The organism is Novosphingobium sp. KCTC 2891 (assembly GCF_025938155.1).
Lineage (GTDB): Bacteria > Pseudomonadota > Alphaproteobacteria > Sphingomonadales > Sphingomonadaceae > Novosphingobium.
Genome location: NZ_JAPCZG010000008.1, coordinates 172,217 through 226,871 on the forward strand (window position 1 = coordinate 172,217; position 54,655 = coordinate 226,871).

The window sequence follows — 54,655 nt, forward strand, 5'->3', positions numbered from 1 at the left end:
GGCGCTTGCCGCCAGCCGCGCCCTTGCCGGAGCTTTGTCATGACCAGTGCCCTGATCGTCCGCGTTGCCGCCAAGGGGGAGGGTGCCACCGCCGACGGGCGTTACGTCACGCTCGCCGCGCCGGGCGACACCCTTGAGGCGGACGGCACGCTCACGCGGGGTCCGGACCACGTCGATCCGCCCTGCCGCCACTTCCCGGCCTGTGGCGGCTGCCAGTTGCAGCACCTCTCGGAAAAGGCGCTGACCGAATACGTGTTCAGCCGCGTGGAAGGCGCCGCTCGCGGGCAGGATATCGCGCCGCCCCCGGCCGAGCCGCCGCACTTGTCGCCTCCCGGCACGCGCCGCCGGGCCTCGCTTCACGCGCAGGCGATCGGCAAGCGCGTGGTGCTGGGCTTCCGCGAACAGGGCACGCACAAGATCGTCGATATGCGCGAGTGCCATGTTCTCGCGCCCGAACTGTTCGGCCTGGTCGCGCCCTTGCGCAAGCTGCTCGAAGGCTGGGGCGACCGCAAGCTCTCGGTCGACATCGACCTGACGCTGGTCGACCAGGGCGTTTCGGTCGGCCTCAATGGCATCACCGCCGACAATCTCGCCCGCACCGAGGCGCTGCTCGATTTCGCGCGCGAACACGCGCTAGCCCGTCTGACGCTGGACAGCGGATACGGCCCGGAAACCACGTGGGAACCCGATCCGGTCACGGCCACGCTCGGCGGAACCCCGGTCGGCCTGCCGCCCGCTGCCTTCCTGCAGGCGACCCGCGACGGCGAAGACGCGCTGACCAGCGCCGCGCGCGAATGGCTGGCCGGCGCGGCCACGGTCGCCGATCTGTTCTCCGGTCTCGGCACTTTCGCCTTCGCGCTCGCCGGGCCGGGCACCAAGGTGCTGGCAGTCGAAGCGGCGCGTGATGCGCACCTCGCCTGTCAGGCAGCGGCGCGAGGTCATGGCCGCCCCGTCCACGCCCTCCACCGCGACTTGTTCCGCAATCCGCTGCGCACCGAGGAACTCGACCGCTTCGCCGCCGTCGTCCTCGATCCGCCGCGCGCCGGCGCGCGCGAGCAGGTGGTGCAGATCGCCGCCAGCCGCGTGCCGCGCGTATGCTACGTCAGCTGCAATCCGGCGAGCTGGGCGAAGGATGCCGCCACGCTGATCGAGGGTGGCTATCGGCTCGTCCATCTGCGTGCCGTGGGGCAGTTTCGCTGGTCCATCCACGTCGAGCTGGTGAGCCTGTTCCTGAAGGACGAATAAGGCCGCCCGGGATCGTCCCGGGCGGCCTTCGGTATGGCTCAGGTACCTTTAGGTGTCGTTCAGAACACGGCGATCGCGGCGTGCAGAACCAGCGCCATCAGCGCCACGCTCGACAGTGCGAACAGCAGGAAGCGTCCGGCGACCTTGTTCACGGTCGATTGCCAGATCGAATGGACCACGCGCAGGCCAACATAGGCCCACGCGATCTTGGCGTTCAGCCCATCGCCCTGACCGATGATCGCCAGCACGATGCATACCGCATAGAACACCGTAGGTGCTTCATGCAGGTGATTGTAATTATGCGCCTTCCACTGGATTTCGCGCGGCAGCAGGTTTTCCAGCATTGCGCCGGTCCAGCCCTGGTCCGCACCGGGCTCGGTCGGCTTCGGCAGCTTGCCTATGGCGGGAATACGCGTGGCGTACATCCACACCCACATCACCATGGTCCACGCCGCCAGCGCGACGACGGGTTTCAGGATCATCATGCCTATCATGTTCTTGGCTCCCCCTCTTGAAGTTATTTATGATGCAGACAGCGTAGCCACCGCCGCGCGAACCGCCAGCGCCATCAGCAGCATGGTGGACAGCAGGAACAGCAGGAAGCGCACGGGCACCCTGTTGATGGTCGCCTGCCACATCGAATGCACGATCCTCACCACAACGTAGCCCCAGGCCAGTCTCACATCGATCCGGCCCGCTCCGACGATCGCAATGATCGCGCTGACTGCATAAAACAACGTAGGTTGTTCCATCAGGTGTGTGTAATTGTGGGATTTCCAGTTGATTTCGGGAGGCAGGACGGTCTCCAGATCCTGACCCCGGCCGCCCGGCTTAGCTGCGCCGAGGCCGCCCATCCTGCGCATCGCCGGCAAGCGGGTTCCCGCCACCCACAGCAGCATGAACAATGACCACAGCACCAGCACGGCCGCCGGTGCGAGCATCTGCGCCTGCATCGCGCGCTTCCCCTCAATTTCGCGGGAGAGTGCGAAGCGCCGTGTCGATTGTCAAATGCAACCTATCGTGGGCGAGTGACCGTGCCGATCTGATAGTAGCCGAGCGGTCCCCGGCGCGTGGAGGCGGCAAGGCCGTCATCTTCGGCCAGCGCCGCGAGCGCTGCGCCCAGATCCGCGCGGGGGGTGACGTGGAAGCTCGCCAGCAAGCGGCGCAGGCCCGCGCGCAAGGGAAGTGGCAGGCCGTCGAGATCGCCGAAATCGACGATGTGCAGCGATCCGCCGGGGGCAAGCAGCGTGGCGGCGTGGTGGATGGCCTCGCGCCAGACCGGGATCATCGACACTGCATAGGAGATCACGATGCGGTCAAATTGCTCACGTCCAAACAAGGTCTTGGGATCGAAATCTGTGGCGTCACCGAGGCCCAGCCTCGCCCGGCCGCCGAGACGTCCCCCGGCGATCGACAGCATCTCGCGCGAGATATCCAGTCCATGGAGCACCGCGCCGGGCCAGCGTTTGCCGATCAGCGCCAGGTTGCGGCCGGTACCGCAGCCGACTTCGAGCACCGCCGTGCCGGGCTGCGCGTCCAGCCCGGCGATCAGCGTGTCCCGCCCAAAAAGGTAGTATTTCCGGGTCGCGTCATAGATGTGCTTCTGGCGCCGATAGACCGCGTCCATCAGCGCGCCGTGCGAGGGCGCGGTGCTGGCCATTACGCCAGCTCGTACAGGTGGACGCCGCCGTAGATCGAGGACCGGTCACGGCGCGTGTAGTCGAGGCTGGCCTCGGCATGGTAGCTCCAGCGCGAGAGCAGGGCGTCGTCCAGGCGGCCCGGCAGCAGGCTGGGGGCGGCGGCGGTGCGGAACAGCACGCGCGCGCCGGGACGGGCGGTACGGGTGATCTCGCTCCACAGCGCGTTGAGCTGATCGTCCGTCATCCAGTCCTGCGCGTCGAGCAGCACGTAGCGGTCGAGCGAGGCGGCAGGCTGGGCGGCGAGATGCTCGGTCATGTTGGCGTGGCGCACGTCCACGCGGTCGACGCGGGCGCGCACCGCTTCCCAGTTGGCCTGCTGGAGATAGGGCGGCAGCGGGCAGTCCGGTGCTTGGCCGTATCCGCGCGAAAATGCCTGCCATGCGAAGTAGTTATCGGCGATATCGAAGTCGCAAGCGAGCTTTTCGAGACGGCGGCGGAGCACTTCGGCCATGGGTTGGTCGCCCGCCAGAACATCGAACTGCGCCGGCGGAATGCCGAGGCCGAACAGCGAGGCTGGCTGGTCGGTCAGCCAGCGCACGAACTTGCGGTCGAACACCGGCGAAAGCTCGGCTTCGAACACCTGCCGCTGTTCTTCGGTCGAACGTGCCGAGAGAATCTTCGAAAGATCAATGCGGTAGAGCTTGGCAAGAAGGTGGGCCACGCCGATGAAGTTGCCCAGCAGCCCGCGCTTGTAGATGCCCTTGCGGAAACCGCCGATGCGGCGACGACCGATCAGGTCGCGCCCTTCCCAATAGCGGCGCGTCGGCTCGTCGAGGTGCTGCGCGACCCACGCATGATAGGCATCGACGTTGGCCTTGCTGTTCGCTTCGGCGAAGAAACGGCGGAACAGCGCATATTCCGGCAGGTGCCGGGCCGAGGCGACCTTGAGCTTGTTGAGCGCGATGTGCGCGGTGTTGAGATCGACGGCGGTGATCGCCGCCGGATCGGCCACGAGGTAGGACAGCACGTTGCAGCCGCCGCTGGCGATGGCGACCATCCGGCTGTCCGGACGGATCTGCAGCGCCTCCATGTCGACTTCGGGATCTTCCCAGATCTGGGCGTAGACCAGCCCGCGGAAAGCGAAGGCGAAGGCGTGGTCGAGCAGCCGGTTGGCAACGCTGGCGCCCTTGCGCACGACGGCGCCTTCGACCTTCGTTTGCGTGTCGGATGCGGAGAGGGTTTCGAGACTGGTCATGACCGTCGCTCAAGTCCTTATGAGGGTCTTTCGCGAGGCCGGATAGGATGGCAGCGTTGCGGTATTGTGGCAGCCGCGTGGCGAGTTTCAGTCCTTGCCCGCGATCACCGCCGTGAAGGCCTGCGGATCGACGTTCCCGCCCGACAGTATAACGGCCGTCCGTCCGTCCGAAGGCACCTTTCCGGCGAGCAGCGCCGCCAGTCCTGCCGCGCCGCCGGGTTCGATCACCAGCCGCAGGCGGGCGAAGGCCAGGCGCTGCGCGGCACGGACTTCGGCCTCGCTCACGGTAACGCCCTGCATCCCGCGTGACGTCATGACGGCAAAGTTGATCGGAAACGTGATCGGTGTCTGCAATGCATCGCACGCGGTTTTCGGCGGATTTTTCCCCAGCGGGAGGATCGCTCCGGCGGCGAGGCTGCGTGTGACATCATCCCAGCCTTCCGGTTCGACCGGCACGATTTCAGTATCCGGACAGGCGAGGGCGAGGCCCGCCGTCAGCCCGCCACCGCCACATGAGCAGACAATCCGCGTGGGCGCGCCGCCGGCATGGCGTTCCATCTGCGTCGCAAGCTCGATCCCCGCGCTGCCCTGTCCCTCGATCACCCACGGATCTCCATAGGCGTGGACCAGCACGGCGCCGGTCTGCGCGCACAAGTCACCGGCGATGGCATCGCGCGATTCGCGCATCCGGTCGTAAAGCACGATGTCCGCGCCCAGTGCGCGAGTGGCGTCCAGCTTTACCGTGGGCGCATCGGAAGGCATGACGATGGTGGCGGCCACGCCCAGCCGGCGCGCCGCCCATGCCACGCCCTGCGCGTGATTGCCGCTCGATACCGCGATCACGCCGCGCTGGCGGTCTTCCGACGAAAGGTCGCTCATTCGGTGCCACGCGCCGCGGATCTTGAAAGCGCCCACAGGCTGCAGGCTTTCCGCCTTGCACCACACCGTGCCGCGGCCGGGCAGGTCGAGCGGAAGCAGCGGCGTTTCGGGCAGCAGCGCGGCGATCTTTGCCGCCGCGCGCAGCACGCCGTCGCGGGTGGGTACGCGTTCAACGGGTGCGGCGCACTCAGGTATTGGGTTTGTCATGGCATTAGCCTAAAGGCGCAGCCCATGTCTGTCGCTCCCCTTGTCCGGGTGCGGCCCCTATCCGCATTTCGACTATGGAGATCCCATGGCCAAGGTTCTTGTCATCGGCGCCGGCGGCGTCAGTTCGGTTGCCGTCCACAAGATGGCGATGAATTCCGGCATCTTTACCGGCATCGCTCTCGCCAGCCGCACCAAGTCTAAGTGCGACGCCATCGCCGCTTCGGTGAAGGAGCGCACCGGCGTTGTCGTCGATACCTTCCAGATCGATGCCGACGACGTTGCGGCGACAACGGCGCTGATCAATGCGGTCAAGCCGGTGCTCGTGGTCAACCTGGCGCTGCCGTATCAGGACCTCCACATCATGGACGCCTGCCTGGCCGCCGGCGTGAACTACATGGATACCGCGAACTACGAGCCGATCGACGTGGCCAAGTTCGAATACAAGTGGCAGTGGGCCTATCAGGATCGCTTCAAGGAAGCAGGCCTGATGGCGCTGCTCGGTTCGGGCTTCGATCCGGGCGTGACCAGCGTGTTCGCCACCTGGCTGAAGAAGCACAAGCTGGACACGATCCGCACGCTCGACATCCTCGACTGCAACGGCGGCGACCACGGCCAGCACTTTGCCACGAACTTCAACCCGGAAATCAACATCCGCGAAGTGACCGCCCCCGCGCGCCACTGGCTGAACGGCGAGTGGATCGAGACCCCGGCGCTGACCATCCGCGAGAACTTCGACTTCGAGGCGGTCGGCCCGAAGAACATGTACCTGATGTATCACGAGGAAATCGAAAGCCTCGCGCATCATCTGCCCGAAATCGAGCGCATCCGCTTCTGGATGACCTTCGGCGATGCCTATATCACGCACCTTACCGTGCTGCAGAACGTGGGCATGACCCGGATCGATCCGGTGATCTACGAGGGCAAGGAGATCATTCCGCTCCAGTTCCTCAAGGCCGTGCTGCCCGAACCCGCTTCGCTGGGGCCGACGACGAAGGGCAAGACCAACATCGGCGACATCGCCACCGGCCTCAAGGACGGGGTGGAGAAGACGTTCTACGTCTACAATATCTGCGACCACGAGGACGCCTATCGCGAAACCGGCAACCAGGCGGTGAGCTATACCACCGGCGTGCCGGCGATGATCGGCGCGGCGCTGATGGTGCAGGGCATCTGGAGCGGAACGGGCGTGTTCAACATCGAACAGTTCGATCCCGATCCCTACATGGACATGCTGAACGAGCATGGCCTGCCTTGGAACTGCAAGGAACTGGCCGGGCCGCTGGCGTTTTGATCTGAGTTCCTCCCCCGCTCAGGGGGAGGATCATTGGGACCTTTCGATATGGAAACCAGAGCCGGCGATCCGGGCGCGTTCGCGCATTTCGACCTGTCGCGCGTCGACAGTCCGGCCTTCGTGGTCGATGCGGCGGCGCTCCGGCGCAATCTGTCGGTTCTGGCGGACATCCGCGACCGCGCCGGGATCAAGGTGCTGGCCGCGCTCAAGGCGTTCTCGATGTGGCGCGTGGCGCCGATCGTGGGCGAATACCTGAACGGGGTGTGCACCTCGGGCCTGTGGGAAGCACTGCTGGCCTCCGAGCACTACAAGGGCGAGATCGCGACTTATTGCGCGGCCTACAAGGCGGAGGACCTGCCCGAGATCTTGCGCCTGTCCGACCATGTGATCTTCAACTCGCCCGGCCAGCACGAGCGTTTCAAGCGCGAGATCGCGGCGGCGCGGGCAGGGGGTGATCGATTCGATATCGCCCTGCGGATCAACCCGTTGCACGCGGAAGGTGAAGTTCCGCGTTATGATCCCTGTGCGCCGCATTCCCGCCTTGGCTTTCCGGTGGACCAGCTTGAGGATGCCCATCTGGAGGGCGTGACCGGCCTTCATTTCCACACGTTGTGCGAGCAGGACTTCGAGCCGCTCAAGCGCACGTGGGAGGCGTTGAAGCCGCGGATCGAGCGGTTCTTCCCGCAGCTGGAATGGCTGAACTTCGGCGGCGGGCATCACGTGACGCGTGCCGACTACCAGCGCGATGAGCTGGTGGCGTTCCTGAAGCAGGTGAAGGCCGAGACGGGCTGCGAGATCTATCTCGAACCGGGTGAGGCCGTTGCGCTCGACGCCGGCATTCTGGTCGGCACGGTGCTGGACACGCACTGGAACGGGATGCCCCTGGCCATCACCGACATTTCCGCCACCTGCCACATGCCCGACGTGATCGAGGCGCCTTATCGCCCGGCCATGCTGGGTGAATTGCCGGTGGACGAATATGAAGACGGGCAGGGCGACGCCCCGGTGCGGCTCGGCGGGCCGTCGTGTCTCGCCGGCGATGTGATCGGCGATTACCGGATGAGCGTGCCCTGCGCCCCAGGCGTGCGGTTCGCGTTCCTCGACCAGGCACACTATTCGATGGTCAAGACCACGACATTCAACGGCGTGCCGCTGCCCTCGATCTGGTTGTGGGACAGCGAAACCGATGCGCTCGAGCGGGTGCGAAGCTTCTCTTACGAGGACTTCCGCGACCGCCTGTCGTGATGCTGCGAGCGAGTCGCGGCTGAGCCTGCGTGCCAGGCTTCTGAAGCCGGAACCAAATCGGTATGGAACGTCACGCAGATGCAAGGTTTTGCGCGGGTTTCGCGATCCAGAGTGGGTAGATGTTTCATTTTTTTGACATTCATCTGAGGGCCTGATTTTTTCACTTGATGTTCAGCGCGGGGGTCCTATTTAGCGCCTCTCGCTGCCCCATGGGGACTTCCAAACCGCAAGGCAGCTTCGTTCAACTGTTCCGTTTGGGGGTCCCTTGAGTTGCACATCCATCCCGACGCATTGGCTGTAGTTGGCGCATCCGCGCCTGACCAACCCGCCATTCTGAATCGCCCGCATGCCGCTGCGCGCGCTGCCCGTTTCTTCGTCGAGAAGTTTCCGGGCCGCTCGCTTTATGCGGTGAAGGCGAATCCGTCTCCGGACCTGCTGCGCGTGCTGTGGGACGCGGGCGTCACTCACTATGATGTCGCCTCGATCGTCGAGGTCCGTCTGGTGCGTGCCACGCTGCCCGAAGCCACGCTGTGCTTCATGCATCCTGTGAAGACGCCGAGCGCGATCGTGGAAGCCTACCGCGACCATGGCGTGCGCGTGTTCAGCCTCGATTCGCTGGACGAGCTGGAAAAGATCACTTCGGCTGCCACGCAGGCCAATGGCGGGATCGCTCCCGAGGACCTTACGCTGTGCGTGCGCCTGCGCGTCTCGTCGGAATATTCGGAACTCAGCCTCGCGTCGAAGTTCGGGTGCGATCTGACCCAGGCTGGCGAACTGCTCCAGGCCACGCGCCAAGTCGCGGATTCGCTGGGCATCTGCTTCCACGTCGGCAGCCAGTCGATGAGCCCGCACGCCTATGTGCAGGCGCTCGAGAAGGCGCGCGCGGCGATCGTCGATGCGGCCGTCACGGTCGACATCATCGACGTGGGCGGCGGGTTCCCGTCGATCTATCCGGGCATGGAGCCGCCGCCGCTGGAGGACTACTTCGGCGTGATCGACCGCACCTATGAATCGCTGCCGGTGTCTTACTCGGCCGAACTGTGGTGTGAGCCGGGCCGTGCGCTCTGTGCGGAATACAACTCGATGATCGTGCGCGTCGAAAAGCGCCGCGGCGAAGAGCTGTACATCAATGACGGCGCCTATGGCGCGCTGTTCGATGCGGCGCACGTGGGTTGGCGCTTCCCGGTTCGCCTGCTGCGCGAGGACGCTTCGAGCGAAGTGCAGCCGTTCTCGTTCTGGGGGCCGACTTGCGACGACATGGACCACATGGATGGTCCGTTCGAACTGCCGGGCGACATCAAGGCGGGCGATTACATCGAGATCGGGATGCTCGGTGCCTATGGCGCCGCGATGAAGACCGCGTTCAACGGCTTTGGCGCGACCGAGGTGTTCACCGTCTCGGACGAGCCGATGGCCAGCCAGTACCGCGGGGACCGTCGCGATCCGCGTGTATCGGACAACGTCGTCTCGCTGCGCTGATCCGACTGTCAATCGATCAAGAGAGGCCTCGCCGTTTCGGCGGGGCCTTTTTTGTTGGCCGGAATGCCTCGTGATCGGCGTGTGTCGGATTTGACGGCGGCGTCGCCCGGTGTATTATCTGGGCAATACACTGAACGAGGGGAAGTGCGATGCGATCAAGGCTTGCGGGTGTTTGTTGGGGGCTGCTTGCCGGGCTGGCATGGGCGCCAATGGCCCAGGCGGAGGACAAGCCGGTCGAAGTGATGGTGCTCGGCACCTACCACTTCGGCAACCCGGGCCTCGATGTCGTCAACGCCAAGGTGGACGATGTCACGACGCCGCAGCGGCAGAGGGAACTGGACGCGTTGGCGGATGCGGTCCTGGCCTTCCATCCGACCAGAGTGATGGTCGAGTCCGAGCAGCAGGGTCCGGATTTTGGCGTCGCGGCCTATGCGGCTTTCTCGCCGGCCGATCTGGCGACCAAGCGCAACGAGATCGTCCAGATCGGCTATCGTATCGCGCGCAAGGCAGGCCTTGCGACGGTCCAGGGGATCGACGAGCAGCCGGGGCCGGGTGAGCCGGACTATTTCCCCTACGAAGCCCTGCAAGCCTATGCCAAGGCCGCGGGTGAGGAGGCTGCGCTTGGCGCGACCTATGGCGAGGTTCGCGCTGCGCTGGCCGATTTCGAGGCTCGCCAGCCAAACGAAAGCGTCCCCCGGCTGTTGATGGCCTACAATGACCCAGCTTCGGCCTTTGCCGCCAACGCGGGCTATTATGCGCTGCTTCGCTTCGGCAATGGCGATGCTCAGCCCGGCGCGGTGCTGAACGCGATGTGGTACATGCGCAATGCCAAGATCTTCGCGAAGCTGATCAATGCGTCGCGGCCCGGCGACCGCGTGCTGGTCGTCTATGGCGCGGGGCACGGCTACTGGTTGCGGCACTTCGCAGAAACGACCCCGGGCTACCGCTCGGTCGATATCCGGCCCTATCTTGTGAAGGCAGCCAGCGCGATCGGACGCTGAGGCCACAAAAAAGCCCTCTCGGTGTCGAGAGGGCTTTTTATGCTTCGGAAAGGAAGTCAGCCGTTTACGCGGCCTTCCTTGTCTCCAGTTCGAGCCGTTCCCAGATTTCCGAGAGAGCCTTGGTCAGATCGACCATCATCGCCTCCGTGTGCGACGGTCCCGGCGTGAACCGCAGGCGCTCGGTGCCACGCGGAACGGTCGGGAAATTGATCGGCTGAACATAGACGCCGTATTCGGCGAGCAGGATGTCGCTGACCTTCTTGGCGCGCACCGGATCGCCGACCATCAGCGGCACGATGTGCGTGGTCGAGTTCATCACCGGCAGGCCGGCATCGCGGAACAGTTCCTTGAGCCGCGCGGCCGCCGCCTGCTGGCCCTCGCGCTCGACGCTCGATGCCTTGAGGTGGCGCACGCTCGCCAGCACGCCTGCAACCAGCACGGGCGACAGCGAAGTGGTGAAGATGAAGCCGGGGGCATAGGAGCGGATCACATCGATGATCCGCGTGTCGGCGGCGATATAGCCGCCCATCACGCCGAACGCCTTGCCCAGCGTGCCCTCGATGATGTCGATGCGGTGGGCCGCTTCGTCACGATCGGTGATGCCACCGCCGCGCGGGCCGTACATGCCGACCGCGTGGACTTCATCGATATAGGTGAGGGCGTTGTACTTTTCGGCGAGGTCGCAGATTGCGTGGATGGGCGCGATGTCGCCGTCCATCGAATAGACGCTCTCGAACGCGATCAGCTTGGGCACGGCCGGATCGGCTTCTGCCAGCAGTTCCTCGAGATGCTCCACGTCGTTGTGACGGAACACACGCTTTTCCGCACCCGAATTGCGGATGCCCGCGATCATCGACGCGTGGTTCAGTTCGTCCGAGAAGATGACGCAGCCGGGCAGAACCTTGGCCAGCGTGGACAGCGTGGCGTCGTTCGAGACATAGCCGGAGGTGAACAGCAGTGCGCCGTCCTTGCCGTGCAGGTCCGCCAGCTCCTGTTCGAGCTGGATGTGGTAATGCGTGTTGCCGCCGATGTTGCGCGTGCCGCCGGAGCCGGCGCCCACGTCATGCAGGGCTTCCTCCATCGCGGCGATCACCTTGGGGTGCTGACCCATCGCGAGATAGTCGTTGGAGCACCACACAGTGATCGGCTTCGGGCCGTTGTGACCGGCAAAGCAGCGGGCGTTGGGGTAGGCACCCCTGTTCCGCAGAATGTCGATAAAGACGCGGTAGCGACCTTCGGAATGCAGACGCTCGATAGCAGAATCGAAAACCTGATCGTAATTCACCCCGCCGCTCCTCTCTGCATGGAGACCGCAATCGTCTCCGCGGACCCGACACTTTGGGTCCGACCGGCGAATGGGGCGCCTATTACGCCTGTTGCCAAAGCTTTGCCAGCATCATTTGATGGCCGCGTCGTTCTCCTCCATCGAGGTTCCCCCAAGGCTCGGATCGGGGTCCTGAGCAGTGTAGATATAGCTGGTGGCAAAGTGCGGGCCGCGCCGTGGGTTTTGCATCCAGTTGAGATCATTGGCGTAGACCAGCGTCAGGCGAGGCTGTTGCGCTTTCAACGCGGCCAGGCCCTTGAGCCATCCGATGACGGCGACCCGATCTTCTCCGCCCTGCCACCCGGACGCCAGCCGGGACCGGGGGCGCAGCCACGTGACGTTGCGTTCCATCGCGGCGACATCGCCCGTGAACAGGTATTCGCGCCCATTCGCGAGCTGCACGTAGATCATCTGCGATCCGGGGGTGTGGCCAGGTGTGCGGACCAGGACAATGCCCGGGGCGACGGCGGCAATGGCGGGGCCATCGACGATCCTGCCAACGCTGTCGATCACGCCGCGGCGCATCCGGTCCATTGTTTCGGCCTGCGCGCGATTGAGAATGACCCGGGGCGCGATGGTGTCGAAATCGCGGGAGGCGAGGAAGCCGCCGACGTAGTCCGGATGCTCGTGGGTGACGAGGATGCGTTGGGCGCCGTGCATCCACGCATCGACCTCGCGCCGGGCGGCCGGGTTGAAGCGGTCGAAGTCCATGTCCTCCGCCTGATACTGCGTAAGGCCGGTGTCGATCAGGGTGTCGCCGCCAGGCGTTGCGAGGCGGAACGCGATCTTGGCAACGCGATCCGCACGCAGTCCGCCGCCTGCCACCAGCGCGGTGCCCGGCATGTCGCGCACGGCCAGCACGGCATAGCTGATGGCGGTGGGCTTTGGCCCCTCGATTGACACGGCGGCGCGGCGAATGGCCGCGATGTCGATCGTTCGCGCCGGGACATCGGCGGTCCGCGCATCGATCAGCAGCCAGTAGTAGGGCATCGCGACGACGATGAACAAACTGATGAAGATCCGCGACAATATCCCCACGACGACGATCCCTTCAGAGCACCACGATGCGGTCGAGACCGTGTTCGTGCAGCGCGGGCCTTAGCCGGGGAAGGTCGTCGTCGTCACGCGTGAACAAGGCGATGTCATCTCCATCGCGTCGCCAGGGCTGGCCCTGTGTGAGAAAGGCGATGCGCCGGGCGATGCCGTCCGATCCATCGACGAACCGGACTTCCGGCCCGAATGCTGCGGCGAGCTCGGTCTCGATCAGCGGAAAGTGGGTGCAGGCGAGCACGACCACGTCGATCGCCTCGCCTCCCGGCATTGCGCGCAGCGCCTGGGCTGCGCGGGCATAGACGGCGGGATCGACCGGATCGCCGCGCAATTTGGCCTCGGCCGCCGCGACCAGTTCGGGCGCGCCGTGGCGCAGCAGCCGCTTGTCGGCAGCGAATTCGGCCTCCAGACGATCGACGTAACCTTGCCGGATCGTGGCTTCGGTGCCGAGCAGGCCGATTACCCCGGTGCGGGTCATGGCGGCGGCGGGCTTGATCGCTGGAACCGTGCCGACAATGGGCACTTCCAGCACCTCGCGCACCGAGGCGAGCGCGATGGTCGAGGCGGTGTTGCAGGCGATGCAGACGAGCCGTGGACGGAAACGCTCGGTCATGCGGCCCAGCAGACCGGAAACGCGCGCCGCGATCTGGGCCTCGGTCTTGTTGCCATAGGGCAGGCCGGCATTGTCAGCCGCATAGATCACCGGCGCCTGCGGCAGCAGCGCGCGGACCTTGCGCAGCACCGAAAGCCCGCCAACGCCCGAATCGAACAGCAGCAGCGGCGCAGCCGGATCGACCTTTTCCGGCGCCGAACCCGCCTTGTCGGCGACCGCGCTATGCTGAACCCCTACCGTCATGAATGCCGTTCTATCGGCAGTGGCGGCAAAAAGAAAAGCCACCCTCTCCCCTTTGTGCCCGGCGGGCGATAAGAGCGGGGGCGTGGAACCGCTTTTTGCCCTTATCGCCGGCTATGCGCTCGGGTCCGTCCCGTTCGGCCTCATCCTCACCCGCCTGACCGGCGCCGGAGACTTGCGCGCCATCGGGTCGGGCAACATCGGCGCGACCAACGTGCTGCGCACCGGGCGCAAGGGGCTGGCGGCGGCGACGCTGCTGCTCGATCTTGCCAAGGGGCTGCTGGCCGTGGCGATCGCGCGTCACATCTGGCCGGGGAGCGAGGCCCTTGCAGCGCTGGGCGCGGTGATCGGGCACTGTTTCCCGGTGTGGTTGCGGTTCAAGGGCGGCAAGGGCGTGGCGACCATGATGGGTGTTTCCCTGGGCCTCGCCTGGCCGATCGGGCTGGCCTATGCGGTGGTCTGGCTGGGGGTGCTCGCGATCACGCGCATCTCCTCGCTTAGTGGCCTGTGCGCGGCGATGGCGGCGCCGGTCGCGGCGCTGCTGCTGGGATACCGCGACTATGCGCCGGTGCTGACCGCGATCGCGCTGCTGGTGATCTGGCTGCACCGCGCCAACATTGCGCGGCTGCGCGCCGGGACCGAACCGAAGGTCGGTTCCAAGGGGTGAACGCGGCTGACGCGCCCGCACTGACCCGTGACGAGGCTTTCGCCCGTATCCGGCTGCTGCGTTCGCCCAATGTCGGCCCGGTCAGTTATTTCCAGTTGCTGCGGCGCTTCGGCAGTGCGGCCGGAGCGCTCGACGCCTTGCCCGATCTCGCCGGCAGGGGCGGGGTGCGGTACCGCGCCGCGCCGGCTGACCGGATCGAGCAGGAAATCGCCGCCGTCCGCCGGCTTGGCGCGCGCTATCTGTTCCACGATTCGCCGGACTATCCCGCAGGCCTGTCCCGGCTCGAAAACCCGCCGCCGATCCTGACGATACGCGGCGACATTGCCCTTTGCACGCAGCCTTCGGTCGCTGTCGTCGGCGCGCGCAATGCGTCTGCCGGGGCGGTCAAGCTGGCGCGGCAGTTCGCCGCCGCGCTGGCGGGAGAGGGCCATGCCGTGGTGTCCGGCCTGGCGCGCGGGATCGACGCGGCCGCGCATGCCGGCGCGCTGGCGGGCATGGCGCAGGGCGGCGGCACCATCGGGGTGATCGCCAGTGGCATCGACATCGCCTACCCGCCGGAAAACGCCGCGCTTCAGGACGAAGTGGCGGCGCGGGGGCTGCTGATCGCGGAAATGCCGCCGGGCACGGAGCCGCTCGCCCGCCACTTTCCCTGGCGCAATCGCATCATCGCCGGGCTGGCGACAGGCACCCTGGTGGTGGAAGCGGCGCCGAAGTCCGGCTCGCTGATCACCGCGCGCCTTGCGGCCGAGGCCGGGCGCGAGGTCATGGCCATTCCCGGATCGCCGCTCGACAGTCGCTCGCAGGGCTGCAACCAGCTGATCCGCGATGGCGCGATCCTCGTCCAGACGGCGGCCGACGTGATCGAACTGCTGACCGGCTTCGACGGCGCGCCGCGCTCGACTTTCCGCGAGCAGGACGTTGGAACCTTCGCCGCTGCCGAGCCTGAGGAGCCGGCGGACGTTGCCGGCTTGCTCGGCACCGCGCCGGTCGCCGTCGACGAACTGATCCGTCAGAGCGGCGCGAGTGCGGGGGCGGTGCAGATGGCGCTGCTGGAGCTTGAACTCGCCGGGCGGCTTGTCCGCCATGCCGGGGGGCGCGTCTCGACCTGCTGATCCTCCCGCGAACGTGGGATGGTGCGGCCCCCGTGCGCGGGCCTAAGCCCTTGGCCATGACGACCGGCGCTGGGCCGGCAGCGCATCCGGGGGTGTCGCCATGACCATGAACCTGTCTTCTCTGACCATCGCGGGCGCGCTGGCGCTTTCGGCAGCCGTGGCTGCGCCCGTCCATGCCGCGCCCGAGCAGCTGGTCAAGGTATCCGGCAAGGACGCGGTCAAGGGTGCCACGACCGTCGCCATCGGCGCGTTCAACGTGGGCTTCATCTTCGAATCGACGGACCAGACCAAGGCGACCGGGGGGCTGATCGGCGCGTTTGGCGGCACCACCAAGGCGAAGTCCACGCTCGTCGGCGTGACCCCGCAGATGATGCAGGCCATTGCCGATGCAGCCCATGTCGATTTCGTCGGGCAGCTGACCGCAGCGGGGCTGGCCGTGCAGGAGCCGGGCGCGATGTTCGCCGCGCCGCAGCTGGCCAAGCCGCACGGCCAGGCATCGCCGCTGGATGTCTCGATCACGCTGGAGAAGAAGAGCAAGGGGAAGGCGACGTTCGTCAAGCCTTCCAGCCTGCCCACGCTGATCATGCTGCCCGGCGATTTCCAGGGCAGCGGCTTTTCCAGCATGGGGCTGGCGATGGACGCGGGGCAGGCCAGCGCCGCCCTGTCGAACTATGCCAGGGCCGCCGGCGTGCCGGTGATCGACGTGACCTACCTGATCGACTTTTCGGACCAGAAGCGCCCCGGTGCGTTCAGTTTCGGCGGGCTGAACGTCAATGCCAACGTTTCGGTCACACCCGGCTTCTCGCGCATGACCGTGCTGGGCGCCAACGGCAAGACGGTGACGATGACGCTGGCCAGGGGCATTTCGGTCGACGGCGACTTCATCGAGAAGAAGGACGCGTCCAGCGGGCTGGACAAGACCAGCCAGGCCGCAGCCAACGTCGCGGGCGGGGTGATGGCGGCGATGGGCGCGGGTGGCATGATGTTCGGCAAGACGCGCAAGTTCGAGTTCGATGCCAAGCCGGGCAATTACGAGCAGGGCGCGACCAAGGCGGCGATGCTTGCGAACCAGCGCCTTGTGGAGCAGATTTCCGCGATCCGCTGACAGGGACCAAACGGGAGGGCACATGGCAGAAGCACCGCTGGCGCGCCGCATATTTCGCGGGGCTGCAATCTGGGGTTTCATCGTCCTCCCGCCGCTTTACCTCGTGCCGCTGCCGCAGGTGGGGGCGGAAACGTTCCTCGGCTTCGTCGGCTGCGCGCTGGTGTTCCAGGCGGTGTTCTGGATCATCGGCGGCGATCCGGTGAAATATCGCGCGCTGATGCTGCCCGCCGTGTTCGAGAAGCTGGTGTTCGGCGTTCCCGCGACCGTGCTGTTCGCGCAGGGGCGCGTCCTGCCGGTGGTGGCATTCTTTGCCGCTGTGGACCTGCTGCTGGCAGTGCTGTTCCTGATCGCCCGGCGGGCGACGCCGCGCTGATTGCCAATTTTAGACCGACGGACGGCTTGACGGAGGGGCCGCGTACTCCCCACCCTCGCGCGTACGCATACGTGTAAGGGTAATTGTTAGACCGCCATGCAACTCGTCATCGTTGAATCGCCGGCCAAGGCCAAGACCATCGAGAAGTACCTTGGCCCCGGCTACAAGGTCCTCGCCTCCTACGGCCACGTCCGTGACCTGCCGGTCAAGGACGGCTCGGTCCGCCCGGACGAGGACTTCGCCATGGACTGGGAACTCTATGGCGACAAGCAGGCGCGGGTGAAGGCCATCACCGACGCGGCGAAGCAAGCCGACCGACTGATCCTCGCGACTGACCCTGATCGCGAGGGTGAGGCTATTTCCTGGCATGTCAGGGAATTGCTGGCGAAACGTCGTGCACTTCCGAAGGAGGTGGAACGTGTCACCTTCAACGCCATCACCAAGGCGACGGTGACCGAGGCGATGAAGAAGCCGCGCGAGCTGGATCAGGACCTGATCGACGCCTATCTCGCCCGCCGAGCGCTGGACTACCTGTTTGGCTTCACGCTTTCCCCGGTGCTGTGGCGCAAGCTGCCCGGCGCCAAGTCGGCTGGCCGCGTCCAGTCGGTGGCGCTGCGCCTGATCGTGGAGCGCGAGCGCGAGATCGAGAAGTTCACCGCGCAGGAATACTGGTCCGTCGTGGCGACGATGGAGCACACCGGCACCGAATTCCTCGCACGACTTGTGAGGTTTGAGGGCGAGAAGCTTGAAAAGCTTTCCCTTGGTGAGGAAGGCGTCGCCCTGCGAGCGAAGGCCACGGTCGAGGCGGCGACCTTCCGGGTCGAGGATGTCGAGACCAAGCCGACCCGCCGCAATCCCTATCCGCCGTTCACCACCTCGACGCTTCAGCAGGAGGCCGCGCGCAAGCTGGGCTTCTCGGCCAGCCACACCATGCGCGTGGCGCAGACGCTCTACGAGGCGGGCGCCATCACCTATATGCGAACCGATGGCGTGCAGATGGACCCTTCGGCCATCAGCGAGGCGCGCAAGGCGATCAGCGACCGCTATGACGGGCACTACCTGCCGGAAAAACCGCGTCATTACGAGACCAAGGCGAAGAATGCGCAGGAAGCGCATGAAGCGATCCGACCGACCGATTTCTCCAAGGACCGATACGGCGCTGGCGACGAAGCGCGGCTTTACGATCTCGTCTACAAGCGTGCGATGGCCAGCCAGATGGCTTCCGCTCTGATAGAGCGCACCACGATCACGCTGCGCGACGGCACCGGCAAGCACGAACTGCGCGCCACGGGCCAGGTCATCAAGTTCCCCGGTTTCCTTGCCGTGTACGAGGAAGGCCGCGACCAGAAGGCGGATGACGGCGACGAGGAATCGGGCTTGCTGCCAGCGATGAACACCGGCGACACGCCGGCCAAGCGGGGGGTCGAGGCGGCGCAGCACTTCACCCAGCCGCCGCCGCGCTATTCCGAAGCGAGCCTGGTCAAGCGCTTGGAAGAGCTCGGCATCGGCCGACCTTCGACTTATGCCGCGACCTTGCAGGTGCTGAAGGATCGCAACTACGTCCGCACCGAGAAGAACCGTTTCTTCGCGGAAGAAAGCGGCCGGATGCTGACCGCGTTCCTCGAACGCTTTTTCGAGCGCTATGTCGCCTACCAGTTCACCGCCGGCATGGAGGACGAACTCGACGACGTTTCGGGCGGGCGCGCCGCATGGAAGACCGTGCTCGCGGCGTTCTGGCGCGATTTCAAGCCGAAGTCCGACGAGGTGATGGAGAAGAAGCCGAGCGAGGTTACCGCCGAGCTCGACATCTTCCTGCAGGACTACCTGTTCCCGCCGCGTGCCGACGGATCAGACCCGCGGCAGTGCCCCAAGTGCCAGGAAGGGCGTCTGTCGCTGCGCGGCGGCCGCTATGGCGCGTTCGTCGCCTGCTCGAACTATCCGGAGTGCAAGTTCACCCGCAAGTTCGCGCAGCCGGGCGGCGAGGGCGAGAGCGGCGAGAGCGATGAAGCCGGCCTTGGCAAGGATCCGGCGACCGGGCTGGAGGTGACCCGCCGCACAGGGCGCTTCGGTCCGTATATCCAACTGGGCGAGGGCAAGGACGCCAAGCGCGCCTCGATCCCCAAGGACATCCCCGAACTCGACCTGGAATGGGCGCTGAAGCTGTTGTCGCTGCCGCGCGAAGTCGGGACGCACCCGGAAAGCGGCAATGTCATCACCGCCAGCATCGGCCGATATGGCCCCTATCTGGCGCATGACGGCAAGTATGCGCGGCTCAAGTCCACCGCCGAGGTGTTCGAGACCGGCATGAACGCTGCCGTGGTCAAGTTGGCCGAAGCGGCTGCAAGCGGCGGCCGCGGTGCGCGCACTGCGGCAGAACCGCTCAAGCTGCTGGGGGCGCATCCGACGTCGGGCGGCGAGATGAAGCTGATGGCGGGGCGCTATGGCCCTTACGTCACGGACGGCACCACCAACGCCACGCTCCCGCGTGACAAGCCGCCGGAAGCGCTGACCGTGGAGGAAGCTGTTGCGCTGATCGACGCGCGCGCCGCCAAGGGCCCTGCAAAGGGCAAGAAGAAGGCCCCTGCCAAGAAGGCCGCCCCCAAGAAGGCCGCGGCGCCGAAGAAGGCCGCTGCAAAGGACGGCGCCGAGGACGGTGCCGAGGACGGTGCTGCCGAAAAGAAGGCTCCGGTGAAGAAGGCTGCAGTGAAGAAGGCCCCGGCGAAGAAAAAGGCGCCGGCCGCCAAGAAGCAGGCGGCCGAGTAACCGACCGCGAACCGGCGCGGCGGAAGCGTGACGTTACGCTTTCCGCCGCCGCCACAGGCCATATTGCTTATGGCCCAGTTGCACGCTGGCATAGTGCTCGTAGCCCTGCGCGAGCGATGCCAGCACGATGCGGCGCGTCTGCCAGTTGGGCAGGTAAAGCTCCTTCCATTCGGCGATCACCACCACGTCGGGCCGCGAGCGCATGATCCGGCGCACCTCGGCGGCAGGATCGGTGCCGAGCGCGCCGGCTTCGATCCACGTATTGAGGTGGTTGGGGAACGCATAGCGGGTGGCAATGCAACTGCCCGTCATGCTGTAGAAGGCGGGCGCTCCGTCGAATGGAAACAGGCAGCCGCCGTGGAGTTCGCGGCGGATTTCGTTGGTGACGTGCTCCGCCTGCGCGGTCGTGCCCTGGATGCCGATCTGGACGATCATGACCACTACCCCGGCAATCGCCCCAAAGCCCAGCAGCAGGCGCGCATACCACTGTTCGCCCGGAGCACTGCGGCCCAGCGCGGGCGCCGCCAGCACTGCGAGCGGGGGGAGCATCGGCGCGACATAGTGATCGTACCACGTGCCGAACACGAGAAAGCCCAGCACCGCCGCGACAGCCCAGGTGCGGAGCGCGAGTTCGGCGCGGGCGTCGATGCCCCGGCGCGGCGCAAGCTTGCGCCCGGCGTGGAAGATCGCCAGCCAGAAAGGGATCAGCGCCGCCGCTTCCTTGGCAAGGCGCACCCACGATCGGTAGCCGTCGGATCGCCGTGCCAGGATCGAGACGAAGTTGGCCTGGATGAAGGCGTCGCCATGGCCCATCGCCGCATAGGCCCCCAAGACCAGCAGGGTCGGCGCCAGCGCAATGCCGCACCAGAGCGCGGCCGTGGCGAGCAACCTTCGCCAGGGCCATGCATCGGACCACCCCCGCGCGAGCAGCAGCAGTCCCAGCGCGGCGCCTTCGAAGATGACGGTATACTTGATCTGGATAGCCAGCCCCAGCAGCAGCATCACCGGCACGCCGCGGCGGGTCAGGTCGTTCGCATCGGGCCGGCGGAAGGCCTGCATGGCGCCAAGCGCGGCCAGCGCTACGGGCAGGTTGTAGAAAACCGGGCCTTGCCCTGCGCCGAAGCTGAAAGCCGGCAGGAACAGGATGTAGGCGATGCCCGCCAGGAACGCCCCGGCGGGAGAGGCCAGTTCGCGCGCCATGCGCTCGATCACCAGTGCCGTGCCCGCCGTCGCGGCGATGCCGAACAGCTGGTACGTAACGACCCCATCGCCCGGGAACAGCAGGAAGAAGCGGTAGAGCAGGAACAGCCCGATCGGCTTGCGATCCCAGATATCGACAAACGGCAACGCGCCTTCCGACCAGCGCCGGGCGACAAGGAGATAGAACTCCTCGTCCACATGGATCACCGGGTTGCCCAGTTGCATGGCGCGGATCATCAGTGCCAGCGCGAGGAAGGCCATCGCCGACACCGCAGTTCTGGGTATCGCCACTGGCATCCACCCGGGACGCGCGGCGAGCCTGCGTGCGCGCATCAAGGTGGTAGGGGGAACGAGAGCGGCCTCGGTCCCGCTGCTGCCATCGATCATCAAGTCGCTCCGCTATAAACGCACTCTTGGCGTCAACGGGCGAGCGGCCCGCACCCTTTCCCGTTTCTCAGAAAGAACGGGTTGCCGCAGTAGTCCTTGGAGCCTGCTGGAATGTAAGGGGCATCCTGCGTCTGTACGGCAAATGAACGCGGCAGGAACACGCGCCGAGCCGCGCTGGACGAACGTTCAGCCCAGCGCGCGCGCCACCGCTTCCAGCTCTTCCTGCGGAACGATGATCGCGCCGCCGCGCGGGCGATCGAGGTCCAGCACCGTGGTGAAAGCGCACGCCAGCAGCGCGAAGAACATCGCCGAGGCGATCAGGTGCCGCTTGCCCGTTCCGCCCAGCGTGTAGCCGAGCATTGCCGCGCCGGCGCAGCAATAGAGCGCGAGCAGCACCAGAACCCCTTCGGGCAGGCGGGCCTTGCGCGCGGCGTGGCGTGACGTGGCGAGATCGCACATCTCGTTGTAGGCTTGGACCAGCACCGGCCCGCGCGTGTCCGGCGGCATCGAGCGCAGCGTGGCGAACAGCAGGTCGCCAAAGCCGCTGCAAAGCGTGGTATCCCGCCGCGCGCTGGTTTCCCACTGGCTCTCGTTGTCGATCCGCCCGGTTGCCGCACGGGCCCGCGCATAGGCGGCCAGGGGCAGGGTGAGCGCGCCGCGCTGCTGTTCATCCAGCAGGGCCAACCGGCTCGTCATCGTGCCGATGGCGTTGGCCTCTGCCACCACCAGTTCTCGGCGCGTCTCGTAACGCCCGATGGCGAGGCTGAAGGCAAAGGCCATCAACAGCGCCAGCAGGCCGAACACGCCCGAAAGAACATAGCTCTCGTCCGTGGTCGAGCTGTCCTCGCCTCCGCGCCGCAGCCAGTCGTGCAAGGTGAAGCCGAGGCCATAGGCGATGACCATCGCCGCAAACAGCGCGGCTCCCAGGGCGAGCAACGGCGCGTTGTCGATCATCGGTTCCCCCAGCCGTTGCCCGCCGCAGGCGGCATCGGTGTCACTTCACCCAGTCGAGGCCGATTTCCTCGTAGATTTCGCGGCTGTCGGCCCAGTTTTCCTCGACCTTCACGTGCAGGAACAAGTGGACTTTCACGCCCAGCAGTTCGGCCAGTTCCTTGCGCGCGGCCTCGCCGATGGCTTTCAGCTTGGATCCGCCCTTGCCCAGGACGATGCCGCGCTGGCTGTCGCGCGCGATCACGATCTGCTGGTGGATTTCGACCGAGCCGTCCTTGCGATGCTGGTAGCTTTCGGGCCGCACCGCGCTGTCATAGGGCAGCTCGTCGTGCAGCTGGCGGTAGATCTGCTCGCGCGTGATTTCGGCCGCGAGCAGGCGCTCCGAAGCGTCGGAAACCTGGTCCTCGGGATAGTGCCAGGCGCCTTCGGGCATCAGCGAGGCAAGCCGGGTCTTGAGTTCGGCCACGCCATCGCCGGTCAGCGCGGAAACGAAGAACACCTCGTCGAAATTCGCGGCAGCCGAAAGCTCCTCTGCGGCGACCAGCAAGGGTTCCTTGGCCGTGGAATCGACCTTGTTGAGCACGAGGATCTTGCGCTCGGGCCGCCCCTTCAGGCTTTCCAGGATCGGTTCGAGATATTCGCGCTTCTTCTTGCGCGCATCGACCACCAGCAGGATGGCGTCGGCCTCCTGCGCGCCTTCCCATGCGGCGTTGACCATGGCCCGGTCGAGACGGCGCTTGGGCTCGAACAGGCCCGGCGTATCGGCCAGGATGATCTGCGCGCGGTCGTCGCCGATATCTTCCAGCGCGATGCCCATCAGGCGCGCGCGGGTCGTCTGCGCCTTGGCCGAGACGATCGCCACTTTCTGTCCGACGATCGCGTTGACCAGCGTGGACTTGCCGGCATTGGGCGCGCCGATCACGGCAACGAGGCCGCACTTTTCCGTCACGTTATGAAATTCCATTCATTGGAGGACCGCCGTGCGGCCAAGATTGCCGCGAGGGCACTGTATCAGCCGAAGCGTTCCATGAACATCCGGGCCGCGGCGGTTTCCGCTTCCTGCTTGCTCGATCCCTTGGCCTCGGCTTCGCCCACGCCCTTCACCTCGACGCTGACGGTGAACGTCGCGGCGTGATCCGGCCCTTCGCGCGTGACGAGGGTGTAGACCGGAGGCTTGCGGCGATTGCCCGCCGCCCATTCCTGAAGCGCGGCCTTGGGATGCTTGCGCTGGCCGGTGCCGCCGGCCATCGGCGCCGACCAGGCCTTGCGCACGAAGGCGCGCGCCGCATCGAAGCCGCGTTCGATGAACAGCGCCCCGATCAGCGATTCCATCACGTCGCCAAGGATGTTGTCGCTTTCCGCGCCGCCATCGTCGCGCGCCTGCTTGCCCAGCCGGATGTGCGGCTGGATGCCAAGCGCGCGCGCCACGTCGGCGCAGGTCTCGCGGCTCACCAGCGCGTTGAGCCGCTGTGACAACTTGCCCTCCGCCGCGCCGGTGGTCTCGAACAGCCAGTCGGCGATGGTGAGGCCCAGCACGCGGTCGCCCAGGAATTCGAGCCGCTGGTAATCGTGGGCCTCGCCCATCGATCCGTGGGTGAGCGCGGCGAACCAAAGCGCGGCATCGGCGGGCGCGGCGCCGGTCAGCGTTTCCAGAAAACGCGCGGTCTCCGCGGCCAGGACGGGGGCAGGGGGCTTGCTCAGAACATGCCTCCGATGCGGTTCCAGCGCGCGGCGGTGAACCAGGTCCACGGCAGGAACCAGTTGGCCGATCCGTCGGTCGACCACATCACGATGGTGGCGCGGCCGACAAGGTTATCCTGCGGGACCAGCCCGATGCCCGCGCCCTCGACCGCCGGGAAGCGGCTGTCCATCGAGTTGTCGCGGTTGTCGCCCATCAGGAACATATGGCCTTCGGGCACGATGACGGGCGGGGTGTCGTCCTGCGGGCGATAGCCGAGGTCGAGCACGTTGTAGCTCTTTCCTTCCGGCAGTGTTTCCTGGAACTGCGGGTAGTGGCAGCTCGCCGAGCCGTCCTTCTCCAGCGCCTCGAACTCTGGCGCGATGCAGTTGGTGTTGGTGGAAACCGGGATCACGAAGTCCGCAATGCGCTTCTTCGCCACGGCCTTGCCGTTGATGTGCAGCACGCCTCCGATCATCTGGATCGTGTCGCCCGGCAGGCCGATCACGCGCTTGATATAGTCCACGTCGTTGCCGGGAGGTGCCTTGAAGATCACCACGTCGCCGCGCGCGGGCTGGCCGGCGAGGATACGGCTGGGCAGCAGCGGCAGACTGAACGGCAGCGAATACTTCGAGTAGCCGAAGGGCCACTTGGCGGCGAGCAGGTAGTCGCCGTTCTCGAGCCGGGGCAGCATCGATTCCGACGGGATGTTGAATGGCGAGAAAATGAAGCTGCGGAAGATCGCGACGATCAGCACCAGCTTCACGAGGAAGACGGGGAAGCTGTCCTCCTTCTTGTCCTTCTTCACGCGCGCGTCGGCGGAATTGGGGGCGGCCATCGTCGTCTCCGGTTTCTTGTCCGGCGCGGGCGCGGAGGTCCCTTCCACGGGCGCATCGTCGGGGGTGGTGTTCATCGTGGCGGTCATGTGGAGGGGCCTTGCGTCCGTCAAGCGGGATATTCGGGCGAGATACCCCCCGAAATACGATTTCATGCATGGTCCTTCGATGAACGGCGGTGCTTGGCGGACGGACGTCGAGCGGGCACAAGGGCGCCAATACCGCAGTTGCGAAAGGAACAAGACGATGGCGGACCCCGCCGCGGCGCTCTGGCGCGAACTCGAAGCCCTGGAATCGCCCACGCTTGGCGCGCTCTTTGCCGATGCGGGCCGGCTCGACCGCTTCTGCACCACGCTCGACCTGCCGGGCGGCCCGATTCGCTTCGACTGGGCCAAGACCCATCTTTCCGATCCGATCGCGGACGTCCTGACGCGGATCGCCGAGGCGATGGACTTTGCCGACAAGTGCGAGGATCTTTTCGGGGGCGAGAGGATCAACAACACCGAGGGCCGCGCCGCCGAGCATACCGCGGAGCGCGGCATCGGCGCTCCGGCCAGCGTCGAGGAGGCCCACGCGCTGCACAGCCGCATGAAGCTGCTGGTCGAAGCGATCCACGAAGGCTTGCTGGGCGAGGTGAAAAGCCTGATCCACATCGGCATCGGCGGCTCGGCGCTCGGCCCCGCGCTCGCGCTTGACGCGCTGGCGCGCGACGAGTGCAAGGTTGCGGTCCATGTCGTCTCCAACATTGACGGTTGCGCGCTCGAAGCGGCGATGAAGCAGTGCGACCCCGCCACCACGATGATCGCCGTCGCTTCCAAGACGTTCACCACCACCGAAACGATGACCAACGCCGCCTCGGCGATCGAATGGCTCAGCGAAGCGGGTGTCGCCGATCCCTATGGCCGCGTGGTCGCGCTGACCGCCAGCCCGGAAAAGGCCGTGGAATGGGGCGTCGATGAAACACGCGTGCTGCCGTTCAGCGAAACTGTCGGCGGGCGCTATTCGCTGTGGTCGTCGATCGGCTTTCCGATCGCGCTGGCGCTGGGCTGGGAAGCCTTCGCCGAGTTCCTCGAGGGTGCCAACGCCATCGACAACCACTTCATCGATGCCGATTGGGCCGAGAACGTCGTGGTCCGCGCCGCTTTCGCCGATCTCTATTACACGCAGGTTCGCGGGTGCCAGACTCGCGCCGTCTTCGCCTATGACGAACGGCTGGCGCTGCTGCCCGACTATCTCCAGCAGCTGGAGATGGAATCGAATGGCAAGCGCGTGACCGCGCAGGGCGAGCCGCTGGGCCGTCCTTCCGCGCCCGTGACCTGGGGCGGGGTGGGGACGGATTCGCAGCATGCCGTGTTCCAGCTGCTCCACCAGGGCACGCACCTGATCCCCGTCGATTTCCTCGCGGTGAAGATCCCTGGCCACGATCTTGATCCGGCGCACCACCAGATCCTGCTTTCCAACTGCTTCGCCCAAGGCGCGGCGCTGATGGCGGGCAAGGCTGCGGACGCTGGCGACCCGCTGGGCGGCGCGCGCGCCTATCCCGGCGACCGCCCTTCCGCCACCATCCTGTGCGATGATCTCAACCCCGCCACGCTGGGCGCGCTGATTGCGTTCCACGAACACCGCACGTTCGTTTCGGCCATGCTTCTGGGCATCAACCCGTTCGACCAGTTCGGCGTGGAACTGGGCAAGGCCATCGCCAAGCAGATCGACGCGGGCGGTGGCGAGGGCTTCGATCCCTCGACCGAGGCGCTGCTGGCGGCCGCCGGGATCGGCGTCTGACAGGGTAACGTCACGAAGGGGCGCGGATTTGTCCGCGCCCCCATTGGCAAGCGGCGCTGCCTCCCCCCATATGCGCCCCACTTACCAGGAGCGACACATGGCCGGGCAGGATTACGACTACGACTACGACCTTTTCGTCATCGGTGCTGGATCGGGCGGCGTGCGCGCCAGCCGGATCGCGTCATCGCACGGCGCACGCGTGGCGGTGGCGGAGGAATACCGGGTCGGCGGCACCTGCGTGATCCGGGGCTGCGTGCCCAAGAAGCTGCTTGTCTACGGCTCGCATTTCGCCGAGGAACTCCAGGACGCGGCCAACTATGGCTGGACGGTCGAGAAGATGACCTTCGACTGGGCTACGCTGCGCGACGCGGTGAACAAGGACGTCGACCGGCTCAACGCGGCCTACACCTCCACGCTGGAAAACAACAAGGTCGAACGCTTCCTCGAGCGTGCCACGATCACCGGGCCGCATTCGGTGCGGCTTGCGGATTCGGGGCGCGAGATCACCGCGAAGTTCATCCTCGTGGCCACGGGCGCCTGGCCGGTGACGCCGGGGATCAAAGGAGCAGAGCACTGCATCACCTCGAACGAGGTGTTCCACCTGCCCGAACTGCCCAAGAAGGTGGTGATCGCGGGGGCTGGCTATATTGCGCTGGAATTCGCGGGCATTTTCAACGCGCTGGGCAGTCACGTCACGGTGGTGAACCGCAGCGAGACGCTGCTGCGCGGCTATGACGAAGCGCTGCGCGATCGCTTGCTCCAGATCACCATGGCGCGCGGCATCGAATACAAGTTCAACTGCCCCTTCGAGAAGGTGGTGAAGCGCGAGGACGGCACGCTGGAGGCCTGGCTGAAGAACCAGCCCGAGCCGCTCGTTGCCGACGTCATTCTCGTCGCCACCGGCCGCCGTCCAAAGACGGACGGACTGGGCCTGGAAACCGCCGGCGTCGAACTGGGCGAGGGCGGTGAAATCAAGGTGGACGCGCGCGGTCAGACCACGTGCGAGAGCATCTATGCGGTGGGCGACGTGACCGACCGCGTCCAGTTGACGCCCATTGCCATCCGCGAGGGCCAGGCCTTTGCCGACCGCGTGTTCGGCGGCAAGGATACCGAGATCGACTACGACTGCATCCCCAGTGCGGTGTTCTCGCAGCCGCCGCTGGCCAGCGTGGGCCTGACCGAAGGGCAGGCGCGCAACAAGTATGGCAGCGTGAAGGTCTATTCCTCGGACTTCCGGCCGATGAAGAACGTGTTTGGCCACCGTCCGGAACGCGGGCTGTACAAGATGGTGGTGGATGCGGGGACAGACCGCGTGCTCGGCCTGCACATGATTGGGCCCGAAGCCCCCGAAATCCTCCAGGCGGCGGCGATCGCGGTGAAAGCAGGGCTGACCAAGGCCGACTTCGACGCCACCGTGGCGCTGCATCCCTCGATGGCCGAGGAACTCGTGCTGATGAAGTAAGGTTGCGGATTGCAACTTATGTGATAATCTCTCCCGCAAATCAATCAATGCGGGGGAGAGCATCATGGATCAATCCGGCAGCACGGTGCTGGTCACCGGCGGCAGCGGCTATATTGCCGGGTTCCTCATCCGCCAGCTGCTCGCGGCGGGCTGGACCGTCCACACCACGGTCCGTTCGCTGTCCCGCGAGAATGAGCTTCGCCCGCAGCTGGGCGGCACGGCGGGGACGCTGCGCTTCTTCGCCGCCGACCTGAACGACGATGCCGGCTGGGACGATGCCGCCGCCGGATGCAGCCATGTCGCTCACGTCGCCTCGCCTTTTCCGCTCGGCATTCCGAAGGACGCGGACGAACTGGTCCGTCCGGCGCGAGAAGGCGCTTTGCGCGCCCTCCGTGCGGCGAAGCGCGCGGGCGCCGTCCGGTTCGTCCAGACCTCGTCCTTCGCCGCGGTGGGCTATGGCCATGGGCGCAATGCCTATTCGGGGTCGCACACCTTCACCGAGCGCGACTGGACCAACCTCGAGGACCCGGGCCTCGCGCCCTACATCCGCAGCAAGACCGTGGCCGAACGCACCGCGCGCGAGTGGGTGGCGGCCGAAGGCGAGGGGATGGAGTTCGTCACGGTCAACCCGGTTGCGGTGCTTGGCCCGGTCGCCAGTGCGGACATTTCCACCTCGATCGAAATCGTCCGGCAACTTCTGACCGGCGCGATCCCCGCGTTGCCCGACGTCGGGTTTGGCGTGGTGGACGTGCGTGACGTTGCGGACCTCCATGTCCGCGCGCTGACCGTGCCCGGCCTCTCGGGCGAACGCTTTCTCGCGTCCGGCCCGTTCCTGACGTTCGCCGAGATCGCCGCGGTCTTGAAACGCGAGCTGGGCCATGAAGCGCGCAAGGTGCCCACGCGCCGGTTGCCCGACTGGATCGTGCGGACGGGGGCGCTGTTCAGCCCCTCGCTCAAGCAGATCGCGGGCGAACTCGGCAAAGTGCGCGCCGCGTCGTCTGACCATGCGCGGCACCGCGTGGGCTGGACCATGCATCCCGCCGAGCAGACGGTGGTCGATACCGCGCGCAGCCTGATCGACCGGGGCATCGTCAAGGTGTGACGTAACGGGGTCAGATTCCGGCGTACCACTGGTAGCCGGAATGGTCCTCCCAATAGCCGCCCTTGCCGCCGTGTATGCCCGCGAGCGTGGCCACTGCCTCGATCCGCATCACATACTTGGCCTGCTTGTAGCCCAGTTGCCGCTCGACCCGCAGCCGCAGGGGTGCGCCGTGGCCTACGGATAACGGCTGCCCGTTCATGGTGTGCGCCAGGATCGTCTGGGGATGGAACGCGTCCACCAGATCGATGCTCTCGTAATAGGGCTGGCCGGCGTAGTCGTCGGCGCAGTGGAACACGATGTAGCGCGCGTTCGAGGAAAGCCCGGCGCGTTTCAGCAGCAGGCCCAGCGGAACGCCGGTCCACTCGCCGATGGCGCTCCAGCCTTCGACGCAATCGTGCCGGGTGATCTGCGTGCGCGCCGGCGCGGTGCGGAGCTGCGCCAGCGAAACGGCCAGTGGATGCGCGACCATGCCGCCGACCATCAGGCGCCAATCGGCAAAGCCCGCAGCGGCATGACCGGTCCAGTCGGGTGCGGCAGGCCGGCGCGACCCGTTCTCGCGGAATACCGGCGAAAGATCGGCTCGGGTGAACTCCGGGGCTAGGGCATGGCGATCCGTTACGAGATGCTGTGCGCTCATCGTCGCCTTCTCGCCCAGCGTGAGCACGCGGCGCACCGTGGGGGAGGCGGTGATGCGGTCGCAGCCGGCGAGCATCAGCCCCGCGCCGCCGATCAGGGCGTGGCGCCGCGTGATGATCGTCATGGCCGCTTCTCCGCCGGGAGCTTATACCAGCCCGTCACCATCGAGCGCAGTTCGCTGAACGTCCCGGCCAGCACCACCATCAGCAGGTGGACCGCGATGAACGCCGCCAGCGCCGCCGCGCAAAGGAAGTGGATCGACCGCGCCGATTGCCGCCCGCCGAACAGATCCAGCAGGTAAGGCCACGCCGCGTTGATGGCGGGCGACATGGTCAGCCCGGTCAGCACGACCAGCGGGATAAGCGCGAAGATTACCGTCAGATAGGCGATTTTCTGCAAGGGATTGTAGGCCCGCGCCGCTTCCCCCTTGGGAAAGCGGAGCCGGGCGTGGTTCTTCACGTCATTCCAGAGATGGCGCAGCGAGCTTTCCTCGCGCGTCAGCGCCAGATCGCGCCACAGGTGCCGCGACAGGACCGCGTAGGTCACGAACATCAGCCCGGATAGCACCAGCACCCACGCGAAGAAGAAGTGCCATTCCCGCGCGGCGGCAAGGTTGTAGCTGGACGGGATCGTGACCAGCGGGGGAAAGGCCACGTCGGTGCCCTGTGCATATCCCAGCACGCCGGTGGTGGGGACCTCGTGATCGCCCAGCATCAGGAACCCTTGGGTGCCCCGGTTGCCGATGACGAGCCACGGATGATCCGGATTGGCGCCGAACTTGCCCCAGTAAAGCCGGGGATGGGCATTGAAGATCATCGCTCCGCTCATCAGCATGATGAAGATGCAGAGCGCGTTGACCCAGTGCCACAGCCGCACCGGCAGGCGCGTGCGATAGATCAGTGTGCGTTCGGATTCTCGCGCTGGCACGTTGATCTCCCGGCTTCGGCGCGGAGGATGCCATGGTTGGGCAGCGCGGCCTAGTCCTTGCGGTTGTGCGCGTGCAGCCAGTCGGCGTGGCGCGGCGCCTTTTTCGTCACCGACCATTCGTCCAGCATGGGCCGGGCGACGCGCTTCAGTTCGGCGTATTGTTCGGGCGTGCCGATATCGGCAGCCAGTTCGACCCGGTGCCCGTTGGGATCGAAGAAATAGATCGACTGGAACACCCCGTGATGCGTCGGCCCCAGCACGTCCACGCCCTCGCTCTCGATGTGCGCCTTGGCGGCCAGCAGTGCGTCCACGTCGGGGACGCGAAAGGCGAGGTGTTGCACCCATTCGGGCGTGTTCGGGTCGCGGCCCATCGGCGGCTGCTCGGGCAACTCGAAAAAGGCCAGGACGTTGCCGTTCCCGGCATCGAGGAACACGTGCATGTAAGGATCGTAGGCGCCAGTGGACGGCACGTGATCCTCGGCAAAGGCGGTCACGTATTCCATGCCCAGAACGCGGGCGTACCAGTCGACCGTTTCCTTCGCATCGCGGCAACGATAGGCGGCGTGGTGAATGCCGCCGAGCCTGACAGGGTGCGCGCTCATTGCGCCGACTCCACTTTCAGTGCGCCGCGTCGGATCTGGTCGGCTTCCATCGACTTGAACAGCGCGGTGAAATTGCCTTCGCCGAAGCCTTCGTCGCGCTTGCGCTGGATGAATTCGAAGAACACCGGGCCGACCATGGTCTGCGAGAAGATCTGGAGCAGCAGCCGCGGATCGCCCTGCTCGGTCGATCCATCCAGGAGGATGCCGCGTTTCTGCAATTCCGCCACCGGCTCGCCGTGACCGGGCAGGCGCTCTTCCAGCATCTCGTAGTAAGTTTCCGGCGGGGCAGGGGCGAAGGGCGCACCCAGCGCTGCCAGCTTGTCCCACGTGGCCAGCAGGTCGTCGCAGGAAAAGGCGATGTGCTGGATGCCCTCGCCGTTGTAGGCGCGCAGGTATTCCTCGATCTGTCCGCCGCCGGCCTTGCCCTCCTCGTTCAGCGGGATGCGGATCTTGCCGTCGGGCGCGGTCATCGCCCGGCTGGTCAGGCCGGTATATTCGCCCTTGATGTCGAAATAGCGGATCTCGCGGAAGTTGAAGATCCGTTCGTAGAACGCGGCCCAGTGCGCCATGCGCCCGCCATAGAGATTGTGGGTGAGGTGATCGATCACCTTGAGACCTGCGCCTTCGGGATGGTGGTCCGTGCCGGGTTCCCACACGAAGTCGATGTCGTAGATCGAAAGCTCGCCCGCGCCGGTATCGTAACGGTCGATCAGGTAGATGATCGAGCCGCCGATGCCCCGGATCGCGGGCAGGCGCAGTTCCATGGGGCCGGTGCGCACTTCGACCGGCTCCGCGCCGCGCGCCAGCGCCTCGTCATAGGCGGCCCGCGCGTCGCGCACGCGAAAGCCCATGCCGCAGGCAGACGCGCCATGTTCGGCGGCGAACCATGCCGCGGGGCTCTTCGGTTCGTAGTTGGCGATGAGGTTGATGCCGCCCTGTCGCCACAGGGTGACGGCCTTCGAGCGGTGCCGTGCCACGAGCGTGAAGCCAAGCGCGCCGAACACGGGTTCCAGCATGCCTGGATGCGGTGCGCAGAACTCGACGAATTCGAAACCGTCCAGCCCCAGAGGATTATCGAACAAGTCTGCCATGGCGTCTCTCCGGTTGGTTTCCAATGTAACCAATGGAGGGCGCCCGGTCAAGGAAGCGAAATGCCCCTTCGGCCGGCCAGCGCGATCAGGTCTCGCCGGGTGAAGCGCCGCTCGTCCGCGCCGGCCAGGCACGAGCGCGGGACGGGGCGCAGCGCACGCAGGCCAGCGCGGCCGATCCACTGCACCTTGCGCGTGCCGCTCACGACGGTGCGGCTGTGCCAGGCATCGGGACCGCGCCGTTCCACCTCGCGCGCGATCTCGCCATAGATGCCCGCCGCCGCCAGGATTGCCCAGCGCTGGCGGGGCTGGAGCCGCGAGGCGCCGATCCGGGCCGAACATTCGTGTGCGTGGGCGATCCGGCACATCCGCTGGGCGATCGTGGCCATCGCGGCGCGGTGTGGCGGCTTCATCTGCTCGCCCGGCGGAATATCCGCTTCGGCCAGCCATTCCAGCGGTACGTAACAGCGCTCGGCCGCGTCGTCCTCGGCAAGATCGCGCGCGATGTTGGCCAGCTGGAAGGCCAGGCCCAGATCGCAGGCGCGGTCGAGCGTGTCATCGTCCTGCGGCGATACGCCCATGACCACCGCCATCATCACGCCCACGGCCCCGGCCACGTGCCAGCAGTAGCGCATCAGGTCCGCCTCGGTGCGCGGCTGCCAATCCGCAGCATCGAGCGCGAAGCCGTCAAGCACAGCGCCGGCCATTTCCAGGGTCAGGCCCGTCTCGCGCGCGACCAGCCCGAAGGCATCGAACGCGGGATCTCCGGTTTCCTTGCCCACGAAGGCCAGCGCGGTCAGGCCGCGCACTTGCCCGATCCGATCCGCCGCGCCGGCATTTCCGCCCAGCGCGCCGCCGTGGTCCTGATCGTCGATCAGGTCGTCGCATCGCCGGCACCAGGCATAGAGCAGCCAGACCCGTTCACGCGTTTCGCGGTCGAACAGCGCACTCGCCGCGGCAAAGCTCTTCGACCCCTTGCGGATCGATTGGCGCGCCGTGGCGACAAGGCTGGATCGGTCGTCCATCGTCGGTAGGGTTACAGGTCCTGCGCCTTCATCGCAAAGATCGGACGGTGCGGCACGTGCCTTTCCATCCGTTCCAGCAGCAATTCCAGATCGGGTTCGGCGATGAGAATATGCGCGTGCGCCTCGCGGACGAAGCCCACCTCGATCATGTGGCGGTTGAAGGCGAGCAGGTGATCATAGAAGCCGAAGGCGTTGAGCAGCCCGATGGGCTTGGCGTGGTAGCCCAGCTGCGACCAGCTCACCGCTTCCCACAACTCGTCCATCGTGCCAACGCCGCCGGGGATGGTCAGGAACCCGTCCGACAGGTCGGTGAATGCCTGCTTGCGCTCGTGCATCGAGCGCACCACGCGCAGTTCGGTGCAATCGGCGTTGGCGACTTCCGGCCCCGCCAGCGCTTCGGGGATCACCCCGATCACTTCGCCGCCTGCCTCCAGCGCGCCCGAGGCGACTGCGCCCATCAGCCCAAGCCGCCCGCCGCCATAGACCACGCCTATGCCGCGCTCCGCCAGCGCCCGCCCCACATCGCGGGCAAGCGCAACGTAACGCCCGTCGGCGGGCGAGGCGGAACCGCAATAGACGGCGAGACGCTTCACAGCAGGTCCTCCAGCATGATCTTGGCCGTCGCTTTCGCGCTGCCGACAACACCGGGAATCCCGGCGCCGGGATGGGTTCCCGCGCCGACGAGGTAGAAGTTCGAAATGGCATCGTCGCGGTTGTGCGCGCGGAACCATGCGCTCTGCGTCAGCAGCGGCTCAAGGCTGAATGCGCTGCCCAGATGCGCCGAGAGATCGGTGGCGAAGTCTGCGGGGGCATAGTGGAACTTCGTCACGATACGCTCGTGGATGTCGGGGATCAGCCGCCGGCCGACCTCGTCGAGGATGCGCTTTTCGAGGATCGGCCCGATCTGGTTCCAGTCCACCGGAAGCTTGCCCATGTTGGCCACGGGCACCAGCGCGTAGAACGTGCTCTTGCCCTCGGGCGCCATCGACGGATCGGTGACCGTGGGATGGTGAAGGTAGATCGAGAAATCCTCGGGCAGCACGCCGTGGGTATAGATATCGTCGAGCAGCCCTTTGTAGCGCGGGCCGAACAGGATCATGTGGTGCGGGATGCCCGGCCAGGTGCCTTCGATGCCGAAATGGACCACGAACAGGCTGGGCGAGAACTTCTTGCGCTTCAGCCGGGCGGCCTGTCGCCGCGCGTGGGTGTTGTCGCCCAGCAGGTCGCGATAGCTGTGCATCAGATCGCCGTTCGACGCGATGGCGTCGAAACTGGCCTGCCAACCGCTTTTGGTTTCGATGCCGGTCACCCGGTTGCCCAGCGACTGGATCCGCGTGACCGGATCGCCCATCCGCACTTCGCCGCCGATCCGCTGGAAGTGGCGCACCATGCCGGCGATCAGGCGGTTGGTGCCGCCTCTCGCCCACCACACGCCGCCGTCCTTCTCCAGCTTGTGGATCAGGGCATAGATCGCGCTGGTGTTCATCGGATTGCCGCCGACCAGTAGGGTGTGGAAGCTGAACGCCTCGCGCAGCTTCTCGCTTTCCATGTATTTCGACACGATCGAATAGACCGAGCGCCACGCCTGATACTTGGCCAGCGCGGGCGCCGCCTTGATCATGCTGGCGAAATCGAGGAACGGCACCGCGCCAAGCTTGACGTAGCCTTCCTCGAACACGCCGGCGGCATAGTGCGCGAAGGCTTCGTAACCGGAAATGTCGCCCGGGCTGATCTTGGCGATCTCGGCGCGCAGGGCGGCCTCGTCGTTGGAATAATCGAAGTTCGTCCCGTCCGGCCAGTTCAACCGGTAGAACGGCGACACCGGCATCAGGTCGACGTCGTCTTCCATCCGGTGGCCCTTGAGCGCCCAGAGTTCACGCAGGCAGGGCGGGTCGGTGATGACCGTCGGGCCGGCGTCGAACGTGAAGCCGTCCTTTTCCCAGTAATATGCGCGGCCGCCCGGCTTGTCGCGCGCCTCGACCACGGTGGTCTGTATGCCCGCCGATTGCAGCCGGATGGCAAGCGCCAGCCCTCCGAAACCGGCCCCAACAACACATGCACGCTTCATCTTGATCGCATCCCTGCAAGGGTAAGAGGCTGCGGCCGCGCGCCAAGCCCCGTCAGCACGCCGATGGCGCGCGTGACGGGCACCGGCGGACGTCCTGCCAGAACCCGCAACTTGTCCCGCGCGGTGCTCCGCCCGGCATAAAAACGCTCGATGAGACCTTCATCGAGCCTGTAGAACCGCTCCAGTACGCGGTAGCGCTCCATCGGCACCGCCGCGCCGAACAGCATCGCCGTCAACTGGCGCAGGAAGTGCCCGCGGCGCCAATGCGTCCGCGCGTAGTCTTCGGAGAAGCGGGCCAGTTGCTCGCCGCCGCAATCGGCCTGTCGCACCAGCGCGAGCGCAAAGCGCACCGCATCGGGCACCGAATAGCTCGTCACCGCGTGGAACAGCCCTGCGCGCGTACCGGCGCGGGCCATGTCCTTGCCGGTCGAGCGCCAGAAAGCGTCGAAGTCCCCGCCAGCGACCACCGGTAGCACGCCGTGTTCTTCCGACAGAACCTGCTCGACACGCCAGCCGCGCACGCGGGCATAGTCTGCGATGCGGCCGGCCAGCGTCGCCGCGTCGATGGTCGGGCTGTCCGAATAATAGGTGTCCTCGACGAAGACCTCGTCCTCGGCGAAGGGCAGGACATAGACGAAGCGGAAGCCGTCGAGCTGCGGCACGGTGGCATCCATCACGATAGGACGGTCCATGCCGTGCGGCGCCGCCAGCTTCAGGTGCTGGCCGACGAACTTCTGCCAGCCGCCTGTCAGGTGGCCGAGATTGCGGATGCCGCGCGCGTCGATCACAGCCCGTGCCTCGATCCGCGTGCCGTCGCCCAGTGCGGCGTTGCGGGCACTGGCCGCCAGCACGCGTGCGCCGGTCAGGATCGCATCGGCGGGCAGCGCCGCGCGCAGCGCCGCGTCGAAACGCCGCGACGTCATCGCATAGTAGCTGGTGCCAAGTTCTCGCTCGTGGGCGGGGAAGCGCACTTCGTAGCCGCGCCACGCCGCCGCCACGATCGGTGCGAGCAGATCGCGTCCGGCCTTGCCTACATCGGTTCCGAAGAAAGACCAGACGTGGTTGCCGCCGAGCGTCTCGTCCTGCTCGACCAGCAGCAGCGACAAGTCGGGACGGTGCCGGGCCAGCGCGAGCGCTATCAGCCCGCCTGCCAGCCCGCCGCCCAGTATCGCGATATCGCAGCGTCGCGCAGTCATCGTCGCTGGCGTTAGGCCCAAGCCGTTGCCCGCGCAACCGTCGCTTGCCCGCCTCGGCCCGTCGCGGCACTAAAGGGCAGGGGAAGGCAGGGGCCGCCTGGGGGATATGCAATGGATGATACTGGCGTGGACCAGAACGGAAGTCGTCTCGTGCCCGATCGGGTGGGCGCGCACATCGCGGTGCTGCTCGGTTTCGCCGCGGTGGCGATCCTGCTTGCCATGGGGCGGCCGGCGATCTGCCCCTGCGGCACGGTTCGGTTGTGGACCGGCGTTGTCCAGTCGGCGGAGAACAGCCAGCAGATCGCGGACTGGTACAGCTTCAGCCATGTGATCCACGGCTTCCTGTTCTATGGCGCCGCGCACCTGCTGTGGCGCCGGTTCGGGCTGATGCGTTACGTTGCGGGCCGCTGGGCACTTGCGGCGGCGGTCATGGTGGAGGCGGGATGGGAGATCCTCGAAAACTCGCCGATCATCATCGACCGCTACCGCGCTGTCACGGTCAGCTGGGGCTACAGCGGCGACAGCGTGCTCAATTCGGCGGGGGACATCGCTTTCATGGCGCTGGGCTTCATGCTGGCGGCACGTCTGCCGGTGCTCGCCACGGTGCTTCTGGGCGCGGGGTTCGAGCTGTTCACGCTCATGATGATCCGCGACAACCTGGCGCTCAATGTGCTGATGCTGGTCTGGCCGGTAGAGGCGGTGCGCCAGTGGCAGGCGGTCGCCCAGGGCTAGAATGACTGACGGAGCCACCGGATGCGGGGACTTAAGGCCCCGGCCCGGATGCGAAGGGGATCCGGTCTCCGGGGCCGAAAGCGGGCCGGGGGAGACACCGCTTCCATCGCGCCGCAGCGCAACGCGGAGGTATTGCGATGGACCAGATGACCGCTCCCGTTCCGCTGCATGAACAATCGGTAAGCCGCCCCCGATCGGGTCCGGCATCCGCTCACCGTCTTTTTTTAAGCGTCCGGTGAATTTCCTGCCGAATCCCGTTGCATTTTGATATTGGTCAAGGCCTCCTAGTGAGTGGACGGCCAGCAAGGCCGCAACGATATAAGAACATGCAGCCACGGAGAGAGAGTATGGCGCGAGAGGATTTGGCCCAGCACGTCGACGTCGTGATCGTCGGTGCGGGGATTTCGGGCGTGGGCTCGGCCTACCACCTGCAAGACCAGTGCCCGGACAAGAGCTATGTCATCCTGGAACGGATGAACACGTTCGGCGGCACGTGGGAAACCCACAAGTATCCCGGCGTCCGTTCCGACTCCGATCTCTACACTTTCGGTTACCGCTTCAAGCCGTGGACCAGCGCGCCGATCGCGAGCGCGCAGGCGATCCTCGACTACATGGGCGAGGTGATCGAGGAGAACGGCATCGACAAGAACATCCGCTATGGCCACACCATTACCAGCTGCAAGTGGTCGAGCGCGGACAACCGCTGGACCGTGACGGCACGGACCGCGGACGGCGCGGAGCACACCTTCACCTGCACCTTCCTGTGGATGTGCCAGGGCTACTACGACCATCAGGTTCCCTACATCCCGCCCGAATGGAAGGGCGTGTCGGACTTCAAGGGCCTGTTCATCCACGCCCAGCTGTGGGATCCGAACATCGACTACACCGGCAAGCGCGTGCTGGTGATCGGTTCGGGCGCCACCGCCGCGACCGTGGTTCCGGCCCTCGCCGAAAAGGCCGGCCATGTGACCATCCTCCAGCGCTCGCCGACCTACTTCTTCTGCCATCCGAACCAGAACGAGCTGGCCGACCGCCTGCGAGAGATCGGGATCGACGAGCCGACGATCCACCGCATCATCCGAGCCCAGGTCATGCATGACCAGGCCGTGATGGACAAACGCTGCGTCGAGGAACCCGACGTCGTGGTCGAGGAGCTGCGCGATCTGGTGCGCGCCTATGTCGGCCCGGACTTCCAGTTCGAACCGCACTTCACGCCCAAGTATCGCCCGTGGCAGCAGCGGCTGGCGTTCTGCCCCGATGCGGACCTGTTCCGCCTCGCGGCCGAGGGCAAGGTCTCGGTCGTTACCGACACCATCGACCGCTTCACCGACAAGGGCGTGCTGACCAACTCGGGCGAACTGCTCGAAGCGGACATCATCGTCGCCTGCACCGGCTTCCGCCTCTCGGTGCTCGGCAACATCCCGTTCGAAGTGGATGGCAAGGCGGTCGACTGGGCCGATACCGTGACCTACCGCGGCATGATGTTCACCGGCGTGCCCAACATGCTGTGGGTCTTTGGCTACTTCCGCGCCTCGTGGACGCTGCGCGTAGATATGCTGGGCGATTTCGTCTGCCGCTTGCTCAAGCACATGGACGAAGTCGGCGCGCACAAGGTTGAGGTGAAGCTGCGGCCCGAGGACAAGGACATGGCGATCCTGCCGTGGATCGAGGCCGAGAACTTCAACCCGAACTACCTGATGCGCGATCTCGACAAGCTGCCCAAGCGCGGCGACAACGAGGTGTGGCGCCACAACCAGAACTACTGGGCCGAACGCGAGGCCATTCCCGCGATCGATCTCGATGCATCGGAGTTCTGGTACGACAATCAGCGCGCCGACACGCGGGTGCTCGAAGCGGCGGAATGAAGTTGCTGACGGCCCGGTTGATCCGGGCCGTTACCTAACAGGAAAAAGGACCGCGTTGCAGCTGTGCGACGCGGTCCCTTTCGTTTGTCCGTGGCGAAGCAGCGCCGAAGCAGCGCTGCCCTGTCAGGCGGCTTCCGCCACCTTTCCGGCATCCGCCCGTGCAGGGACCGGAAGCGCATTGCCCCTGGTCGCAGCACGCTTTGCGCCGCGCTCCAGCTCCTTCTTCAGTGCGCGCACGTAGTGGTCGAAATCCAGCTGGATCGTGTGTCGCCGCGCCTTGTAGTACTGGCCGGTATAGTAGTCCTCGTCCGCCTTGATGATCGTCTCCATCTCGGGCGCCGGGGGCGGGGCATATTGCCCGGCGAGGTAGGCGGCGACGAGCTTGGACTGCTGCTCGGCAAAGTTGACGAGCGTGGGCAGCGGCTGTGCCAGGCCGAGATAGAACAGGTCGGGCACGCCGGGCTTCATGATCCGCTTGTAGAGGGCGGGCGGCTTGTTGTCGGAATCCGCACAGAACGCCGGTTCGTCGAAGAAGGGGAAGCGGATGTCGTATCCGGTGGCCCACACGATCGCGTCGATTTCCTCCCGCGAGCCGTCGCTGAACACCACGGCTTTGCCGTCGAGCCGTTCGACCCCCGGCTTCATGGTGATGTCGCCCGATCCGGCGCGCAGCAGGAATTCGCCTGAAACGGTGCCGTGGCTCTCGAACGGCTCGATTTCCGGTTCTGGCAGGCCATAGTCGCTCATCTTGCCGACCAGGTTCTTGATCATCCGCGTGCCCAGCCACTGGCGCAGCTTCTTGGGCATCCAGGCCGGTGCCGGATTTTTGTCCAGCGGCTGACCACGGTAGTATTTCGGGAAGATCCAGACGCCGCGGCGGGTGGAGACGAACAGCTTTTCAGCCATCGGCCGCTGCGACAGCTCGCTGGCGATATCCATGGCGCTGTTGCCCATGCCCACCACCAGCACGCGCTTGCCGATGCAGTTCACCGGCTCGAACGGGGTGCGGTAGTGGTGCGAATGGATCTGCGGCCCGTCGAAGTGGCCGGGATATTCGGGCACCCGCGCCGCCCAGTGATGCCCATTGGCGACCACCAGCGCGTCATAGCGCAGCGTCTCCCCGCTCGAGAGCGTCACGTCCCATCCGCCTTCCGGCAGGCGGTGGGCCTTTTCCACGCGTGTGTTGAACCGGATGTGCTCACGAATGCCGAAGTGGTCCACATAGTCGTGGAAATACTGGAGCAGCTGCGAATGGTGCGGATAGTCCGGCCATTCCTCCGGCACGGGGTAGTCCTCGAACGCAAGCCGCCACTTCGACGTGTCGATGTGCAGGCTCTGATAGCAAGAGGACAGCCCGTTGGGGTTGTTATAGTACCAGTTGCCGCCGATGTTGTCCGACGCCTCGTAGATGTCGAACGGAATGCCGTAGTCCTTCAGGCGCTTGGCCGTGGTGAAACCGGAACAGCCGGCGCCGATGATGCAGACCTTGGGCAGGGCCATCAGTCGAATTCTCCCGTTACGTTATGTTTGTCGTTGTCGTCGTGGAGGTCAGTCCTGCTCGATCTTCACCGGCATTGCGGTGAAGCCGTGGAGGAACGGGCTGGCCAGCCGCGTCGGCGTGTCCTGCGGCACGATCCGCCACTTGCGCTTGACGATTTCCTCGATCACCGCGGCAAGCTGCACTTCGGCAAGGCGCGCACCCACGCAGCGGTGGATGCCGTGGCCGAAGGCGATGTGGCGGCGCGCGTTCTCGCGGGTCACGTCGAAACGCTCGGCGTCCTTGAACACCGTCTCGTCACGGTTGCCCGAGATGTACCACATCACCACCTTCGAACCTTCGGGGATCGACTGCCCGCCGAGCTCCGTGTCGCGCGTGGTGGTGCGGCGCATGTGCGTCACCGGCGATTGCCAGCGGATGATTTCCTGCGCGGCATTGGCCGCCAGCGACGGGTCGGCGCGCAGCTTCTCCAGCTGGTCGGGATATTTGGCCAGCGCTTCGACCAGCCCGCTCATCGAATTGCGCGTGGTGTCGTTACCGCCCACGATCAGCAGCGCGATGTTGGCGATGCGCTCGGGCGGGGTGAGGTGCCCCATCGCTTCGGAATGCACCATGCGGCTCAGCAGGTCGTCGCTCGGCGGCAGGCCGCGCCTGGCTTCCAGCTCGCGGTCGAAACGTTCGAGCATCTGGCCCATCTGCACCATGAACTCGGCGCGGTATTCGTCGTTCAGCGCGTCTTCCGAAACGCCGCTGCCCCAGTCCGACCAGCGCTTGATGTCGCGCCATTCCTCGAACGGCATATCGAACAGGATCAGCAGCATCCCGATGGTCATCGGGATCGAGACGCTGTCCACCCAGTCGATCGTCTCGCCCACGGGCAGCGCATCCAGCAGCTGCGTCACGCGTTCGCGCACCAGCTTTTCCAGCTTCACCATCTGGCTGGGGCCGAACGCCGGCGCGATCACCTTGCGCTGCGCGGTATGGACCGGCGGGTCCATCGCGATGAAGTTGGGAAACGCGGTTTCATTGACCGAATCCGCGATGGTGATGTTGCCCCGGTCCCACGAGGAGGAATAAGTCTCGGGGTCCAGCTCGACCTTCTGTATCAGGTCGTGCGTCACCACCGACCAGTAGGGTCCGAAGGGGCTCTGTTCGCGATAGCTGACGGGCATGTTCGCACGCAGCCAGGCGAACGGCTCGCGCCACCTGTCTTCGACATAGAGCGCATTGAGGCTCACGTCGTACGGATTGATCGCCTTTTCCCGCGCGAGGGATGCGGTGGCCATGCAAAATCTCCCGGTTGCCGAGTCTGGTCGGTCTTGACCGGATTATCCTTAAGCGTCCGCTTAAAGTCCAGCGGGCATTCGATCAAAGTGACAGGGGCGTCGTCACCGTCTGGACTTGGCGTCACCGATCGCCTAGTTTCCGCGTCTACCCCGGGGAGCCAGTGTTGGCTGAGAGGGGCTGGTCACGCAGCCCGACCCGTCGAACCTGAACCCGTTAGCACGGGCGGAGGGAAGGGCACGGCAATCGCTGCGCGCCCTGTCTTCGTCCATGAAGGAACGCGCATGGCCGACATCAATTCCAAGCTCGAAATCGGCGTTACCACCGGCCCGATTCGCGGCAGCCGCAAGATCCACGTCGAAAGCGTCCGCTTCCCGAACGTACGCGTCGCCATGCGTGAAATCGCGCTCGAGCCTTCCTCGGGCGAGCCGCCGCTGCGTGTCTATGACACGTCCGGTCCCTACACCGATCCCAAGGCGACCATCGACATTTCGGCCGGCCTGCCCAAGCTGCGCCGCGACTGGATCGTGGCGCGCGGCGATGTCGAGGAATATTCCGCCCGCGAGGTGAAGCCCGAGGACAATGGCCTGAAGGGGCCGGATCGCTCGGCCGGCGTGCCCGCGTTCCCCAATGTCGAGCAGCGCCCGCTGCGTGCCAAGGCAGGCCACAACGTCAGCCAGATGCACTATGCCCGCCGCGGCATCATCACGCCCGAGATGGAATACGTTGCCATCCGCGAGAACCTGGGTCGCAAGCAGATGCAGGAAGCGCTGATCCGTGACGGCCAGGACTGGGGTGCCTCGGTACCCGATTACGTAACGCCCGAATTCGTCCGCGACGAAGTGGCGCGCGGCCGGGCGATCATCCCCAACAACATCAACCACCCCGAATCCGAGCCGATGGCCATCGGTCGCAACTTCCTCGTCAAGATCAACGCCAACATCGGCAACTCTGCCGTGGCGTCGGACGTGGCCAACGAAGTCGACAAGATGGTCTGGTCGATCCGCTGGGGCGCGGACACCGTGATGGACCTCTCCACCGGCCGCAACATTCACGACACGCGCGAATGGATCCTGCGCAACAGCCCGGTTCCGATCGGCACCGTGCCGATCTACCAGGCGCTCGAAAAGGTCGGCGGCATCGCCGAGGACCTGACCTGGGAAATCTTCCGCGACACGCTGGTGGAGCAGGCCGAGCAGGGCGTGGACTACTTCACCATCCACGCCGGCGTGCGCCTGCCCTACATCCCGATGACGGCCAAGCGCGTCACGGGCATCGTCAGCCGCGGCGGCTCTATCATGGCCAAGTGGTGCCTTGCCCACCACAAGGAATCGTTCCTCTACGAACACTTCGACGACATCACCGAGATCATGAAGGCGTATGACATCGCCTACTCGCTCGGCGATGGCCTGCGCCCCGGTTCGATTGCCGACGCCAACGACGAAGCCCAGTTCGCCGAGCTCTATACGCTGGGCGAACTGACCAAGCGCGCCTGGGAACAGGACGTGCAGGTGATGATCGAGGGCCCCGGCCACGTGCCGATGCACAAGGTCAAGGAGAACATGGACAAGCAGCTGGCCGCGTGCGGCGAAGCGCCGTTCTACACGCTCGGGCCGCTCGTCACCGACATCGCGCCGGGTTATGACCACATCACCAGCGGCATTGGGGCGGCGATGATCGGCTGGTTCGGCACGGCCATGCTCTGTTACGTGACGCCCAAGGAGCACCTCGGCCTGCCCGACCGCGACGACGTGAAGGTGGGCGTCGTGACCTACAAGCTCGCCGCCCACGCGGCCGATCTTGCCAAGGGGCATCCGGCGGCCAAGCTGCGCGACGATGCGCTCAGCCGCGCCCGCTTCGAGTTCCGCTGGCGCGACCAGTTCAACCTGAGCCTCGATCCCGACACCGCCGAGCAGTATCACGACCAGACGCTGCCCGCCGAAGGCGCCAAGACCGCGCACTTCTGCTCGATGTGCGGACCGAAGTTCTGCTCGATGAAGATCACGCAGGAAGTGCGCGAATTCGCCGCCAAGCAGAACCAGGCCCCGGACACCTTCCTCGCTGCCGAGGACGCCGAAAAGGGCATGGCCGAAATGAGCGAAAAGTACCGCGCAGCCGGCGATCTCTACATCCCGGCGGCGGAATAACCGCCCCATCCTCCCCGTTCGTGCAGCGCGCGGACGGGGAGGGGGACCGGCCGTTTCTCAGCCGGTGCGACCGGCCAGCCGCTTCACCACGTCGCGGACCTGGGCGGGGGTATCCCCGCTGACCACTTCGACATACCCGATACCCGCGCGCCGAAGGGCTTCCTTCTTCACCGCATCGCGCGCGGCGGTCTCGTCGCCCAGGTGATGCCCTGTCCCCTGGAACTCCACGGCGTGGAGCGGATGGCAATCCTCATCGACGATCAGCAGGTCTACGCGCTTGGCGTTGATGGCCCAGAACGCGGCCTTGTCCTCGCTCCATAGCACTTCGCCGAGCGCCACTTGCCCCATCGCCCGCCAGCCGGGGCGTTCTTCCTGCAGGGCCTTGTCGATGACCGACAGCAACCGCCGCTCCGGCTTGTTGAGCAGCGGACGCGCCTTGAAGTCAGCCTCCATCACGCAGCGCAGTTGTTCCGCCGCATCCAGCGTCGCGCGTTCGGGCGAGCCCTTTGGCGGCGGGATGCTCCGGGGCTTGAGGACAGTGACGCGATTGCCGGCGCCAGCTTCCTTGCGACCTCGCCAATAGGCGCGTCGCTCGGCGGTTTTCTGCGTTTCGACAAAGCGTTCCACGCCGATCCCGATAGCCGCGCCAACGGCCAGTACCATCAGGAGCAGGTGGGGCTGATCGATCAAGGCAATGATTTCTTGGGGCATTTCGAATCGATACTATGATCAGGGTAATCAATTGGTGAAACAATCGCCCCCATTGGTGGTCCATTCCAACGACGCGGCCAATCTGCCATGAGGCGTGCGATGAACTCTTCCACGTCCGCCGACCTCGCCATTCGCCTCCGCCGTGCCGCGTTCAACCGCGCCCTGGCGGATGGCGATCTTGCCGCCATCGGGCCGATCCTTGCGCCCGGCGTCATTCTCGTCACCGGCACGGACAGCGCGGTGATCACCGGCCGCAAGGCACAGCTCACCGCGTGGAAGCGGGAGTTCGCGGCGCGGCCGCGCACGATCTACACGCGGACGCCGGAGGTCGTGACCGGATCGTCGGTCGAACCGATCGTGATGGAAACCGGCCGCTGGCAGGGCGTGCCCGAAGGGGGAGATACGCCGCTCGCTTCGGGTCTCTACAGCGCCAAATGGCGCGAACTCGGCGGCGAGTGGTCGCTGCTCGCGGAACTGTTCGTCACGCTGGCCTGAGGCGCGGGGAACTCGCGCGCCGTTGGATCATTGGCGATGCAGGCGGGATTCCCTCCCGCAGAGGATGCTCCCCATGAACAAGGCCCTGATGCTTTCCGCTCTTGCCGCCGCCAGCCTTACCGGGGCCTGCACCAGCTATGGCTATGGCGACCGCCCCGGCTATTCGGGTGATGGGGCGGGCGACTGGGGCTATTACGACCGTGGCGCCTACGATCAGTATGGCCGTTATGACTACAACAACCCCGATCCCAGTTACGGCGGCTACTATGCCGACCGGTATTACCGCCAGAACCCGCGCTATCGCGAGCGCAACCTGTCGTACAACGACCGGGTCTACCGCGGGCGCGACGGGCGTTATTATTGTCGCCGGTCGGACGGTTCGACCGGTCTGATCGTCGGCGGGCTGGCTGGTGCCGCTGCCGGGGCCATCATTGCGGAAGGCGACAGCAAGCCGCTTGGTGCGATCCTGGGCGCGATCGGCGGCGCGGCCATCGGCGCGGCCGTGGACAGCAATCGCCAGAGCAACGTGCGCTGCCGCTGAACCGATTCTAATCGGCCGGTTAAATCCCGGTTGAATCCCGTCGGAACCCGGCGCAGGGTCTCTTCTGAACTGATCGGGAGAGACCCACCATGACCGAACGAACCGGCGGCTGCCTCTGCGGCGCCGTGCGCTATACCATTGCAATCGATCCGCCGATGCAGGCGGTCTGCCACTGCAAGAACTGCCAGAAGCAAGCCGGCAGCGCCTATTCGATGCTGGTCGGTGTGCCCGAAAGCGCGCTGACGGTTACCGGCACGCCCAAGGTCTACATGGACAAGGGGGATAGCGGCAGCGCCGTCACCCGCCAGTTCTGCGGCACCTGCGGCTCGCCGCTGTTCTCGCTCGTGGAAAGCGCCCCGGGCATGGTCTTCGTGAAGGCTGGCACGCTCGACGATACCAGCGATTTCAAACCGCAAGTCCAAGTCTGGACCAAGAGCCGTCAGAACTGGGTCGATCTTGGCCCCGTGCCCGGCTTCGATACCGTTCCGGGCTGAGGTGCGACGGCCGCGCCTGCCTCACGCAGAGGGAGGCGCGGCTTCGTCGTCGCTGGTGGCGCTATCATCCATCGATGCCGCGTCCGCCTCATCCGGGGCAGAGGCCTCGGCATCGTCCGCAGTGTCGCGCGGCGGCGTGGCGGGTTCGCTGGCCGCATCGCTGGTTGCGCCAGCATCGTTGTTCCACGCGTCGTCGCGCCACTCGTCATAGCGAGGCGGCGGATCGTCCTGGAAGCGCGCGGCCGCCGGTGCGACGGCGGGCAGGTATTCGGCCTCACGGTATGTCGGCGCGGCGGGCAAAGTTTCGTAGAGGTCGCCCGAATACCACGCATAAGTCGCATCGGCCGTGGGTGCGGTGCCCAGCGTCTGTCCGGTGGAGGCGCGGATCCGCCAGGGCGGATCGGGCGGCGGGCGCATGCGCGTCGGAGTGGCCGCCGCCAGCGCCGCGCCCAGCGTCATCGCGCCTATGGCAATGGCGAAGGCCGCCGAACGTGATCTGTCGTGACTCGGCATTTCATGCTCCATCACCCCCCATCGTTGGTAACAATCGCCGCCGCGCCGCCTCGTTCCAATATTCCGCCGAGCAAAAGAAAACCCCCTCGGCCGCAAGGCGGCGAGGGGGCTTCTGGTCTCGGAGCCGGGCCTTGGGCCCGGCCAGTCGACTTACTTGGCTTCGGTGATCAGGCCGGCCTTCTTGGCGTCGGCGATCGAGAAGCTGACCGGCTTGTTGTTGAAGGTGCCTTCGACGGTCTTCTTGCGCACGCGCAGTTCGAAGGGAACCTTGCCCGAGTAGGCGGTGCCGCGCAGAACCTGCTCGCCATCCTTCTGCTCGGTCGTGTAGTTGTATTCCACGCCCTTGTGCTGGAACGTGTCGGCGTTGGCCGCAGCCGGAGCAACGACGAGAAGGGCCGAAGCGGCCAGAGCGAAAGTCTTGATCATGGCAATATCCCCTGTGAGATTAGGTTGGATCTTGCCTTCGAGCACCCGGTACATGTTCTGTTTGGGCCGCGATATATGGATGCTGCACTTGCGAGCAATTGCATTCGCCGCAGCGGCGGTTGCAACAAATGCACTCAAGTTTTAAAATGCTACTTATCGCTTGAAAAACGGGGATTTCGGTGAACACACGCAGTCTGAAATTTTTTTCCATCCTGTTGTTTTTACCAGTCTACGGCTGCGCCTCCGGGCCTGCGCAGACCGATATTCCGCAGTCGCCAGTGATCGCGGGCGGATGGAATCGAGTCGATCCCAACAGTCCGGACATCCGCGAGGACGCGCTTTTCGCAATCGCAGCAGGAAATGGGCGGCTGGCCGAAGTCGAACTGGCCGAGACCCAGGTGGTGGCCGGCATCAACGTGCGGATGATCGTGCGACTTGCCGATGGCCGCCGCGAGCGCGTCACCGTGTGGCGGCGGCTCGATGGCACGCGGCAACTCACCGATGTGGAACCGCTGCCGGGCGGTTAGCGCTTGCGCACGAACTCCGCGCGCAGGACGAGGCCCTTGATCCCGTCGAACTTGCAGTCGATTTCCTGCGCGTCGCCGGTCAGGCGGATCGACTTGATGAGCGTGCCGCGCTTCAGCGTCTGGCCCGCGCCCTTGACGTCGAGATCCTTGATGAGCGTGACCTGGTCGCCGTCCGCGAGCAGGTTGCCCACCGCATCACGCACCTCGATGGTGCCGGCGGCGGCACGCTTGGCGGCCAGTTCGGACGCCGGCATCCATTCGCCGGTGTCCTCATCGTACACATAATCATCATCGCTCATATGCCCCCCATGGCAGAGCGGGGGGACTTGCGCCAGCCTTTGCCGGTGTCATGATCGCGCGAAAGGGGAGCAGGGCCATGGACAAGACCATCATCCGGCTGTCGCCGCAGCACCGCACGGCGGCGGTCGAAACGCTTGCGGCTGCTTTCTCGGGCGATCCGGCGATGGCCTACATGATGCCCGATGCGGCTGACCGCCAGCGCCGCTTGCCAAAGTTGATCGGGTGGATGTTCGACGATCACCTTGTCCACGGCGTGGTGCTGGGCACGCCCGGTGCAGAGGTCGTCACGTTGTGGCGCCCGCCTGGCATGGTCCATGTCCACGCGCCGCTCACGCCGCGCAGCATCTGGCGGTTTCTGGGAATCCTTGGCCCCGCCATCCTGCGCGCCGAACGTGTGGACCGCGCGATCGGTCGTCATCTGCCGCCCGCGGAGGACTGGTTCTACCTGCGCATGGCGGGCGTGCGGCCCGATCGACAGGGGCAGGGGCTGGGCGGGCTCGCCATCCGCGCCGGGCTGGAATTGGCGGCAGAGCGGGGTGTGCCTTCGGTGCTCGAAACCGCGACGGAGAGAAACGTGGGCCTCTACCTGCGGCTTGGCTACAATGTGATCAGCGAATGGGACGTCAGTCGCCGCGGTCCTCATTTCTGGACGATGACGACCTGAACGGCTATTCGATGGCGCCGCTGCACCACAGTGCGATCCAGACCAGCAGCGGCTGCGCGAACATGCGCGGCACGTGATAGGCTAACCCCAGCCCGCCATCGGGGCGTGCCATGTCGAGCGCGAAGTGATGCACATTCGCCGGAAACACGCAGACGGCGTAAAGCGCCAGGCCGATCCCGCCGTCGCGCCGCAAAGTTGGCGAAAAAGGCTGGAGCAGCGCCGCCGCGCCGAGCAGTTCGGCCACGCCGGTCCACAGCACGGTCAGTTCCGGCCACGGCACCCAACCTGGCATGATTGACAGGAACGGATGCGGCAGGGCGATGTGGATCATGCCCGCCGCGCCATAGAACAGCGCGAGGATGACCCGAACGATACCGCGCGCGGTCATGCGTCCGGCTCCCAGTGCGGTGGGGCGAGCCGGAACCCGGCAAAATCAAACCCCGGCGCAACAACGCAGGACACCAGCGCATAACCGTACAGTCCTGCGGGGGCGGGCGCGGCGGCCTGCCAGTGTCCGGCAGGGACCACATGCTGCACGGATTGCCCCTCCAGCACGTCTGGGCCGAGACATACCGTCTCGATCCGTTCCGCATCTCCCGGTGCAAGGCGCAGGTGAACGGGATCGCCCGCATGCCACAGCCAGATTTCGGACGCATCCACGGTGTGCCAGTGTGACCGTTGCCCCGATTCCAGCAGGAAATGGATCGATGTAGCCGAAGGACGCCCGTCTGCGCCTGGCGGGCCGCGCCACGTCTCGCGGTACCAGCCGCCTTCCGGATGTGGTTCCAGCGACAGGCGATCGATCAGGGCGTGGGCGGACTGGATCATGTCGCCGGGTTTCCGCCCGGGTGCACCGGGTGTCAACGCGTTACCAAACGGCGGGCGTCAGGCGGATCGAGCCGCCGTCGCAAGGCTCCCAGCCTGTTTTTGCCAAGACCTCGTTGCTTTCGCGCGCTGCGCGGTCCTCGCCCAGCGACCATGTCACGTGCCAGGTGCCGCCATCGGGCCGGCTCGTGCTGCCTTCCAGCGCCACGACCAGCGCTTCGACGCCCTTGCCGTCGTCGACGTGGCCGACGATGCGCGCGTGGGAGATGGGTGGCGGAGGAACGCCGTCTTCGCCGTTCCCAGGCCGGCGCGACACATGGTGCGCCACCGTTCGTGGATAGCGAGGTGGGAACAGTTCGAGCAGTCGCTCGCGGCATTCGGGTTCTATGATCCAGCCGATCGACATGGGCAGGGGCCTCCGCGCTTGCACGCCATTCAGTCGGTCAAACGCGGCGGGTCCGCCCGGTTCCCGCCCTAATGCCGGAACCGGGCATCTTTGCTATGCCGTCACGCAGGCGGCGTCGCTTGTCCGCTGATCGGTCCCTGGCGGTTGGGCTGGTCGGAGGTGGCGGCACCGGTGATCCAGATCGTCGACAGTGCGACAATCGCCAGCACAAGGCCGATCAGCAGCACCCAGCGGACAATGTGGGGAGTCTCGCCGCCGCGAGCCTCTTGCGTGGTGACGTGGGTTTCAGCGCCCTGGCGTTCCATGACGGGCTTCTCCTGTTCGGCGGGGCGTTGCGCCCCGTCTCGCAGACCCTACGCCCGGATCGCTCCCGGGTTCCTGCCCGCATGGGCAAGACCCCGGGTTACGGGCGCGATCAGTCGCGCAGGAGTTCGTTGATGCCGGTCTTGCTGCGGGTCTGCGCATCGACCGTCTTGACGATCACTGCGCAATAGAGCGACGGCCCCGGCGTGCCGTCGGGCAGGGGCTTGCCCGGCATCGCGCCCGGCACGACCACCGCATAGGGCGGCACGCGGCCGATGTGGACTTCGCCCGTGGCGCGGTCGACGATCTTGGTCGAGGCGCCAAGGTAGACGCCCATCGACAGCACCGCGCCTTCGCCCACGATCACGCCTTCGGCCACTTCCGAGCGAGCGCCGATGAACGCGCCGTCCTCGATGATCACCGGGCCGGCCTGAAGCGGCTCGAGCACGCCGCCGATGCCGGCGCCGCCCGAAATGTGCACGTTCTTGCCGATCTGCGCGCACGAACCCACGGTGGCCCAGGTATCCACCATCGTGCCTTCATCGACATAGGCGCCGATGTTGACGAAGCTGGGCATCAGCACCACGCCCTTGGCGATGTGCGCCCCGCGGCGGGCGACCGCGCCCGGAACCACGCGGAAGCCGGCCTCGCGGAAGCGGTTCTCGCCCCAGCCTGCGAACTTGGAGGGCACCTTGTCGAACGCGGGCGCGCCGGCTGCGCCGCCATCGATCACCACATTGTCGTTCAGGCGGAACGACAGCAGCACCGCCTTCTTGAGCCACTGGTTGACGCGCCATTCGCCGTCCACCTTCTCGGCCACGCGGGCCTTGCCGCTGTCGAGCAGTTCAAGCGCCTGTTCCACCACCACGCGCACGTCGGCGCTCGCGGGGGTGACGTCTGCGCGCGCTTCCCATGCGGCTTCGATGGCGGTTTCGAGCTGTGCGGTCATGGCAGTGCTTTCTCTTAAAATGGTCGCCGCGCGGTTAGCCGAGGGGTTTCGTCTCGGCAAGCTCCGCAAGGCACGCATCAAGCCATTGGCCGATGTCATCGATGACAATGTCGATGGCGGCATCGTCCTTGGCGCGGTCACCCCAGTCGGTCGCAGCGTCCAGCCACACCGTCTGCATTCCAAGCGCCTTGGCCGGCCCCAGGTTGCGGGCGGAATCCTCGACGAACACCGCGCGCTCGGGATCGACGCCCAGCGCCGCGATCATGCCGCTGTAGGCGCTCGGCTCGGGCTTGGGCCGGTATTCCATCGCGTGGATGTCCCACATTCCGTGGAAGCAATCCGCAAGGTCCAGCGCATCCAGCACGCGCGCGGCGTAAGGCGCGTCGCCATTGGTGAACACGATCCGCTGGCCGGGCAGCGCGGCGATCTGCGCGGCAAGACGCGGCACTTGCGCCAGCCCGGTCAGGTCGATGTCGTGGACATAGTCCAGGAACTCGCGCGGCTCGATGGCGTGGTAGTGCATCAGGCCTGCCAGCGTGGTGCCGTGATCGTGGAAATACATCTTCTGGATGCGCCGCGCCTCGGCCGCATCGCAGCCGAGCAGCTCGGCGATGAACACGCCCATGCGCTGGTCGATCTGCTCGAACACGCGGGCCGAGGCGGGATAGAGCGTGTAGTCGAGATCGAAGATCCAGAAATCGACGCGGGTGGGATCAAACGGCATGGGGCCTCAGCGCGGTGTGAGTTTACGCAGGCGGCCTTCTTCGGAATCTTCCAGAATCCAGATCGCGCCGTCCGGACCCTGTTCGATCTCGCGCACGCGATTGTCCAGCCCGATCCGCTCGACCTCGCGCGCCTTGGTCCCGTCGATCGCCACGCGCACCAGCCCCATCGAACCCATGCCCGCGATGATCGCCTGCCCCTTCCACGCCGGGAAGCGGTCGCCGGTGTAGAAAATGAAATCGCCCGGCGCGATCACCGGGTTCCAGCTGATCGCCGGCGCGGCAAGATCGGGCCGTGTCTTGTGGCGCGGGATCGGCTTGCCGTCATAATGGTCGCCGTCCGACACCAGCGGCCAGCCATAATTCCTGCCCGGCTCCACCAGGTTCAACTCGTCGCCGCCTGCCGGGCCATGCTCCAGATCCCACAGCCGCCCCTGCGGATCGAACTTCAGCCCCAGAAGGTTGCGGTGGCCATAGCTCCAGATCTGCGCCGACACGCCGCCTTTGTCGGCAAAGGGGTTGCCCGGCGCCGGCGTGCCATCGGGCAGCAGGCGCAGCACTTTGCCAAGGTTCACGGTCAGGTCCTGCGCCGGCGTGAACTTCTGCCGCTCGCCAGAGGACAGGAACAGGTATTTCCCATCGGGCGAGAAGGCGATGCGGTGTGAGAAATGCCCCCGGCCTGTCACCTTGGGCGCCTGCCGCCAGATGACCGACAGCCCCTCGATGCGCGGGGCTGCGTCCAGCACGAGCCGCCCGCGGCCCAGAACCGCGCCGCGCGTGTCGGCCGGGCCTGATTCCACCCAGGTGAGATAGATGGTGCCGCTCTGCGCGAAATCGGGCGCGGGCTTCACGTCGCCAAGGCCGCCCTGACCGCCGTAATCGACCTTGGGCACGCCGGCCACGTCCCGCGCCGGGCTTCCGTCCTGCCACAGCTTCAGCCCGCCCGCCTTTTCGGTGACGAGCGCGTAGGGCGTGCCGGGCAGGAACGCCATCGCCCACGGTTCGCGGAACACCGCCTTGTCCTCGATTTTCAGCGATACCGATGCGGCCTCGGGCGCATTTTGCGCGGCGGTGGGCGCGCCGCAGCTTGCGAGGATCAGGACGAGAGGCGATAGGGCGGTCAGGATCGGATATTTCTTCATGCACGGAACAATGCATCTGGCCGGCGGAACTGTCACGCCTCCCTCTCGGGTGGTCATCGGCGTGGACGAGGCGGGCAGGGGACCGCTCGCCGGCCCGGTGGTCGCCGCCGCTGTCGTCCTGTCCAAACCGCGCCCGGCCGGGCTGGACGATTCCAAGAAGCTGACCGCACCCCGCCGCGCGGTGCTGGAGGAACAGATCAAGCGCCGCTGCCGGTGGGCCGTGGGCGTGGTCGGACCGGACGAGATAGACCGGCTCAACATCTTCGGCGCGACAATGCTGGCGATGACGCTGGCGGTGCAGGCCTTGTGCGAACAGATCCGGGGCGAGCAGATCGCGGCCGAAGTCGATGAAGTGCTGATCGATGGCAACCTGACCCCGCACGGCCGCCGTCCCGAATGGTGCTGGCCCGCGCGCCCCATCGTCGGCGGAGACGCGATCGAGCCTTGCATCTCGGCCGCCTCGATCATCGCCAAGGAACACCGCGACCGCATCATGCGCGAAGCCGCGCTCGCCCATCCGCACTATGGTTGGGAGCGCAACGCCGGCTACGGAACGCCCGAGCATCTCGCCGCCTTGCGCGCACACGGCCCGACCCCGCTCCACCGCCGCAGCTTCGCCCCCGTCGCCCAGTTGCTGCTGCTCTGACTTTTTTGCGGGGCGAGTCCGCCGCGCAACACCCACCATATGTTGAGTCCCGGCAGCGGGACGGACTCAAGATGTGCCATCCGGACTCGTTCCGTTCTCATCCTACGTGACGCGCGACTCGCCGGATTCCCGCGAGTCGATCCTTGACGGCGGACTCCGGTTGATTCACTGTCCAGCCTCACACGGACAGGGGAAACGAATTTCATGACATCGACTGCGGTCAAGGTGCGGGCGCGTGCCCTGCGTGCGGCTCCGGACAAGGCGCTGAAGGCACCGGCGCTGCCGCTCAACCGCATTCTGCGTGGGGATTGCATCGAGGAAATGCGCGGCTTGCCCGATGCCTCGATCGACATGATCTTCGCCGATCCGCCCTACAACCTGCAGCTTGGCGGCGATCTGGCGCGGCCCGATGGCAGCCACGTCGATGCCGTGACCGATGATTGGGACAAGTTCGACAGCTTCGCCGCCTATGACAAGTTTACGCGCGAATGGCTGGTCGAAGCCCGCCGCCTGCTCAAGCCCAACGGCTCGATCTGGGTGATCGGCAGCTACCACAACATCTTCCGCGTCGGCGCGTTGCTTCAGGATCTCGGCTTCTGGATCCTCAATGACATCGTCTGGCGCAAGGCCAACCCGATGCCCAACTTCAAGGGCACGCGCTTCACCAACGCGCACGAGACGCTGATCTGGGCGGCCAAGAGCGAGAAGGCGAAGTACACCTTCAACTACCGCGCGATGAAGACGCTCAACGACGAACTGCAGATGCGCTCCGACTGGGTGCTGCCCATCTGCGGCGGGCAGGAACGCATCCGCAAGAACGGCACCAAGGCGCACCCCACGCAGAAGCCCGAGGCGCTGCTCTACCGCGTGCTGCTGGCCACCACCAACAAGGGCGACGTGGTGCTCGATCCGTTCTTCGGCACCGGCACGACCGGCGCCGTGGCCAAGCGCCTTGGCCGCGCCTTCATCGGTTGCGAGCGCGAGGACAGCTATATCGCGGTGGCCGAGGAACGCATCGCCGCCGCGCTGCCGCTCG

58 protein-coding genes and 1 riboswitch (2 of these 59 cut by a window edge) are annotated in these 54,655 nt (G+C 66.0%); of the genes, 24 read left to right on the forward strand and 34 right to left on the reverse strand.

What is annotated here, in order from left to right; translation table 11 throughout:
- Window positions 1-43: the 3' end of an NAD(P)H-hydrate dehydratase gene (locus tag OLX02_RS15345; protein WP_264424257.1), read on the forward strand. The gene continues 1,406 nt to the left of window position 1, outside the view; the window shows 43 of its 1,449 coding nt (coding positions 1,407-1,449); its start codon lies off the left edge, out of view; the stop codon is at window positions 41-43.
- The gene (locus OLX02_RS15350; protein ID WP_264424259.1) at window positions 40-1,245 is read left to right on the forward strand and encodes a class I SAM-dependent RNA methyltransferase; all 1,206 of its coding nucleotides are present in this window, start codon (window positions 40-42) and stop codon (window positions 1,243-1,245) included. The genes OLX02_RS15345 and OLX02_RS15350 overlap by 4 nt, the downstream gene beginning before the upstream one ends.
- Window positions 1,246-1,304: 59 nt before the next feature.
- Here OLX02_RS15350 and OLX02_RS15355 read toward each other — a convergent pair whose 3' ends face one another.
- The 5 genes from OLX02_RS15355 to OLX02_RS15375 all read right to left on the reverse strand — a co-directional run bounded on the left by OLX02_RS15355 (window position 1,305) and on the right by OLX02_RS15375 (window position 5,226).
- On the reverse strand, window positions 1,305-1,730 hold the full coding sequence (locus OLX02_RS15355) for an MAPEG family protein (RefSeq protein ID WP_264424261.1): 426 nt from the start codon (window positions 1,728-1,730) through the stop codon (window positions 1,305-1,307).
- A 36-nt stretch (window positions 1,731-1,766) separates the two neighbouring features.
- Window positions 1,767-2,198 carry an MAPEG family protein gene (locus tag OLX02_RS15360; protein WP_264424263.1) on the reverse strand — a complete coding sequence of 144 codons (432 nt, stop codon included), beginning with the start codon at window positions 2,196-2,198 and terminating at the stop codon, window positions 1,767-1,769.
- Window positions 2,199-2,260: 62 nt separating this feature from the next.
- The gene (locus tag OLX02_RS15365; protein ID WP_264424265.1) at window positions 2,261-2,905 is read right to left on the reverse strand and encodes a class I SAM-dependent methyltransferase; all 645 of its coding nucleotides are present in this window, start codon (window positions 2,903-2,905) and stop codon (window positions 2,261-2,263) included.
- Window positions 2,905-4,140, reverse strand: a complete 1,236-nt coding sequence (locus OLX02_RS15370; protein ID WP_264424266.1) for a DUF3419 family protein — start codon at window positions 4,138-4,140, stop codon at window positions 2,905-2,907. Before OLX02_RS15370 ends, OLX02_RS15365 begins: the two co-directional genes overlap by 1 nt.
- A gap of 87 nt (window positions 4,141-4,227) precedes the next feature.
- Window positions 4,228-5,226 carry a threonine/serine dehydratase gene (locus tag OLX02_RS15375; RefSeq protein WP_264424268.1) on the reverse strand — a complete coding sequence of 333 codons (999 nt, stop codon included), beginning with the start codon at window positions 5,224-5,226 and terminating at the stop codon, window positions 4,228-4,230.
- Window positions 5,227-5,311: 85 nt separating this feature from the next.
- Between OLX02_RS15375 and OLX02_RS15380 the strand changes: the two genes are divergently transcribed.
- The 4 genes from OLX02_RS15380 to OLX02_RS15395 all read left to right on the forward strand — a co-directional run bounded on the left by OLX02_RS15380 (window position 5,312) and on the right by OLX02_RS15395 (window position 10,242).
- Entirely contained in the window at window positions 5,312-6,517 is a 1,206-nt protein-coding gene (locus OLX02_RS15380; protein ID WP_264424270.1) for a saccharopine dehydrogenase family protein, read from the forward strand.
- A 48-nt stretch (window positions 6,518-6,565) separates the two neighbouring features.
- Entirely contained in the window at window positions 6,566-7,762 is a 1,197-nt protein-coding gene (locus tag OLX02_RS15385) for a carboxynorspermidine decarboxylase (protein WP_264424271.1), read from the forward strand.
- A 270-nt stretch (window positions 7,763-8,032) separates the two neighbouring features.
- Window positions 8,033-9,241 carry a type III PLP-dependent enzyme gene (locus OLX02_RS15390; RefSeq protein WP_264424273.1) on the forward strand — a complete coding sequence of 403 codons (1,209 nt, stop codon included), beginning with the start codon at window positions 8,033-8,035 and terminating at the stop codon, window positions 9,239-9,241.
- A gap of 209 nt (window positions 9,242-9,450) precedes the next feature.
- Complete coding sequence (locus OLX02_RS15395; RefSeq protein WP_264424274.1) at window positions 9,451-10,242, forward strand: DUF5694 domain-containing protein; 792 nt, start codon at window positions 9,451-9,453, stop codon at window positions 10,240-10,242.
- A 64-nt stretch (window positions 10,243-10,306) separates the two neighbouring features.
- Here OLX02_RS15395 and hemA read toward each other — a convergent pair whose 3' ends face one another.
- The 3 genes from hemA to murI all read right to left on the reverse strand — a co-directional run bounded on the left by hemA (window position 10,307) and on the right by murI (window position 13,472).
- Window positions 10,307-11,527 (reverse strand): 5-aminolevulinate synthase, encoded by a 1,221-nt coding sequence (hemA, locus tag OLX02_RS15400; protein WP_264424275.1) that lies wholly within the window; start codon window positions 11,525-11,527, stop codon window positions 10,307-10,309.
- A 111-nt stretch (window positions 11,528-11,638) separates the two neighbouring features.
- Window positions 11,639-12,604 (reverse strand): MBL fold metallo-hydrolase, encoded by a 966-nt coding sequence (locus OLX02_RS15405; RefSeq protein WP_264424277.1) that lies wholly within the window; start codon window positions 12,602-12,604, stop codon window positions 11,639-11,641.
- A gap of 13 nt (window positions 12,605-12,617) precedes the next feature.
- Window positions 12,618-13,472 carry a glutamate racemase gene (murI, locus tag OLX02_RS15410; protein WP_264424279.1) on the reverse strand — a complete coding sequence of 285 codons (855 nt, stop codon included), beginning with the start codon at window positions 13,470-13,472 and terminating at the stop codon, window positions 12,618-12,620.
- Window positions 13,473-13,554: 82 nt separating this feature from the next.
- Between murI and plsY the strand changes: the two genes are divergently transcribed.
- From plsY to topA, 5 genes are all read left to right on the forward strand, one after another.
- On the forward strand, window positions 13,555-14,136 hold the full coding sequence (gene plsY / locus OLX02_RS15415) for a glycerol-3-phosphate 1-O-acyltransferase PlsY (RefSeq protein ID WP_264424280.1): 582 nt from the start codon (window positions 13,555-13,557) through the stop codon (window positions 14,134-14,136).
- Window positions 14,133-15,248: a DNA-processing protein DprA gene (gene dprA / locus OLX02_RS15420; protein WP_264424281.1), complete on the forward strand. Its 1,116-nt coding sequence runs from the start codon at window positions 14,133-14,135 to the stop codon at window positions 15,246-15,248. Before plsY ends, dprA begins: the two co-directional genes overlap by 4 nt.
- Window positions 15,249-15,348: 100 nt before the next feature.
- Window positions 15,349-16,353, forward strand: a complete 1,005-nt coding sequence (locus tag OLX02_RS15425) for a hypothetical protein (protein ID WP_264424282.1) — start codon at window positions 15,349-15,351, stop codon at window positions 16,351-16,353.
- Between the two features lie 22 nt (window positions 16,354-16,375).
- A complete protein-coding gene (locus tag OLX02_RS15430) occupies window positions 16,376-16,726 on the forward strand; it encodes a hypothetical protein (protein ID WP_264424284.1) in 351 nt (116 codons plus the stop codon).
- 96 nt (window positions 16,727-16,822) lie between these two features.
- Window positions 16,823-19,489: a type I DNA topoisomerase gene (gene topA / locus OLX02_RS15435; protein WP_264424286.1), complete on the forward strand. Its 2,667-nt coding sequence runs from the start codon at window positions 16,823-16,825 to the stop codon at window positions 19,487-19,489.
- A 33-nt stretch (window positions 19,490-19,522) separates the two neighbouring features.
- On the opposite strand, the gene OLX02_RS15440 is transcribed toward topA, so the two are convergent.
- The 5 genes from OLX02_RS15440 to lepB form a co-directional block, all read right to left on the reverse strand.
- Window positions 19,523-21,076: an ArnT family glycosyltransferase gene (locus tag OLX02_RS15440; RefSeq protein ID WP_264424288.1), complete on the reverse strand. Its 1,554-nt coding sequence runs from the start codon at window positions 21,074-21,076 to the stop codon at window positions 19,523-19,525.
- 186 nt (window positions 21,077-21,262) lie between these two features.
- The gene (locus tag OLX02_RS15445) at window positions 21,263-22,030 is read right to left on the reverse strand and encodes a hypothetical protein (protein WP_264424290.1); all 768 of its coding nucleotides are present in this window, start codon (window positions 22,028-22,030) and stop codon (window positions 21,263-21,265) included.
- Between the two features lie 40 nt (window positions 22,031-22,070).
- Window positions 22,071-22,976 carry a GTPase Era gene (gene era, locus OLX02_RS15450; protein WP_264424292.1) on the reverse strand — a complete coding sequence of 302 codons (906 nt, stop codon included), beginning with the start codon at window positions 22,974-22,976 and terminating at the stop codon, window positions 22,071-22,073.
- 62 nt (window positions 22,977-23,038) lie between these two features.
- Window positions 23,039-23,752: a ribonuclease III gene (gene rnc, locus OLX02_RS15455; RefSeq protein ID WP_413630330.1), complete on the reverse strand. Its 714-nt coding sequence runs from the start codon at window positions 23,750-23,752 to the stop codon at window positions 23,039-23,041.
- On the reverse strand, window positions 23,725-24,543 hold the full coding sequence (gene lepB / locus OLX02_RS15460; protein ID WP_264424365.1) for a signal peptidase I: 819 nt from the start codon (window positions 24,541-24,543) through the stop codon (window positions 23,725-23,727). The genes rnc and lepB overlap by 28 nt, the downstream gene beginning before the upstream one ends.
- 244 nt (window positions 24,544-24,787) lie before the next feature.
- On the opposite strand from lepB, the gene pgi reads away from it, so the two are divergent.
- The 3 genes from pgi to OLX02_RS15475 all read left to right on the forward strand — a co-directional run bounded on the left by pgi (window position 24,788) and on the right by OLX02_RS15475 (window position 28,887).
- Entirely contained in the window at window positions 24,788-26,323 is a 1,536-nt protein-coding gene (gene pgi, locus OLX02_RS15465; RefSeq protein WP_264424293.1) for a glucose-6-phosphate isomerase, read from the forward strand.
- A 97-nt stretch (window positions 26,324-26,420) separates the two neighbouring features.
- Entirely contained in the window at window positions 26,421-27,785 is a 1,365-nt protein-coding gene (gene gorA / locus OLX02_RS15470) for a glutathione-disulfide reductase (RefSeq protein ID WP_264424294.1), read from the forward strand.
- A gap of 64 nt (window positions 27,786-27,849) precedes the next feature.
- A complete protein-coding gene (locus OLX02_RS15475; protein ID WP_264424296.1) occupies window positions 27,850-28,887 on the forward strand; it encodes an NAD-dependent epimerase/dehydratase family protein in 1,038 nt (345 codons plus the stop codon).
- A 10-nt stretch (window positions 28,888-28,897) separates the two neighbouring features.
- Here the strand turns inward: OLX02_RS15475 and OLX02_RS15480 are convergent, their stop codons facing one another.
- Genes OLX02_RS15480 through crtY form a run of 8 tightly spaced genes read right to left on the reverse strand, consistent with a single transcriptional unit; the run spans window position 28,898 to window position 36,429 of the window.
- Entirely contained in the window at window positions 28,898-29,647 is a 750-nt protein-coding gene (locus tag OLX02_RS15480; RefSeq protein ID WP_264424298.1) for a molybdopterin-binding protein, read from the reverse strand.
- On the reverse strand, window positions 29,644-30,450 hold the full coding sequence (locus tag OLX02_RS15485) for a cytochrome b/b6 domain-containing protein (RefSeq protein WP_264424300.1): 807 nt from the start codon (window positions 30,448-30,450) through the stop codon (window positions 29,644-29,646). Before OLX02_RS15485 ends, OLX02_RS15480 begins: the two co-directional genes overlap by 4 nt.
- Window positions 30,451-30,500: 50 nt before the next feature.
- A complete protein-coding gene (locus OLX02_RS15490; RefSeq protein WP_264424303.1) occupies window positions 30,501-31,052 on the reverse strand; it encodes a VOC family protein in 552 nt (183 codons plus the stop codon).
- The gene (gene hppD, locus OLX02_RS15495) at window positions 31,049-32,143 is read right to left on the reverse strand and encodes a 4-hydroxyphenylpyruvate dioxygenase (RefSeq protein ID WP_264424305.1); all 1,095 of its coding nucleotides are present in this window, start codon (window positions 32,141-32,143) and stop codon (window positions 31,049-31,051) included. The genes OLX02_RS15490 and hppD overlap by 4 nt, the downstream gene beginning before the upstream one ends.
- A gap of 47 nt (window positions 32,144-32,190) precedes the next feature.
- Complete coding sequence (locus tag OLX02_RS15500; RefSeq protein ID WP_264424306.1) at window positions 32,191-33,165, reverse strand: phytoene/squalene synthase family protein; 975 nt, start codon at window positions 33,163-33,165, stop codon at window positions 32,191-32,193.
- A gap of 11 nt (window positions 33,166-33,176) precedes the next feature.
- Window positions 33,177-33,758, reverse strand: a complete 582-nt coding sequence (locus tag OLX02_RS15505; protein WP_264424308.1) for a TIGR00730 family Rossman fold protein — start codon at window positions 33,756-33,758, stop codon at window positions 33,177-33,179.
- Complete coding sequence (locus OLX02_RS15510) at window positions 33,755-35,233, reverse strand: phytoene desaturase (RefSeq protein WP_264424309.1); 1,479 nt, start codon at window positions 35,231-35,233, stop codon at window positions 33,755-33,757. Before OLX02_RS15510 ends, OLX02_RS15505 begins: the two co-directional genes overlap by 4 nt.
- Complete coding sequence (crtY, locus tag OLX02_RS15515; RefSeq protein WP_264424310.1) at window positions 35,230-36,429, reverse strand: lycopene beta-cyclase CrtY; 1,200 nt, start codon at window positions 36,427-36,429, stop codon at window positions 35,230-35,232. The genes OLX02_RS15510 and crtY overlap by 4 nt, the downstream gene beginning before the upstream one ends.
- Window positions 36,430-36,540: 111 nt before the next feature.
- On the opposite strand from crtY, the gene OLX02_RS15520 reads away from it, so the two are divergent.
- Window positions 36,541-37,161, forward strand: coding sequence for a DUF2585 domain-containing protein (locus OLX02_RS15520; protein WP_264424312.1), 621 nt, complete (start codon window positions 36,541-36,543; stop codon window positions 37,159-37,161).
- Window positions 37,162-37,508: 347 nt separating this feature from the next.
- A complete protein-coding gene (locus tag OLX02_RS15525; protein ID WP_264424314.1) occupies window positions 37,509-39,026 on the forward strand; it encodes a flavin-containing monooxygenase in 1,518 nt (505 codons plus the stop codon).
- 123 nt (window positions 39,027-39,149) lie between these two features.
- On the opposite strand, the gene OLX02_RS15530 is transcribed toward OLX02_RS15525, so the two are convergent.
- Both OLX02_RS15530 and OLX02_RS15535 read right to left on the reverse strand, forming a co-directional pair.
- Window positions 39,150-40,526, reverse strand: coding sequence for a flavin-containing monooxygenase (locus tag OLX02_RS15530; protein ID WP_264424315.1), 1,377 nt, complete (start codon window positions 40,524-40,526; stop codon window positions 39,150-39,152).
- Between the two features lie 48 nt (window positions 40,527-40,574).
- Window positions 40,575-41,810 carry a cytochrome P450 gene (locus OLX02_RS15535; protein ID WP_264424317.1) on the reverse strand — a complete coding sequence of 412 codons (1,236 nt, stop codon included), beginning with the start codon at window positions 41,808-41,810 and terminating at the stop codon, window positions 40,575-40,577.
- Window positions 41,811-41,951: 141 nt separating this feature from the next.
- Window positions 41,952-42,060, forward strand: a riboswitch (TPP riboswitch).
- 32 nt (window positions 42,061-42,092) lie between these two features.
- Here OLX02_RS15535 and thiC point away from each other — a divergent pair.
- On the forward strand, window positions 42,093-43,955 hold the full coding sequence (thiC, locus tag OLX02_RS15540) for a phosphomethylpyrimidine synthase ThiC (RefSeq protein WP_264424319.1): 1,863 nt from the start codon (window positions 42,093-42,095) through the stop codon (window positions 43,953-43,955).
- A gap of 57 nt (window positions 43,956-44,012) precedes the next feature.
- Here thiC and OLX02_RS15545 read toward each other — a convergent pair whose 3' ends face one another.
- Complete coding sequence (locus OLX02_RS15545; protein ID WP_264424321.1) at window positions 44,013-44,645, reverse strand: DUF2726 domain-containing protein; 633 nt, start codon at window positions 44,643-44,645, stop codon at window positions 44,013-44,015.
- A gap of 120 nt (window positions 44,646-44,765) precedes the next feature.
- Here OLX02_RS15545 and OLX02_RS15550 point away from each other — a divergent pair, with 120 nt between their 5' ends.
- From OLX02_RS15550 to OLX02_RS15560, 3 genes are all read left to right on the forward strand, one after another.
- On the forward strand, window positions 44,766-45,161 hold the full coding sequence (locus OLX02_RS15550) for a nuclear transport factor 2 family protein (RefSeq protein ID WP_264424324.1): 396 nt from the start codon (window positions 44,766-44,768) through the stop codon (window positions 45,159-45,161).
- Window positions 45,162-45,234: 73 nt separating this feature from the next.
- The gene (locus tag OLX02_RS15555; RefSeq protein WP_264424326.1) at window positions 45,235-45,702 is read left to right on the forward strand and encodes a glycine zipper 2TM domain-containing protein; all 468 of its coding nucleotides are present in this window, start codon (window positions 45,235-45,237) and stop codon (window positions 45,700-45,702) included.
- 89 nt (window positions 45,703-45,791) lie between these two features.
- Entirely contained in the window at window positions 45,792-46,196 is a 405-nt protein-coding gene (locus tag OLX02_RS15560; protein ID WP_264424328.1) for a GFA family protein, read from the forward strand.
- Window positions 46,197-46,217: 21 nt separating this feature from the next.
- Here the strand turns inward: OLX02_RS15560 and OLX02_RS15565 are convergent, their stop codons facing one another.
- Both OLX02_RS15565 and OLX02_RS15570 read right to left on the reverse strand, forming a co-directional pair.
- Window positions 46,218-46,709 (reverse strand): hypothetical protein, encoded by a 492-nt coding sequence (locus OLX02_RS15565; protein ID WP_264424329.1) that lies wholly within the window; start codon window positions 46,707-46,709, stop codon window positions 46,218-46,220.
- Window positions 46,710-46,859: 150 nt separating this feature from the next.
- Window positions 46,860-47,135, reverse strand: a complete 276-nt coding sequence (locus OLX02_RS15570; RefSeq protein WP_264424331.1) for a hypothetical protein — start codon at window positions 47,133-47,135, stop codon at window positions 46,860-46,862.
- Window positions 47,136-47,413: 278 nt separating this feature from the next.
- Between OLX02_RS15570 and OLX02_RS15575 the strand changes: the two genes are divergently transcribed.
- On the forward strand, window positions 47,414-47,662 hold the full coding sequence (locus OLX02_RS15575) for a hypothetical protein (RefSeq protein ID WP_264424333.1): 249 nt from the start codon (window positions 47,414-47,416) through the stop codon (window positions 47,660-47,662).
- Here the strand turns inward: OLX02_RS15575 and OLX02_RS15580 are convergent.
- Window positions 47,659-47,961: an alkylphosphonate utilization protein gene (locus OLX02_RS15580; protein ID WP_264424334.1), complete on the reverse strand. Its 303-nt coding sequence runs from the start codon at window positions 47,959-47,961 to the stop codon at window positions 47,659-47,661. The genes OLX02_RS15575 and OLX02_RS15580 overlap by 4 nt on opposite strands.
- 77 nt (window positions 47,962-48,038) lie before the next feature.
- Between OLX02_RS15580 and OLX02_RS15585 the strand changes: the two genes are divergently transcribed.
- The gene (locus OLX02_RS15585; RefSeq protein WP_264424336.1) at window positions 48,039-48,626 is read left to right on the forward strand and encodes a GNAT family N-acetyltransferase; all 588 of its coding nucleotides are present in this window, start codon (window positions 48,039-48,041) and stop codon (window positions 48,624-48,626) included.
- 4 nt (window positions 48,627-48,630) lie between these two features.
- On the opposite strand, the gene OLX02_RS15590 is transcribed toward OLX02_RS15585, so the two are convergent.
- The 7 genes from OLX02_RS15590 to OLX02_RS15620 form a co-directional block, all read right to left on the reverse strand.
- Window positions 48,631-49,014, reverse strand: a complete 384-nt coding sequence (locus OLX02_RS15590) for a DoxX family protein (RefSeq protein WP_264424338.1) — start codon at window positions 49,012-49,014, stop codon at window positions 48,631-48,633.
- Complete coding sequence (locus tag OLX02_RS15595) at window positions 49,011-49,454, reverse strand: cupin domain-containing protein (protein WP_264424340.1); 444 nt, start codon at window positions 49,452-49,454, stop codon at window positions 49,011-49,013. The genes OLX02_RS15590 and OLX02_RS15595 overlap by 4 nt, the downstream gene beginning before the upstream one ends.
- Before the next feature lie 40 nt (window positions 49,455-49,494).
- Window positions 49,495-49,857: a hypothetical protein gene (locus OLX02_RS15600; RefSeq protein WP_264424341.1), complete on the reverse strand. Its 363-nt coding sequence runs from the start codon at window positions 49,855-49,857 to the stop codon at window positions 49,495-49,497.
- Between the two features lie 101 nt (window positions 49,858-49,958).
- The gene (locus tag OLX02_RS15605; protein ID WP_264424342.1) at window positions 49,959-50,162 is read right to left on the reverse strand and encodes a hypothetical protein; all 204 of its coding nucleotides are present in this window, start codon (window positions 50,160-50,162) and stop codon (window positions 49,959-49,961) included.
- Between the two features lie 110 nt (window positions 50,163-50,272).
- Entirely contained in the window at window positions 50,273-51,109 is an 837-nt protein-coding gene (gene dapD / locus OLX02_RS15610; protein WP_264424344.1) for a 2,3,4,5-tetrahydropyridine-2,6-dicarboxylate N-succinyltransferase, read from the reverse strand.
- Between the two features lie 34 nt (window positions 51,110-51,143).
- Window positions 51,144-51,833, reverse strand: coding sequence for a pyrimidine 5'-nucleotidase (locus OLX02_RS15615; RefSeq protein WP_264424346.1), 690 nt, complete (start codon window positions 51,831-51,833; stop codon window positions 51,144-51,146).
- Window positions 51,834-51,839: 6 nt separating this feature from the next.
- On the reverse strand, window positions 51,840-52,973 hold the full coding sequence (locus tag OLX02_RS15620) for a PQQ-dependent sugar dehydrogenase (RefSeq protein WP_264424347.1): 1,134 nt from the start codon (window positions 52,971-52,973) through the stop codon (window positions 51,840-51,842).
- Here OLX02_RS15620 and OLX02_RS15625 point away from each other — a divergent pair.
- Entirely contained in the window at window positions 52,972-53,619 is a 648-nt protein-coding gene (locus tag OLX02_RS15625) for a ribonuclease HII (RefSeq protein ID WP_264424348.1), read from the forward strand. The genes OLX02_RS15620 and OLX02_RS15625 overlap by 2 nt on opposite strands.
- A 204-nt stretch (window positions 53,620-53,823) precedes the next feature.
- Window positions 53,824-54,655, forward strand: partial view of a site-specific DNA-methyltransferase gene (locus OLX02_RS15630; RefSeq protein ID WP_319641256.1) — the 5' portion only. 314 nt of this gene lie beyond the right edge of the window; 832 of the gene's 1,146 nt are visible here — the first part of the coding sequence; its start codon is at window positions 53,824-53,826; the stop codon falls past the right edge of the window.

What these genes read in the sequence shown, in the direction of transcription:
- OLX02_RS15350 (WP_264424259.1), top strand. Translation starts at nt 40, where the DNA reads ATGACCAGTGCCCTGATCGTCCGCGTTGCCGCCAAGGGGGAGGGTGCC.
- OLX02_RS15355 (WP_264424261.1), bottom strand. Translation starts at nt 1,730, where the DNA reads ATGATGATCCTGAAACCCGTCGTCGCGCTGGCGGCGTGGACCATGGTG.
- OLX02_RS15360 (WP_264424263.1), bottom strand. Translation starts at nt 2,198, where the DNA reads ATGCAGGCGCAGATGCTCGCACCGGCGGCCGTGCTGGTGCTGTGGTCA.
- OLX02_RS15365 (WP_264424265.1), bottom strand. Translation starts at nt 2,905, where the DNA reads ATGGCCAGCACCGCGCCCTCGCACGGCGCGCTGATGGACGCGGTCTAT.
- OLX02_RS15370 (WP_264424266.1), bottom strand. Translation starts at nt 4,140, where the DNA reads ATGACCAGTCTCGAAACCCTCTCCGCATCCGACACGCAAACGAAGGTC.
- OLX02_RS15375 (WP_264424268.1), bottom strand. Translation starts at nt 5,226, where the DNA reads ATGACAAACCCAATACCTGAGTGCGCCGCACCCGTTGAACGCGTACCC.
- OLX02_RS15380 (WP_264424270.1), top strand. Translation starts at nt 5,312, where the DNA reads ATGGCCAAGGTTCTTGTCATCGGCGCCGGCGGCGTCAGTTCGGTTGCC.
- OLX02_RS15385 (WP_264424271.1), top strand. Translation starts at nt 6,566, where the DNA reads ATGGAAACCAGAGCCGGCGATCCGGGCGCGTTCGCGCATTTCGACCTG.
- OLX02_RS15395 (WP_264424274.1), top strand. Translation starts at nt 9,451, where the DNA reads ATGGCCCAGGCGGAGGACAAGCCGGTCGAAGTGATGGTGCTCGGCACC.
- murI (WP_264424279.1), bottom strand. Translation starts at nt 13,472, where the DNA reads ATGACGGTAGGGGTTCAGCATAGCGCGGTCGCCGACAAGGCGGGTTCG.
- OLX02_RS15425 (WP_264424282.1), top strand. Translation starts at nt 15,349, where the DNA reads ATGACCATGAACCTGTCTTCTCTGACCATCGCGGGCGCGCTGGCGCTT.
- OLX02_RS15430 (WP_264424284.1), top strand. Translation starts at nt 16,376, where the DNA reads ATGGCAGAAGCACCGCTGGCGCGCCGCATATTTCGCGGGGCTGCAATC.
- topA (WP_264424286.1), top strand. Translation starts at nt 16,823, where the DNA reads ATGCAACTCGTCATCGTTGAATCGCCGGCCAAGGCCAAGACCATCGAG.
- OLX02_RS15440 (WP_264424288.1), bottom strand. Translation starts at nt 21,076, where the DNA reads ATGATCGATGGCAGCAGCGGGACCGAGGCCGCTCTCGTTCCCCCTACC.
- OLX02_RS15445 (WP_264424290.1), bottom strand. Translation starts at nt 22,030, where the DNA reads ATGATCGACAACGCGCCGTTGCTCGCCCTGGGAGCCGCGCTGTTTGCG.
- lepB (WP_264424365.1), bottom strand. Translation starts at nt 24,543, where the DNA reads ATGGCCGCCCCCAATTCCGCCGACGCGCGCGTGAAGAAGGACAAGAAG.
- pgi (WP_264424293.1), top strand. Translation starts at nt 24,788, where the DNA reads ATGGCGGACCCCGCCGCGGCGCTCTGGCGCGAACTCGAAGCCCTGGAA.
- gorA (WP_264424294.1), top strand. Translation starts at nt 26,421, where the DNA reads ATGGCCGGGCAGGATTACGACTACGACTACGACCTTTTCGTCATCGGT.
- OLX02_RS15475 (WP_264424296.1), top strand. Translation starts at nt 27,850, where the DNA reads ATGGATCAATCCGGCAGCACGGTGCTGGTCACCGGCGGCAGCGGCTAT.
- OLX02_RS15480 (WP_264424298.1), bottom strand. Translation starts at nt 29,647, where the DNA reads ATGACGATCATCACGCGGCGCCACGCCCTGATCGGCGGCGCGGGGCTG.
- OLX02_RS15490 (WP_264424303.1), bottom strand. Translation starts at nt 31,052, where the DNA reads ATGAGCGCGCACCCTGTCAGGCTCGGCGGCATTCACCACGCCGCCTAT.
- hppD (WP_264424305.1), bottom strand. Translation starts at nt 32,143, where the DNA reads ATGGCAGACTTGTTCGATAATCCTCTGGGGCTGGACGGTTTCGAATTC.
- OLX02_RS15500 (WP_264424306.1), bottom strand. Translation starts at nt 33,165, where the DNA reads ATGGACGACCGATCCAGCCTTGTCGCCACGGCGCGCCAATCGATCCGC.
- OLX02_RS15510 (WP_264424309.1), bottom strand. Translation starts at nt 35,233, where the DNA reads ATGAAGCGTGCATGTGTTGTTGGGGCCGGTTTCGGAGGGCTGGCGCTT.
- crtY (WP_264424310.1), bottom strand. Translation starts at nt 36,429, where the DNA reads ATGACTGCGCGACGCTGCGATATCGCGATACTGGGCGGCGGGCTGGCA.
- OLX02_RS15520 (WP_264424312.1), top strand. Translation starts at nt 36,541, where the DNA reads ATGGATGATACTGGCGTGGACCAGAACGGAAGTCGTCTCGTGCCCGAT.
- OLX02_RS15525 (WP_264424314.1), top strand. Translation starts at nt 37,509, where the DNA reads ATGGCGCGAGAGGATTTGGCCCAGCACGTCGACGTCGTGATCGTCGGT.
- OLX02_RS15530 (WP_264424315.1), bottom strand. Translation starts at nt 40,526, where the DNA reads ATGGCCCTGCCCAAGGTCTGCATCATCGGCGCCGGCTGTTCCGGTTTC.
- OLX02_RS15535 (WP_264424317.1), bottom strand. Translation starts at nt 41,810, where the DNA reads ATGGCCACCGCATCCCTCGCGCGGGAAAAGGCGATCAATCCGTACGAC.
- thiC (WP_264424319.1), top strand. Translation starts at nt 42,093, where the DNA reads ATGGCCGACATCAATTCCAAGCTCGAAATCGGCGTTACCACCGGCCCG.
- OLX02_RS15550 (WP_264424324.1), top strand. Translation starts at nt 44,766, where the DNA reads ATGAACTCTTCCACGTCCGCCGACCTCGCCATTCGCCTCCGCCGTGCC.
- OLX02_RS15555 (WP_264424326.1), top strand. Translation starts at nt 45,235, where the DNA reads ATGAACAAGGCCCTGATGCTTTCCGCTCTTGCCGCCGCCAGCCTTACC.
- OLX02_RS15560 (WP_264424328.1), top strand. Translation starts at nt 45,792, where the DNA reads ATGACCGAACGAACCGGCGGCTGCCTCTGCGGCGCCGTGCGCTATACC.
- OLX02_RS15565 (WP_264424329.1), bottom strand. Translation starts at nt 46,709, where the DNA reads ATGCCGAGTCACGACAGATCACGTTCGGCGGCCTTCGCCATTGCCATA.
- OLX02_RS15570 (WP_264424331.1), bottom strand. Translation starts at nt 47,135, where the DNA reads ATGATCAAGACTTTCGCTCTGGCCGCTTCGGCCCTTCTCGTCGTTGCT.
- OLX02_RS15580 (WP_264424334.1), bottom strand. Translation starts at nt 47,961, where the DNA reads ATGAGCGATGATGATTATGTGTACGATGAGGACACCGGCGAATGGATG.
- OLX02_RS15585 (WP_264424336.1), top strand. Translation starts at nt 48,039, where the DNA reads ATGGACAAGACCATCATCCGGCTGTCGCCGCAGCACCGCACGGCGGCG.
- OLX02_RS15590 (WP_264424338.1), bottom strand. Translation starts at nt 49,014, where the DNA reads ATGACCGCGCGCGGTATCGTTCGGGTCATCCTCGCGCTGTTCTATGGC.
- OLX02_RS15595 (WP_264424340.1), bottom strand. Translation starts at nt 49,454, where the DNA reads ATGATCCAGTCCGCCCACGCCCTGATCGATCGCCTGTCGCTGGAACCA.
- OLX02_RS15600 (WP_264424341.1), bottom strand. Translation starts at nt 49,857, where the DNA reads ATGTCGATCGGCTGGATCATAGAACCCGAATGCCGCGAGCGACTGCTC.
- OLX02_RS15605 (WP_264424342.1), bottom strand. Translation starts at nt 50,162, where the DNA reads ATGGAACGCCAGGGCGCTGAAACCCACGTCACCACGCAAGAGGCTCGC.
- dapD (WP_264424344.1), bottom strand. Translation starts at nt 51,109, where the DNA reads ATGACCGCACAGCTCGAAACCGCCATCGAAGCCGCATGGGAAGCGCGC.
- OLX02_RS15615 (WP_264424346.1), bottom strand. Translation starts at nt 51,833, where the DNA reads ATGCCGTTTGATCCCACCCGCGTCGATTTCTGGATCTTCGATCTCGAC.
- OLX02_RS15625 (WP_264424348.1), top strand. Translation starts at nt 52,972, where the DNA reads ATGCACGGAACAATGCATCTGGCCGGCGGAACTGTCACGCCTCCCTCT.
- OLX02_RS15620 (WP_264424347.1), bottom strand. Translation starts at nt 52,973, where the DNA reads ATGAAGAAATATCCGATCCTGACCGCCCTATCGCCTCTCGTCCTGATC.